The organism is Herbaspirillum sp. FG34 (genome assembly GCF_057809315.1).
This window is the reverse complement of record NZ_JBMDJS010000023.1, coordinates 1-55493: the sequence shown is the minus strand read 5'-3', so window position 1 is coordinate 55493 and position 55493 is coordinate 1. Positions and strand designations below refer to the sequence as shown.

Genomic DNA, 55493 nt, shown 5'->3' with positions numbered 1-55493 from the left:
CCAGCGCCCTTTCTGGACAGAACGCATCTCACGCCTATTTATGAAATGGGTTCTACTAAAACTGACCGGGAAGATAAGTTCGTATCAGAAGGAGAGATTAAGTGCGAGCTTTGTATTTGCGGAGTCAGATCAAACAAGAATGGGGGTGCTTGCCGTCGCGTATTCGGCGACCAGTCTGACGGGGCAGGCGGCAATTATGTCGCGCTACGCTTCCTCTAACTCTTGAGAGAATAGAGCCATGAAAAAGAAATCAAGTAAGTTTTCCTCTGAGGTGCGAGAGCGTGCCGTGCGCTCGGTGCGTGAGCAGGGGCAATCGCAGTCGCCTCGGCAGCAGCAAGTTTGGCCGGGTAGGCCGCGAGTCGATGGAATGATCGCTTTCCTCAACGAGGTACGCTCTCTCAAAAACTGCGAAGGTCACCGCAAACCCGGATGAGCAGATGAAGGAAATGAAGATGCTGATCTTTGATCATGTGACCGGAGACGACATTATTGATTTCGACCCAGCGACCGGGCTATGGCGTTATCCAGAAAAGCCGAGAGTGACGCCTGAGCTTGAGATCATGGCAAGGTTTACCCTCCCGGTGAGAGGAAGCTTTACTGAAGTCGATGGCAAGCGTTATTACCTTTATTGGACAGCGGACCGGATCTTGCTCTTCAGACTTCCGGATGGGACCGAATATACGTTGTTCCGCCACCTTTCAGATGCACGTTTTGAAGATCTGCGCGACGGGCTGAAATTCGAGATTGTCCCGGCGGAGAGAAGAGATGGCAGTGCTATTCCCGGATATTCAACAGTGCGAATGCACGACAAAACCGGTACGTTATTGCACGAAGTTTCTTATTTTTCGCAACGGTATCTTCAGCTCTACATGATGGATATCACACCCTTTACCGATAGAGATCTTGGAACATGGGATTTCTTTGTTGCGCTCAAAGATGCTGTCGAAAAAATAAGTAAGAAATGCTCAAGCGAGAAGAACGAAAGTCCGCTTGCATCCAGAATCCGGGCGAGAACTGGAGAGCGCTGTCCCCTAGATGGTTTTTGGTTGGTAGCCGATTCCGTGGATTATCGGATAGAGGCCAAACAAGGCGAGCTGATGCCCTCCAGTCAGGGTCGCAATGTGAATTGGGAATGGATTTCTCGTGAACTGATTCCTGCGGCTCTTTTCACCGACTAGAACAAATCGAGATATCTCCCACGGCACAGCGCACCTGCGGATCGTTGAGGAAAATAGCAATGCTTGTTTATCAGCACTACACAGGTAGCGAAATTATCGACTTTGATCCGGAAAATGGGCACTGGCGATACCTGGAAGAAGAGCAACGAACGTCTGACCTGGAAATTCTGGGCCGATTTTCGCTGCCCGTTCGAGGAAGCTACACCGAGGTAAATGAAAAACGCTACTACCTCTATTGGACGGCAGATCGCATATTGAATTTGATAACGCCTGACAACAAGACATATCCATTGTTTCGACATCTCAAAGAAGCGCTCTTCGAAGATTTGAGCAATGGCTTGCAGATCGCCATCGCACCTACGCAGAACAATGATGGGAGCGAGAAGCAAGGTTACTCTACGGTTCGTCTATCAGACAAGGATGGCCGTATCCTCCACGAAGTATCGTATAACTCACGATACTATCTGGAGCTATACATGAGCGACCTGACCCCATTCACCGACCGGACTCTATCGACTTGGGATTTTTTTGTGGCGCTCAAGGACGGCGTGGAAAAAATCAGGAAGAAGTGCGTACCGTGTCCAGAGACAATAACGGATGTCGTACGCATCAGGTCAAAGTCTGGCCAAATTTGCCCGAAAAGCGGCTTCTGGCTTGTCGCAGATCTTGTCGATGACAAAATCGAGTGCGAGCAAGGAGACATCATGCCTCTATCGATGGGACGTGATGTGGCATGGGAATGGATATCTCAGGATATCGTTCCTCGAGAACTTTTCCTGGACGAGGACGAAGGATAGCCGCAAGCATCCATCGGATCGTGAGATCCTGTTTCATGGTCAAACACGTCCGGAAGGCAAAGAGAACTGAATCATGCTGCTGTACCTCCACCATACCGCTGGCGATGTGATTGAGCTGGCTCCCGGCACCTACCTATGGCATTACGCAGAGACATCTCGAGGCGGTACAGATACGTCGATTATGGGATTCGTGGTCGAGCCAATCCGTGGTAGCTACACCGAGGTGTATGGAAAACGCTATTACCTTTATTGGTCAGCAGATCGAATTTTGAAATTTGTCACACCCGAGAATAAGGAATACAAGCTCTTTCGTTACTTGAAAAAGGCTCTTTTTGAAGATCTAAGGGATGGACTGCATATGGAGTTGGTCCCCACCGAAAAGAAGGATGGATCTGCAGTTCCAGGCTATTCGACCTTTCGCCTGCTCAACAGCCGTGACGAGATATTGCATGAGGTCTCCTATCACGCTCAGTTCTTCGTTGATCTCTATCTCGGAGATTTCACTGCATCAGTTGATCGCGATCTCGGAACATGGGACTTCTTCGTGGGACTGATGCGTGGCGTAGAAGAAATCGCCAGCAAGTGCGTAGAAAATCCTGAGCTGATCGGTCCGGACCTGGATCGTATCCGTGTACCCACAGGAGCAACCTGCCCCAGAACAGGATTTTGGCTTGTCGCGGACTTATTCGACGACAAGAAAAGAATTGAAGAAGGAAAGCCGATGCCGAGCTCGCTCGGGCGGGATGTGGTGTGGGAATGGCTATCGGTTGATATTGTTCCTCCAGAATTCTTCTTATAACCTGTCACGTCTGATTGTAGCCGCGACAGGATCGAACGCAGTGACCCAAGTTCATACTTATGTTGATTTGCCAGCACCACACCAGCAGCGACGTCATTGATTTTGAACCGACTACCGGACTGTGGCGGTATGTCGATACCCCCTGGAGAGGCAGTGACCGTGGCGGCAGCATTCGCAAATTCTCAATTATTGCCGCTGCACAGATATCACACGGCACCACTCACACTGATCAGCTTGGAGCGTACGAGCCACATACGAGATCGAGAATCGGCTCATAATTTCCCGCTTATTCATCTGCCACCGCGAACACCCGCCCCTAACCCTTGTCCAACCCGCTCCAAGGCCCGCCAGTTCCAGCAAGCAAACGCAGGACCAGCGGGGATCATCATGACAAGAAAATAACTGATCGGGATCGCATCGACCATGAAACTGCCTACCCTGAAATCCTTGCTCGGCGTCAAGCCACCCACCTCCGCCGTGGACCCGCTGCTCAAGCCCATCAATGACAATCACCCTGGCGGCGAAGACCTCTCCTTCACCGCCGATCTGGACGCCATCGCCGAGGCCCGTCGCTTCGACGATCCGACCCTGGACCAGGGCGAATGGGTCACCGACATCAAGGAAGCCGACTGGATCTTCGTCGAGCAACGCTGCGCCCAGCTCATCGAAACCCGCAGCAAGGACCTGCGCCTGGCCGTCTGGTACAGCGAAGCCGCCTGCAAGACGCGCGGCCTGCGCGGGCTGGGCGATGGCTTCCTGTTGGTGGCCGGCCTGTTCGACCAGTTCTGGGATCACCTCTACCCCCTGTCTGAAGAGGGCGACCACGACCGCCGCGTCGGCAACCTCACCTGGCTGCTGTCGCGCTCGGTGCAGATGTCACGCGAGATCCCGCTGACCGAAGGACGTGGCAGCGCCTTCTCCCTGCTCGACTTCGACGGCGCACGCACGCGCGCCGCCAATGCCGAGCGCATCGCCAACGAGGGCGGGAAGCCAGAGGAGGGCGTCAAGCTGGCAGTGATGGAATCGGCCCGCAAACGCAGTTCACATGCCTTCTACGAAGCCATGCTCGCCGATACCCAATACTGCCTGCAATGCCTGGAACAATTCGAAAAGTCGGTGGACCAGCGTTTGGGCGTCGACGGCCCCGGCTTCTCTGCCGCACGCGAGGCGATCACGCTGGTGCATGACACCATCGCGCGTTTCGCTGCCGACACCGGCCTGCGTTCAGTGGCGCCCGCGGAAATCGCCGTCGCAGACGAGAACACCGCCGCCCTGGCCGCCCAATTTACCGAGCCTGGAAGCCCAGTTGCGGCGCAGGTCCAGCATCAAGGGCCCATTCGTACCCGTGCCGAAGCCATCGCCCAATTGCGTGCGGTGGCGGAATTCTTCCGACGCACCGAGCCGCACAGCCCGGTCGCCCACCTGGCGGACAAGGCAGCGCAGTGGGGCGAAATGCCCTTGCATGCCTGGCTCAAGACTGTCATCAAGGACAATGCCGCGCTGTCCCATGTCGAGGAACTGCTGGGATTGCAACCGCCTCCGCAGGATTGAGCCCGTAGCGGCCTCAGCTCAAATGAAAAAAGGAACCGCCAAAAATCGGTTCCTTTTTTCTTTTACGAGATTCGCCCAGCCCTTACTTGGCGATGCGGAATTCGATGCGGCGATTCTTGGCGCGTCCTTCCGCCGTGCTGTTGGAGGCGACCGGTCGGTCAGGGCCCTGACCAGAGGTAGTCAGCAGGCTCTCATCGACGCCCTTTGCACTCAGGTAGGCTTTGACCGCATCGGCCCGCGCCAGCGACAGCGAAATGTTGCTGGCGCGCAGACCTTCATTGTCGGTATTGCCGATGATCTCCACATGCCGTCCTTTGAGTCTCAACATGGTGGCAGCGATCTCATCGAGGATGCGCTTGCCTTCAGGCGTCAAGGTGGCCTGCCCGCTCTCGAACGACACCACGCGGTTGGCCAGTACATTGTCCAGCAAGCCCTGTTCCGAGGTGGAAACCCGCAAGCCATTGTTGACGGTATAGGAAGAATTCAGGCTGCTGGCCATGTCGCTGGCGATTTGTTGTCGCTGTGCTTCATTGGCCACTTCGCCGGAAATGCTGACGCTGGTGCCGTCGATCTTCAGCTGACCTCGGCTGACCGCCTTGAGGTTGGGCGAAATCAGTTTCTGCACGTGACTGTTCCAGTTGGCCGGTAATACCACCTGGCCCACCGCAATCTGGTCGACTACACGATCGGCGCCGTAGACTTCACGCAGACGCGCCAGGGCCGCGGCCTTGCTGGCTTCGTCCGGTACCGTTCCGGTGACCAGGACCTGGCCCGGCGCGGGAGTGGCAACAGGCGGCGCAACGTTCTGCGCCAGGCCGATTGAGCAGGCAAGCGAGGCGATGCTTAACAGCACCAGCCGACGGGTTTGGGAAAGAAGGTTCGTCTTCAAGATTCAGGCTCCGATGAAAGCTTCGCGGAACGAGGCCAGGGCCGAGGTCAGCGAGAGGTCTGGATGGGCCAGGTAGCTGGACAGTTTCTGGATGCCGTAGTCACCGCTCACGTGTTCTTCCACCCAGTCGGCATCGTCGAAGGGAATGTTGTGCTCGGCACCGGCCTGGACATCCATCACCGAATGCAGGGTGCGCGGTGAAGCTCCGGAGAAGCCAAGGAACATGACCGGTTGTTCATCCATTCTGGTCAGCAACAGCACCAGCTCGAAATCGGCCCGCGTGAGGAAGGGCGTAATCAGGTGCATCCAGAAGCTGGCTACCAGGCTGCGATACATCGGGTCGCGCGGTAGTGGCAGGATCAGGTTCTTGTCGAGACGGCTGGAGGTGCTGGCCATGACAGGTTGCAGCAGCAGGCCCAGAGCCAGCAGCAGCTGACGCAGATTGCCGGCGAAGCCTGCCTCGGTCAGCATCTGTTGCAGCGAACCGGTCGTCTGCAGATCAAGGAAGTCAGCGAAGGCGGCGCGGTAGCCGGCGCTGTTGATGTCCAGTTCCAGCGTGGTCGAAGCCAGTGTCTGCAGTGGCTGGCCAGGATCGGGCGCGCTCAGTACCCCCTGTGTGAGCGACTCCAGGCGCGTCCACAGTCGCGAGAGGATCAGAGGACTGTTGCTGACGAAGGCCACCGGGTCTTCGATATCGAAGGCACTCATCGAGATGAACGGGAAGCGGCGCTGCGACTGGTCGCCGCTGGCACGCAGGTGGCCCGCCACGGCGCGCCGGCTGCGCGGACCCATGACCACGAAATGCAGGGGCTTGACGCCGTCATAGATGATCTTCCAGCGCGCATCGCGCGAGAGCAGCTCCATGGTCTGCGCCAGCCAGTTGTCCAGCAGCGTGATCAGCGCGGCGTTGTCGGTGGCCTTGATGAAATCCCCGCGTGCCGGAATCTTGCCGAAATAGCCGATTCTGATGGGGGTGCCGGATGCACTCATTGCTTGGCCCCTGTAGTCATGGATTGAGTTTGCGATTGCACCGGCGACGCCGGTGCAGGCGCTGGCGGCGCGCCGCCAGCGATGGTTTCCGGCAGCTTCAGGCCACGCAGAGCCGCCGTGCCGCGTGCGGCACCATTGCTGTTGCCGGAGACTTCGGCGCTGCTGATGATCTTCAGGTTCACCACCACCGTCACCCCGTCATTGGTCCACGACAGCTCGAAGACCCCGTTGTCCTTGCGCTTGCGCTGGGCCGTGTTGATCAGGCGTTCCAGACCGAAGCGTCCGGGCTGGTTGGCCACTTCCACCGTACGGCCGTCATAGGTGACGGCAGTCACCCGGGCACCCGGCGCACCCTGCGGATTGGGCCAGACGAAGTTGCTCCACTGGGCTTGGGTATTGCGGTAGCGTAGCTGCTGACCATCGATCTCGATGGTGTATTCCAGCGCACCCGGCGCTGGCTGGGGCTGGATCTGGAACACCGTCTGCGCATCTGCAGCACCGCCACCGCCGCCTGCACCAGCACCACCCGGGGTGCTGATCCAGTCGGCGAAGCTGGTGGTGATGGTCGGCGACAGGGTGATGCCCATGTCGGCCCACTTGCGTGGCGACAGCGTGTCGCCCCGGCGTACCACCAGCGGACCCATGGCCGTGGTCACGAACTTGGAGATCGCGCCATTCTCGCCAAACACTGTACCAATCTCGCCACTATTGGCCTCGATCTTCGAGTTGGGCGAGAACGGATACTTGGCCGCCAGATTGTTCTGGAACGGCTCGTATACCTGGGCACGCCAGATCTTGTTGACCTCGCCTTCGGTCGGACGCACCAGCGCATTGAAGCCCTGTACCAGCGGCCGCACCAGCAGCGGCCGCAGGGTGGTCTTCTGCTGGTCGTTCAGGCCGGGCAGCATCTCCTCATCGACGAACTTGAGCGAATCCGACAGTTCCGAGCCGCTGCCTTCCAGCGTCTGCTGCATCAGCTGCTTGGCACCGGGGCCGGTGTCTCCCTGGTTCTTGATGGTGTTCAAGCGGGTACGCAGCTTGGAGAGATTTTCCATGTAGCCGCGCATGAGCGAATTGCCCTTGTCCTTGCTCACCACCAGGCGCGCCACGCCGGCGAATTCGCGGCCGACCGGACCCATCGGGATAGCGGTGCTGCCATCGGTATTGAGCTGGGTCGGCGCCGGTACCGGGGCCGGCGAGCGACGCAGGATGGTTTCCTTGAACCAGCCCATGAAGCCCTTGCTGGCGGTGGCCAGGCCGGCATCGACCAGCGAGGGGTTGTCCCACGAGGTTTCGTCGTAGACCGTATTGATCACCTTGTTCAGCGGTGAGGTCAGCGGGTCGCCCAGACGGTTCATGGCATTGGTGGCCTCGTCCAGGTTGTGCAGTTCGACGATGCTCACGCCCTGCAGGAATTTCTGCCACTCACGCGCGTATTCGGTCTTGTACTGCGATACCAGGGCCTTCTGGATCTGCTCGGGGCTACCCTCCAGTGTCAGGTCGTCCTTGGTGGAGGTCTTGAGCACCCAGTCGGCGCTTTGCAGTTCCTTGTTGGCGGCCTCCTTGAAGGCATCCTCCACGAACTTCTCCCAGGCATCGCGAGTGAAGGTGCCGGGGATGGCGTAGCTGCCCATCACCAGTTCCTTGTCCTTGTCGCCGACGATGCGGGCGACCGTCATGGACGCGAAGCGGGTCGCGGCACGTGCCTTCACGTCGGCATATACGCGCTCGCGCGCCGGCATGCCACGAACCACACGACGCAGGTTTTCACGGGTCTGGTCGACCAGGGTCAGCTTGTTTTCCACGGTCGGCCAGGAGGGATCATTGATCTGTTCCAGCGAGAAGCTGATGAGTCGCTCGGCACTGCGGATCATCTGTTCGCGCGGCATGGTGCCCCGGTTGGTCTCCAGCCAGCCGCGCCAGAAGCGGGTGATCTGGTCGCTCAGGTGACTCGATTCGGCACGTGACTTGTCGGCCAGCATCAGATAGGTCTTCAAGGCGTTGTAGGCATCTTCCACACTGGTGGCCGAGCTGTCCTTGTAGGTGCGCAGGGCGTTGCCGGCCTGCGCGCCATTGTCGGCCACCGGCGTGATGCCGCCGGCTTGGGGCGGCTTGGACATCGGTTCCAGCTTGCCGGAATTGGCGTTGACTTCCATCAGGTAGGTCTCGATGTTGGAGGCCACCGGTTTCAACATGATTTCCTTGATGCCGGCGAAGTATTCCTCGCGCAGCTTGCGTTCCAGCAGGTCGCCCTGATAGAGCCCGAGTCCGACCGAAATCGGGCGGCTGGAGCGATAGCGGTCCAGTTGTTCGATACGGTCCTGCAGGATCTCCAGTGCTTCGAAGCGCGATTGCAGGTCCAGGCGCTTTTCCTGCAGTTTGACGGCCTTGTCCATGTCGGCCTGGACGTTGGCCACCAACTGGCGGTTGCCCATGTAGGACCAGCTCCATCCACCCAGCAGCGCCCCCAGTACGGTCACCGCCGCGAAGAAGGTGATGTAGCGCATGCGGAGCTTGTGGCGGCTGGTGTACTGCGCCACCAGCTGCTTGTCCGCAAAGATCACCTGCTTGAACAGGTTGTGCAGGAAGAAGCCGTGCTGGGAGGAGATATCGCGCTGCGGCTTGTGTTCCAGCGTCAGGCCGAAGCGGTCGGCGATGCGCTGCGAGGAGGCGCTCACGGTCGCGCCTTCCTGCAAGGCACTGGTGAAGTAGAAGCCTCGGAAGACCGGCTTGAACTGGAAGGGATTCTCCTCGAACAGGGTAGTCACGAAGGAGCGCAGCACGCCCTTGATGGAGGAAAACTCCAGCGGGAAGGTCAGTACGCCCGGCGCCAGGTTTTCGCCGCGCTTGACCGACATGTTGACCAGGCTCATTTCCTTGAGGCCGGCGTACAGTTCGTCGAAGCGCTCATCAAAGAAGCTGCTGACCTCCTGTCCGCTGCGCTTGCGGTCGTAGGCGAGGGTGGCGCCCCAGACGCGGTCGCGTTCACTGCGTTCGGTGTCGAGGAAGAATTCGTTGAAACCGGTGATCAGGTCAGCCTTGGTGAAGACCACATAGACGGGCGCAAAGACTTCCAGCTTTTCGGTCAGTTCCTGTACGCGCTGGCGCAGATTCTTGGCCAGATTGATGGCGAATTCGGGACGATTGCCGGTCAGCTCGGCGATGCTCACCGCAATGATGATGCCGTTGATCGGCGCCTGCTTGCGATAGCGCTTGAGCAGGCCCAGAAAGCTGAACCATTCATTTCGGTCATCCTCGTACACCGAATAGCGCCCGGCGGTATCGAGCAGGATGCCATCGGTGGTGAAGAACCAGTCACAATTGCGTGTACCCCCCACCCCATGGACGATCTTGCCCCCCTTGTCGGCGAAGGGGAATTGCAGGCCCGAATTGGCGATGGCAGTACTCTTGCCCGCTGCCGGGTTGCCGATGACCATGTACCAGGGCAATTCGTACAGCGCGGCAGCGCCCGACTTCTGGCCCAGCTTGGAGGTCTTGATGGTATTGATGGCTTCCAGCATGCGCTGGCGCAGGGCGTTCACGTCGTCGCGGCGCGCGCCGTCGCTGCTGGCGGGGGCGGCCTGGGTGGCTTGCTGCTCCAGCACGTTTTCCAGCTTGCCGGCGGCACGCCGGGCTTTCCAGCGCTTGTAGAGCCAGAACCCAAGCCAGACCAGCAACAGCAGGCCGAGCAGGGCAACGGCCCAGATCAGCGCCACTTCGAGCTGATCGGCGCCGATGAAGAGAAAGGCCGCCAGGGCGGCGAAGCCCAGGAGGATGAGGACACGCGTGTCGCTGAGGATATGCCAGAGTCGTTGCATGATGTGAGCGCTTTGGTGTGGAGTTCTTGTTATACGTTCGCTGAAGCAGGGGCGTGAGATGCCGTGGATGTCGAGGATGCTGCGGGATCGGAAACCGGTGCGGCTCCTGCCGCAATGACGGGAGCAAGGCTGAGGGCCACCACGGCGCGCCGGTGTGCGTCTTCGTTGCAGACGCACAGGGTCGGTTCGCCGCTCTCGGAGGTGGCAGTGTGTGCCAGTACCAGCGCCGACAGCGCCGTGGCCTGGCCGGCCGAGCCGCAGGTGGCGCCGAGCTTGACGCATTGGCTCCCCAGGTCCAGTTCGGGCAGGGCGGCGTAGCCCAGTTTCATGATTTCATCGGTACGGCTGGCGCGGTAGTCACCATCGCTTACCAGCAGGGCCAACTGATCGGGGGCAATCGCGGCATCGCGCAGCGCAGCCTGCGCCAGCTGGATCAGCAGTTCGCCCGATACGCGGCGAGCCTGGTCGACCGATTGCTCATGCCGGCCCACGCTGGCCCGGTGCAGCAGGACCGGATCGGCCGTCCCCATGGCCAGCGCCTGGGTGGCATCGGCCAGGATCAGACCGGCGGCGGCTTCTGCCGGCGCTTTGCCGATGTTCTGCGACCCTTGCAGCAGTTGCTTGTCCTGCTGCCAGGCCTTTACGATCTCCGGATCCAGGTTGCACTCGGCTGCAATGACCATGGCCAGGTAGGACGAGGCCAGATAAGGGGAGGGCTGCTGCGTGCGCGCATCGCGACTGGTGGCGACCAATCGGTCCAGGTGCTGCAGCGGGTGCGCGTTTTCGCCGGCCGCGGCGGGAAGCACGTTGAGCTTCTCGGCCGGCCAGCCGGCCAGGCATACCTGCTCACCCAGCCAGCGTGCAGCCTGCATGCGGTGTTCGCTTCCCCAGTGGGCGGGCAGCAGGACCAGCAGATGCAGATGCGGCAAACCGACTTCCTCCTGACGGTGACGCGCAGCCTCGCGATACTCCTCCAGCAGGGGATGCCACTGCAGCCGCCCTCCCAGCTCCCGCGCGATATCGGCGGCCAACGTCAGGCTGCGCCAGTGAGCATCGCCCATCAGCATCAGATCCTGCCCGGGGAAATGTTGCTGATGCCAGGTCTGGTAGATTTCGCGTGTTTCTTCACTTTGGAGGTCGCCGATGCGCCCGGCGAGGATGGGCATGTCCTGATCGTTCACCAATTCGCCATCCAGGGGCAGGCGCAGAGATTGCGACTTGATCTGTTCCAGCAGGCTGCTGGCGTCGGCACCGAAGGGTGAGCGCAATGCAGTGGCCACGATGGCCAGCGTCCACCTGCGCTCGGGAGGATGTCCCGGTTCGCTGGGTGCAGCCGTCGGGGCAGGTGCGGCAGCCGCGGCGGCGGCCTTGGCGGCGGCTGCCGCGACCAGCGCGCTCCTGGCCTTGCTCACGCCCCACACCAGCAGCAGAAAGGCGGCCGGCAACACCAGCAGATAGACGATGACATCGCCGCCATCGGGCATGTGGTTGGCGCCTGACCAGTAGGTGATGAACATCACCCAGGTCATCAAGAAAACTGCGACGGTCAACAGACCCCGCTTTATCCATGTGCTCATCAGCGTTCGCTTTCTGGATTCTTATTGTTGTAGTCGGCCCTGCCCCTGTCATGATGGTTGGGTTCGCTCAGAGCGTCGTGGTCGCCTGGCCGGCAATGAGTACCGCGCCGCAGGCGGTCTTGTCGCCATCGCGCGCCACCGGCGCGCCATCCACCACCATGGTGGGGTCGCCGCTGACGATGGTGGTGGTGCCGTGGTGCGGGCAACTGACCTTGTCGCCGATGCGCGCCACCGGCTTGTTGCCGACCAGAGTCTGACCGGAACCTTCGATGACGCTGCCACCGTGCGAAGTCTTGTCGCCGAGGACGATGATCGGCTTGCTCATGGTGTATCCCCTTGTATTTCTATGGTCTGTCTTTATGCGGGCGGCCGGGCAAGGGGCCGCCTCCAGCTTCATTTCTTCATCACGCCCGGCATGCGGTATTCCGTGTGACCGAAATCCATCAGCTTCCAGCGACCGCCCCAGGTCAGTCCCACCGACTCGGCGACCTCGCCATAGAGACGATAGCCTTCCATGGCCCATGGATCCTTTTCGCTGATGACCAGCTTGCCGTTCCGGACAAAGGCGCAGTCGCCCGCAAGGCCGTACTGGTGGTAGCTCTGGAACGCGGCTGCATTGGTGACGTTGCCCCCCATCCCGGCCAGCATGTTCTGGCGCTCCGGACTGCGGTAACCCTCGATGAGCGCCATCTCGTAACCATGCTTTTCCTTCATGATCTTGAAGACCAGCAGCAGGCGTTGGGCGTATTCTGGATTGAGCAGTTGCCAGTTGCGGCTGGCGTTGACCAGCATCGGACGGACCTGGACCACTTCCGCAGTGGTAAACATGTCCGGCGGCAAGGGCGGCGGTGGTACGAGTTGCTCGCCTTTTAAAAGTTCCGCAATTTGAGAATTGGTTACGCGCTGGGTGTCGTCAAAACCCTGCAGCATCGACTTGCCGCTTAACAGAAATGCAACGATGGCTGGACCTATCAGCAATACTGCGATCGTTGACACAATTACGTAATTATTGCGCACGTAGTCGACACTCGCTGTCAGGGAACTCCGTACGCTGGATGTGGTCCCTGCAATCACTTCCTCGCTTCTTCTGTTCCAGCGTTCCCATCGTGAGCGCAGACCTGCAAGCCGGGCGTGCAGGAAGCGTAACGTCAGTCCTCTGCCGGACGGAAACAGCAGCAGCCACATCGCGAAGCCGGTGACCAGCAGATAGGTGGCAATGAGAAGGAACAGCACGACGAATCCCCTTTTTATTCTGGTCGACGCTGGGTGGCACTGAAGGTGCGGACGCCGACACGTTTCTGGAATTGAGCCGGCTCATTGGCAAGTGATTGAGTCGGACTGGCAGTCAACAGAAAATTAATAAAAATCAAACAACTTGTTTCAAGTTGGATAACTCAGGAGTACGGCCTTGCAGCCTCCGAACCAAGAAAAACCTGGATCCAGAAGACCAAGCTTGATGCCTGCATCGGACACTTCGTCTGCGGATGAAGTTCGCATCCTCAATTCGATTTCGGACGGAAAGAAAAAAGCCCGCAGCAATGGCAGTGGCAATGGCGCAGGTACACACAAGCCGCGTCGTGTGCTGTTCATCGTGCTGCTGCTGTTGCTGGTCGCCGGCGGCATCACGCTGGCAGCCTTGCGTCTGCACGGTCATGATGGTGGAAGCACTTCCGTGCAAGCCTCTGCAACCCCATCCAGGCCGCCACCGGCAGCCGCTGCACCTGCATCGACCACCGACACCGGGCCAGCTTCAGGCGTCGCTTCGGCCGCGACCGATACAGCGGTCATCAACGATACCAGTGCCCCGGCACCAGACCCGGCGGCGGACTCCAACCCCGCCCGTGGCCCGGACCAGTTGACTTCGGCGCTGGAGGAAGGCGTCAAGCCGCCGCCGGCGACGCTGAAGAACGCCCTCGAAGCCAAGCCGGAAAAAACCGTGAAGCCCCCCAGGTCGACAGCCCAGCATGAGGAAAAAAAGAGGAAGGCAGCCAAGGCCGAGAATCGCAACGACAGCGATGTCGATCTGATCAAGGCCCTGGTCGCCCGCTCCGGCGAGGTCGAGAAGAAACGCAGTCCCGAGGGCGCCAGCAATGCAAACGGTGGCGACGGTGCGAGCGGGCAAGGCACCCCGGCGAAGTCTTCCCAGGCGCATCCGGGGCCCTCCCGGCAGAAGGATGCCCGCAATGTCGATGTGGTGGAGCGCAAGAACGGCGAGAGTACCGCCTCACTGCTGCAACGCTGTCATGCGCTGGGTTTCGTTGAAGGTGAATTCTGCCGTTGGCGCATCTGCTCGGGACGCTGGGACAGCGATCCCGCCTGCAAGGTGGCCAATACGAACAATTGATGCAGATTGCCCGACCCGGGCAGTCTGCAGAGAATTCTGAGCTCAATCTTGTTTCTTATTCTGCACAATCGGTGACCGATGTCTGAGCTGCTCAACCAGCTGGTGCAATTCACCAGCGCGACCCGTCTCTATCGGCTCTCCCTGGGAGAGCGTGTCGCTACCGGCGATCTGCTGGTGGAAGCCTTCGCCGCCTCCGAAGGTCTGCATGCCGTCGGCGTGCGCGAGGTGATCGCCCTCAGCCTGGACGCCGGCTTGTCGCTCAACACGCTGATCGGCCAACGGGCCAGCTTGCAGGTGAGCCTTGCCGACGGTTCCAGTGCCAGCTTCTCGGGGCTGGTCAACGAAGCCGCCAAGCTCGGCAGCGAGGGAGGGCTGGCCCGTTATCGGCTGCGCCTGGTCCACTGGATCTGGTTGCTGAGCCAATCACGCAACAGCCGCGTGTGGCAGGACAAAAGCGTCGTCGAGATCGTCGAGGACGTGTTCGGCGGCTATGCCCCGCATGCGGCCTGGCAGTGGTCGGACGAAGTGATGTCCTTTCTGCAGGACCTGCCGCCGCGTAGCTATACGGTGCAATACCGTGAGTGCGATCTCGATTTCGTCAGCCGCCTGTTGGCGGCCGAGGGCTTGTCCTGGCGTGTCGAGGAATTCGCCGAGGCCAGTGCCGGGCACCGGCTGGTATTGTTTGCCGATTCTTCCCGGGCCACCGTCTTCCCCGAGGATGCCAGCAGTGCTGCCGAGCTGGGCGGGCAGGGCATCCGCTTCCATGCCGGTACTGCCCGCGAGGAACAGGACAGCATCCAGGCCCTGGCTGCGCGCCGGACCTTGCAGCCGGCATCCTTCACCTTGCTTTCCTATGACTACAAGAGCAAGCAGGCGGTCGCCACCAGCATGCCGACCTGCCATGAGTTCGGCCACCAGGATGCGCCGCGCCTGGAAAGCTACGATAGCCCCGGACTCTACGCCTATCGCAGTGCTGCCGAGGCCGACCGCTACGCGCGGCTGCACCTGGAAGCCAGCGAGGCGCGCAACAAGCTGTGGCAGGCGCGCAGCACCGTGCGTACCCTGCGTCCGGGCACTCGCTTCACGCTGGCCCAAGGCCCGCTGGGCCTTTCCGCAGCAACCGGAAAGTCCCCCGAATACGCGGTATTGTCGGTCGCGAGTGTGGGTATAAATAATTTACCCAAAGATGCGCAGGAAGGCTTGGCCGAACTGTTCGGTCCACTGCCCCCACTGCTGGAAGAATGCCTGGTCGCATGCCAGTCGCAGCACCAGATTGCGCAAGGCAGCCAGCATCCTGATGCTGCCGCCATGAGCGAGCGCGCCGGTTTCGACGCAGTCATCTCCCAGGCGCGCAAGCTCGGTTACGCCAACGCTTTCGAGGCGATACGCGCGGACGTCGTATGGCGTCCGGTGCTGGCAGATGGCACTGGCCTGTATCGCCACGCGGGGGCCACCGCCCGGGGTAGCCAGAGTGCCATCGTAGTGGGTCCCGATGGACAGAGTACGGCCAACGGCGGCGATGAGATTCATTGCGACCGCCTGGGCCGGGTCCGCATCCGTTTCCACTGGCAGGGCCGCAACAACGATGCCGCTGCAACCTGCTGGGTGCGCGTGGCGCAGCGCTCGGCCGGTGGCGGCAATGGCATGCAGTTCCTGCCGCGTATCGGACAGGAGGTGCTGGTGCAGTTTCTGGAAGACGACATCGATCGCCCGGTCATCCTGGGCGCGCTCTACAACGGCCAGGGTGAAGGTTCCGCCTCACCCACGCCGGGAGGCGAAGCAGCGCAGGGTGGCGAGCAGGAGCGCAACAAGGTCTTCATGAGTGCCAGCGATCTTTCTCCCAGTGGCCAGGGCAATCTGGCCGGCGGCAATGCGCCGACATGGCACGGCGGCAGTCAGGATGGCGACGGGCATCGCAACGCTGCTGCGCAGTGGGGCATTCGTTCCAAGGAATTTGGCGGGGCCGGCTACAACCAGTTGCTGTTCGACGATACCGATGCCCAGGGCCGCATCCAGCTCAAGACTTCGCAGGCGGCGTCCGAACTCAACCTCGGTCATCTTGTCCACACGGCGGACAACTATCGCGGCAGTTTCCGCGGTACCGGTGCGGAACTGCGCACCGATGCCTATGGGGCGATCCGCGCGGGCAGCGGCATTCTGTTCTCCAGCTACCAGATCCAACATGGCGCCTCCAGCCGCGACCCGGCCGGTGACAATGCCGGCGGCATGGCCTTGTTGAAGCAGGCCACGCTGCTGGGCAAGACGTTCAATGAAGCGGCGGTGACCCACAAGACCGTCGCGCTGGCCGGCCATGTCGGCCCGGCGCAGGCCAATGCCAGCGTCATCAACGACAGTGCCGCGCCCCTGGAAGCCATTCGCACGGCAGCAGCCGGCATGGTCGATGGCGTGCCCGACAAGAGCGGCGAGGACGTGGCGGCCGCCAACACGCAGACGGGCGAGGGCAAGCTGCCGCAGAGCACCTCCGCCCTGATCGGTATCGCTGCCAGGGAAGGCCTGGGCGTGGTCGCGGGCCAGCATCTGCAACTGGCCAATGGCGAGACGGTGAGCCTGATGTCCGGTCACGACAGCCAGCATGTGAGCGGCAACCAGCTGCGCATGCGCAGCGGGCAGGCCCTGGGCGTGCTGGCCGGCGCCGTTGCTGCGGGCGAGGGTGGAGCGGGTTTGCAGATGATCGCCGCGCAACAGAATATCGATGTGCAGGCGCAAGCCGATACGCTGGCGGTACAGGCGCGCGATCAGGTGAGCGTGGTGAGTGCCAAGACCAGTGTGGATTGGGCGGCGGCCAAGAAGATCACGCTATCCACGGCGGGTGGGGCCAACATCACCATCGAGGGCGGCAATATTACGGTGCAGTGTCCGGGGAAGCTCACCATTCATGCTGCGCAGAAGCTGTTCCAGGGGCCGGTGCGGCAGGAGGTTCCGATGCCTGTCTTGCCCAACAGCGTTTGCAAGGACTGCATTCTGGCCGCGATGAAGCAGGGTGCGCCGGGAATACTGGTATGACCGATAACCCTTGTCAGCCTCTGCTGGACTGGTGCAGAGCGCCTGCGCAAGCTCGGCTTCATCGCTTTGCTCTGCTCGACAGTGCACCGGTGGAAGGCGCGTTCCGACAGCGGCCCTTGCAGGGCCAGCGTTTTTCCTCATTGTTTGAAGGGCGACAGGAAGCCGTCCTGCCCGAGATCGCCCCCTTGCTGATCGATCTGGATAGCGCCCAGGACAGTAGCTTGCAGCGTCTGTGTGAATGGCTATGGTCGATGGGTCTTGAGCATCCTTGCCTGTCCTGGATGGCATCACCGTTGCCGCTTGATGCGCTGGCAGCCCATCTGCGGCTGTTCCACACGGTGGATCTGAGTGAGGGACAAACCATGCTGTTGCGTTGGTACGATACCCGCATTCTTCCGCAATGGCTGGGTTGCCTGACGCCACAGCAACATGCGCAGTTCTGCACACCGCTGGTCAGCCTGTCCTGTCTGGACCGAACGGCGCGTGTGCAGACATTTTTCCAGGACCACCAGGCAGAGCATATTGCGCCCCTGTCCGAACCTGCGTTGGGCAGATCATTGGTGCAACTCGATGACCGGCAGTTGGCGCAGCTGATGCAGTCCTCCCAAGTCGATATCCTGATCAATCGTCTGCAGTCGCTGATTGCCCCGGAGCTCGCTCGTGTGGCGCGCGGACGCTTGGCTGCGTTCTTGCAGGCACATGTCGACCAGCTCTGCGCTGCGGGGATAGACGATGCCGAGCGTCAGCTTCAGTGTCTCTTGCCTGCCTTGTACACCTCGGGTGCCGCCTGGCTGCACCCTGCCTTCGCCTCGTTGCTGCAAGCTCCGCCTGCCGGGTTCGAGGCCTTCGCTGCGGCGATTCAGGCGCTTCCCGATGAGATCTATGCGGTTGATCTTCCCTTGTGGGATAAGGAAGAGCTTGTCGGCAGAGAGGATGCGGCTGCATGAGCGTAGTAATAATGAAAATTGCTGTTGGAGCGCTGCTGGTAGTGCTGGCGGGATGTGATCGATTCTCTTCCGAACCGACCTATAGTGGCTTGAGTCTTGAGGCGTTCAACTACACGCCCTATAACCTGGACCGTTTTGTGATCAAGGATAGATATGGAAATAGGGGTTCTGGTGGAGGCGATCTGCCCCCGGGTTCCGGGGAAGGGCGGTTGTCATGCTGCTACGTGCTTAAAGGGACTGAGTTCGAAGTGGAATGGGAAGCCTATGATGCCGACATCGCTTCACACAATCTCTATGCGCCGATCGAAAAAATTAAGACGACTACCAACGTAAGTATTCCGCCGACGAAGATAGTAGGTGGCTCTGGCACCAAGATTCTGGGTTTGCATTTTTATCCCGATGGTCATATTGAGCCAGAGTTTCGGTCCGATCTCGGAGGGTCGCGTTTTAATTATGGCGTTATCAACTATCAAATCGTGACCAAATACGGTCAGCGGATTAATCTTGGCGAACAGCTTAACCCGGCTGAAGTATTTAGGCGGACTGCAAGAATGGCGGGGCAGGGCTGGATCAAGTATCGCCTGATTGATGATGCAGACCTGGAGCAGTATGTGTATTTCACTCTCCTGGTAAACAAGAACTTTGACGAAAATCCGCAGGTGAAGAAAATCCTGCAAGAGACACAGGGAAAGCCAGGCGCTTTCGCGACGGAGATGAAACAATTGCCCGCCTCGGCCATTGTCGAGATACGCCAGATCCCCTAGCGGGAAATTGGAGGCCGGATTGATCATGAATGTTTCCGCTGAAACGGCGTGAGCACGAAATTGAGACAACAGGAGATGGGATGAAAAAAATTGGCAGCGCCCTGTTCAGTGCGGTTGCGATGGTAGTGGCGTTGGTAGGATGTGATGGACTTTCCTCCGAACCGACTTATAGCGGCTTGAGTATTGAGGCCTTCAATTACACGCCTTATAACCTGTCCAGATTTGTTATTACCGACAAGTATGGAAATCAGGCCAGCGGCGGCGGAGATTTGATGCCGGGTTCTGGTGCGGGCAGACTTAGCTGTTGCTATCAATTGCAAGGCACGGAATTTAGCGTTGAGTGGAAGATGTATGACGCAGACGTCGCCTCCAAGGACCTTTACAAGCCAATTCAATATATTAGTTTTAAAGAAGATATCCATCTTCCTCCGACCAAGTTGGAAGGAAACGCCGGTACCAGAATATTAGGATTACATTTTTATCCAGATGCTCATGTCGAGCCTGAATTCAGAAGTGACTTGGGAGCTTCGCGGATCAGTTATCGAACCGTCCATCGAACGCTTCTGGAGCAATATGGGAAAAAAATTGATCCGGCAGGAAAACTGAATGAAGCAGAATTGTTCAGAAGGACGGCACGGATTGCCAGTGAAGCATGGAAAAAATATCGTCTTACGGACTCCGAGGATTTGGTGCAGTTTGTTAGGTTCTATTTATTGGTTAACCCCGGATTTGACCGATTTCCGCAGGTGCAGGAGATTCTAAAAGACACAAAGGGAAAATCGGGTGATTTCGGCAGAGAAATGAAGAACCTGCCAGAGGCCGCTGTAGATCAAATCAAGACTTTTTCTGTCAGTGGCAAGGAGCAGCAACCATGACTCGTACTACCGGAGAAAGAGATCCTTCCAGAATAGCTCAGGAAGATCGTTCCCCGCCGGACCTTGCTATAAAGATGGCAGGCGCGAGGGCCAAGCAGAAAGAGGCAGAGAAACTTGCTTGCCAAGCTGATATACACGTCGGATTCTTTTTTGATGGCTTCGGCAGAAATCGAGATATGGATGATCCACAGACATCCCGTTATTCGAATATCTGCCGTCTGTGGGAAGCGCACAGAGATAACGAAGATGTTCGTCGGCCAGACAATCAGTTCTGGTATAGCTTCTATTACTCAGGATTAGGGACGCCTCTCAATAAGGACGCAGCTAATCGTGATCTTGTCCGCGCCGCTACCAAGATTGCGAAGAATGCCGGGGGCGTCGCCCTGTCTGCGGCGAGCAAGATTGCAGGCTACGATCGTGTGGAAAAGTCCGTAAAGACAGTAACTGGTGTTACTGATCCGATGAAGCTGGGCGGCAAGGTATTGAAGGACTCGTTGACTGAGATGTCTTTCCGTCCAGTGGTCAAGGCTTACAAGGACGTAATCAAGGAAACCAAGGCCTTGCCCGGTAATGCGCGGCGAATGCTGACCATGGCCAGCGGTGATCGTTGGGTCATGCGTGGCAAGGCATCATTGCGAGGTTTCCTGTATGACCTCAAGAAAAATCCCTTGAAAGCCAGTTGGTCTGCCGCCAAGGTATTGATGGCCGATGTGGTGGCCGATTCCATTCCCATGGTCCGCGACAGTGCCGCCAGTGCCAGTCTCTTTGGAACCGGCGTTGACGTGAGGCTCAGTGCGGCCTTGGACCAGTTCAAGGCCGCCTACGCGGATGCCAAGGGCAAGATTCCCAAGGTTCAGCGCATGCAGGTCAGTGTCTTTGGTGCCGACCGGGGATGTGTCATCGCGCGAACATTCGTCAATGAACTCGCTCGTATCTACAAGCGCGCCAATGAGCAGGACTTGGCCATCGACGGTAGCCTGATCGAAATCAAGTTCGTCGGGTTGCTGGATAGTGTCGCTTCGATCATGGAGGAAAACAAGCTCATCGGTTTTCTGCCTCTGGTCGGTGTGATCAAGCAAAACTACGGCGATCGTGCTTTGGCAATACCGCCGGCTGTACAGCGTTGCGTACATTTCGCGGCGGCTCATGAACTACGTTTCTATCAACGCCTCGACAGCTTGGAAAAAACTCGCGGAGAACAATATCTTTATCCGGGTACCAGCGAAGACGTCACAGGTGGTTCCCCGGATGGAACGCTCAACTTCCGTGGGGAATTGCAACGAGTTCCTCTGCGGGACATGCTCCATGAGGCGCTGATTTCGGGCGTCATGATGGACCGCATGGAGGATCTTGCGATTTACAAGACTGAGACATTTCAAAAGTTCTCCCTGGCGGCCCCCATCGTCGACGACAAATCCAGCTACCGCATGATGGAGCTGGTCAACGCCTATCGCGCCGTCGTCCCGCGCGCGCCAGGCCTGGATTTTCTCAAGCACATGAGCGTCTTCATTTCCTGGCTGGCCGTACGCTACCAGTCCAAGGAATTTCGCGAATCCGTGACCACCCATGCAGACGCGGTGCGCGCCGCCCAGGATCAACGGCGCGAACGGCGTGAGCGTGCGGAGAAGGCGTTCGCAGAGGCGCGCCGCACGGCATCGACCGACCGCGAAGGCTATGGCCGGGCGATGGCCGAGTTGTTCGCGGCTCAGGATGATGAAACCCGCAACATGCCAGACACCATCCTGGAAGTGCACCGTCCCTTTGTCAGCGTCTGGGAGCGCCTGGACAAGGAAGCTCAGGAGGTCATTGCGCAGCGGGCCCGCTATCAGAAACAGCAGGACGACGAACCCCAACGCAAGATGAAATGGCAGAAGTACGTTGACGAGCATGCGGCCATTTTCGTGGACCCCTCGGGCCAGAAACCGACCTACAAACCGGCACGTCCTTTGATGTCGCCCGGGGAGCTCACGCTGGCCGATGCCTGGATCAATGCCACCAATGGCAAGAACCCGCTGCCGGACAAAGTGATGGCCCTGTTCGATCTGCTGGTGCATGACACCATGCTCACCAGCTGGCACGACCATGTTCTCTCTGCCACCTTGTATTTCCAGACACGCGCCATCGATACCTTCGGCAAGACCGATGCCAAGAAGGAAGAGGAGACCAGGAAGAGCGACGACATGAATGCCGCAGCGGTGCGGCGGTTGCAGGGCAATGCGCTTGTTCTCCCGAACTAGAACACCGGGACTGATGCCATGAGTGATGTGCATGACGATCCGTTGGCGCTGTTGCATTGGGCGCAGGCATGTCGTGAACGCGGCCACCAAGCCTTCCTTCTGCTCGATACGGCGCAGGCCGAGGCGAGCCATCTCAAGCTGCAGTCCATGCACGTTCCTTATACCTCGCTGTTCGAGGGAAAGCGCGAAGAAGCCTTGCCTGAAATTGCGCCTCTTCTGCTTCCCCTCTCGGGACTGGATGAGCAGCGTGCATTGAGGCTCGTGCGCTGGATCTCTCAGCTCGGCTTTGGCGCGCCTTGCCTGAGCTGGTATGAGAGCTCGCTCGGCCTGCATGACTTTGCAGCACATCTGCGCAACTTCCACCACGTGAGTCTCAGCGATGGGCAAGTCATGATGATGCGCTGGTATGACACGCGCATCCTGCCGATCTGGATACAGGCTTTGTCCAAGGATCAACTGGCGCTATTCACGGGCGGCATGCTCAGCCTGGCTTTCGTGGACCGTTTCGGCGAAGCACGGACGCTCTACCAAAGCGAGCAGATCCATCCGCCCAGCCAAGCTTTGCCGTTGGATGTACCGTTGGTGAGGCTGGATGACCGTCAGTTCGGTCTTCTGGTGGACGCCGGGGATCTCGATGCCCTGCTCACGCATTTGCGCTTCGTGATCCCTGATGAGACGAATGCCTTGCCCACACGCACGTTGGTGGAATTCGTCGCCACCTATCAGCAGCGTGCGCGCGACGCCGGCGTGGATGATATCGATCGGCAGACGCAGTACGTGTTGCTGGCACTCTACACCAGCGGCATTGGTGTTGAGCATCCTGCGGTCAAGGCCTTGATGCAGGATCCGCCTGATTCACTGGCAGCCTATTTCGATGCCCTGCAGGAAATGCCTGGTGAAGTCTGGGAAGCAGGGCCACCTCTTTGGGAGAACGAGCATGTCGCATGAACACTGGCAGAAAAAAATTATTTTTCCGCAATGGGTACTGGTACTGGGAATGGTGGTGCTGCTGGCCATGTCTTGTCCGCGCGCGCATGCCCAGACGAATGACGATCTGAAGGCCCTGGTGGCGCATCTCAAGTTCGTGATCCCCGACGAAACGGCCCTGGTTGAACCACAAAAACTGGAGCGCTTCGTCGCGCAGTACCAGAAGCGGGCGGTTTCCGCAGGCCTGAAGGATATCGATCGTCAGACCGCCTACGTGCTGCTGGCCTTGTACACCTCGGGCAAGGGTCTCGAGCAGCCCGAGTTCAAGCAGGTGATGGCGCATCCGCCGGCTTCTTCGGACCAATTCAGTGATGCCCTCATCGGCCTTCCGCAACGTGTGTACGATAGCGGGCAGCCGTTGTGGGAGAACGCTGCGTATACACGGGGTCGATGAAGATTGACCGCGGACGTCTTTTGCACGATCCGTGGATTACTTGGATATTGATAAATAATTTAGATGAAATATCTTTTGAGAATGCCCATGGGCTCTTTTGTGCGCCCTCTGTTCCTTGCTCTGCTGCTTTTCCTCAATGGATGTGGAGAGGAGCCGGAACGTACGGAGGCGATGGATATGCAGGCCTTCAACCATACCGCCCATGGAATTGAAGACTTTGATGTCACCGTCATCCCCGGGATGCGTTCGGGTGGCGGTTATATCGCTGCCGGATCAGGTGGTGGTGCAGTCTGCTGTATCAGTGTGCCGCATGACTGGAAACCGGGACTCATGGCGACCATCCATGTCCGCACTTACAACAGTGCCGGAGAAAAGCAGGAGCCGTCCTGGACTGTACCGGTGCCGAAATACACGCCGGAGAATGCCGGTCACTTTGCGGTGCATTTCCTTCGCAATGGGCAGGTCAAGGTATTCGTAACGAATCTGTCCCCGTGGCATCCCGACTATCCCCTCAAAGGCGAAGAGGCCCAAATGAAGCCCCCGACCAGCTAGTCCAAGGAAACTGATCATGAGCATGCTGTATACAGGAAAGGCCGTGCCATCGGATGGCAAACGCAAATTTTCCGCGAGGGAGGCTTCGCAGCGCGCCAAGGCACTCGCCTGCTTGCTTGCACGGGGAAGTACCGCGTGCAAGGGACAGGTATTTATCGGCTTGTTTTTCGATGGCACCGGCAACAACGACAAGTGGGTGGAAGACAAGCAGACCAAGACGCAGCGCGAGCGCAACAAGCACAGCAATGTCGCTCGCCTGTATGACGCATACATCGGTGATACGAGCAACGGCTTTTACAAGATCTACATGCAAGGCGTCGGAACCCCGTTTGCAGAGATCGGCGATACCAGCAAGTTGGGAACGGACATTGGCGGGAACGCATTTGGCTTCATGGGGGCCGACCGTATCAATTGGGGCATCACTTATCTGCTCGATGCGATCCACAGCTATGTGACAGGGAGTGGTCTTTTCAGCGGTAACGGGCAACGACGCCAACTCGTCAACTTCATGAGTTCTTCCATGCTGGCGGGTGGCAACGCCTATGCAGCAACGGCGGACATGAAAGTCGGACAGTGGAATGTGCCCGGCTATCTGCTGAACGCACCGGAGCAGATGCGCCGCGCCGACATCTACAAGCAGTTCATCGACAAGCTGACTGCCGCGGTCAAATCCAGCCAGCGCAAGATCGTGCAGATCAACGTTTCGGTATTCGGTTTTTCGCGTGGAGCGGCTGAGGCTCGCGCGTTCACGCACTGGCTGCACGAGCTCTTTACGCCTTCCGGGGGTGCCTTCGAGATCGCTGGTGTGCCGATTCGCATTGGCTTCCTCGGTCTCTTTGATACGGTCGCTTCGGTCGGTATCGGGGATGTGACGCCGATCACCTTCGGTCACATGGCCTGGGCGCACAATACGCAATCCATTTTGCCAGCGGTTGAAGAGTGTGCGCATTTCGTGGCTCTGCACGAACAGCGCGCCAGTTTCCCCTTGGAGTCCTCCACAGGATGGAAGAATGTCGGCTATCCCGGCATGCACTCTGATGTGGGCGGCGGCTACCTGCCGGGGGAGCAGGGTAAATCCATGCCTGACTGGGGCTTGTCACCGCAGCTCTCGCAGATCCCCCTCATTGACATGCACTTTGCTGCACTCAAGGGCGGCGTCCCGTTGCTGACCCTGGCCGAGCTGGCGAAAGACTCTGCCAGCGCCAAAGGCTTTGCCACCGACGCGCGTCTGGTCAAGGCCTACAACGACTGGTTGTCCGGTAACGGCATCAAGGGCGGCAGCATTCGCGAATTTACGCAAGCCCATACCCGTCAGTATCTTCGGTGGCGAGGATCGCTGCATGAGGGGAAGGGGGGCTTGTTGTTGAGCAAGCGGTTCTATCGGGATGCTGCAAGCTCTGACAAGAAGGATCTGCTGGAGGCCGATGTCGAACTCGGGAAAATGATCCGTGACTGGCGCGAGCGTAGCAATCTCGATCTGGATCAGCGCATGGGGCAGATGGCCCGAAAGTATGTGCGCCGCGTCTCGCCGCTGGCGGGCGTCCTGACGGATGCGGCCAAGGAGCACCTGACTGCGGAAGAGAAAAAATTCTACGACATCATGTGCGCAGGTCCGGTGCCGCCGGCCGCCTCGGTGACGCTCTTCGACGACTATATCCATGATTCCCGGGCCGGCTTCCGTGTCGCAGGGAAGCACGAGCCGATTTTCATCACCGGTGGCTATGCCCGCTTCCGTCAGGTGTTTCTGCAGGGCGAGGGCGATTCAGCCACGCGCAAGATCGGCGAACTGGTCGAGCGCAAGGTGGGTGAACGTGCTGCGGACATGGCTGAAGACGCGCGTGACATCAAGGATTACACCGTCCGTACCTATGATCGCGCGCGCGATCGCATCGTCAGCGGTTACCACGCCGTCGAGGATGCGGCCGTGCGCGCCAGGCGCGAGCTTGAGGACAAGGCGCAAGCTGCCAGGCGGGAAATCCAGGAACAGGCTGAAGCGGCCAAAAAGAGATTGCACGCGGCTGCCGAGGCGGCAAGAGACCAGGCCAGCGCGTTGAAAAAGAAAACCATGGCCGAGATCAAGCGCGAAGCCGACGAAGCACAGCGCATCTATGATGCGGCCCAGCGTCACGTCATGAAGAAGTATGAGGAGCTGGGCGCGATGTGGCACAGTATCGTGGATTGATCAGCGCTGATCTCGGATGGATCGCCGTTGAACGCCTCAGACAGACGCCGCGCCAGATTGCCCAGCGTTAGTTGCACGGCGCATCTTTCTCTCTTCAAGCCATCTTCCCCACCCCCAGCCGAAACACGCTCACCGACTCCGCCAGCCTGCGCGCCTGTTCCTTGAGCGCCTCCGTGGCTGCCGCTGCTTCTTCCACCAGCGCCGCATTCTGCTGCGTCACCGTATCCATCTGTGCAATGGCCTGATTGACCTGTTCGATGCCGGCTTCCTGTTCGCCGCTGGCGGCGGAAATCTCGCTCATGATCTGCGTCACACTGCGCACGCTCACCACCAGTTCCTCGATGGTCGCACCCGCATTCCTGACCAGTTGACTGCCCGCTTCCACCTTCTGCACCGAGTTGCCGATCAGGTCCTTGATCTCCTTGGCCGCGGTCGCCGAACGCTGTGCCAGGCTGCGTACTTCCGAGGCAACCACCGCAAAGCCGCGCCCCTGCTCGCCCGCCCGGGCCGCCTCCACCGCCGCATTGAGGGCAAGGATATTGGTCTGGAACGCGATACCATCGATCACGCTGATGATCTCGGCAATCTCACGGGCCGAGCCCTGGATCTCGTCCATGGTGCTCACCACATCCGACACCACCAGCCCGCTGCGCGAAGCGACTTCAGACACCGATCCCGCCATCGCATTGGCCTGGCGCGCATGATCGGCATTGCGGCGCACGGTGGAGGTGATCTGTTCCATGGCCGCAGCTGTTTCTTCCAGCGAGCTGGCCTGCTGTTCCGTGCGGGCCGACAGATCCAGATTGCCCCCGGCGATCTGGGTAGAGGCCGTGACGATGGTATCGCTGCCGATGCGCACGCCACCCACTACTCGTTGCAGGCTGCTGTTCATGTCCTTGAGGGCCTGCAACAGTTCACCGGTCTCATCCTTGCGCGTAACCTCGATGCGGCTGCCCAGGTCGCCTGCGGCAACCGTCTTGGCGATGGTCACCGCCTCGCCAATGGGCCGTGTGATGGAACGCGTGACCAAGGTGGCCAATAATGTAGCCAACAGTACGACGACCGCACCCACCCCCAATTCGATGGCGCGACCGCTGCGGATGGCACTGGAAATTTCCTGGCCGGTGCCGTTGGCGTTCTCGCGGGCAATCGCCAGCAAACCTGCAAAGCCTGCGCCCAGGATCTTGTCGGCGCCACTAATGGAGGCGTCGATCTCGCTCACAGTGGCACCTGCCGTCTTCATGTCTTGCACCTTGGCAATGGCAGTGCGGTAGTTGCGTTCGCCTGCGTTGATCTTTTGCAGCAGCTCTTCTTCCTTGGGATTATCCACTCCTAGCTTGCGATATTCGGTCATCAGGCGCGCGATGGCATCCATGTCGGCCAGAAAGTGCTTGTCGTAATCCTTGCCGCGTATTACGTAGTTCTTGAAGTTCTGTACACCATCGCCCAATTTGATGTAACCCTGGGTGGCATAGTCTTGCTTGTTTAGCACCATGCCGGAAAAATCACTCCAGTGGCGACCGATCTGCGTCAGGGTGAGAAGAGATGCTGCAATGAGCACGCACGCCAGCAGCGTGACGAGCAGGAAGGAGCCGCCAAGACGGGTACCGATTTTCATGCCTGTTCCCTGAAAATTATTTATAAGATTTAGCGATTCTGACGCCTGCTGACCCTGAGGCAAAGCCAATGGAGGCAGGTAAAAGCCTTGCAACTCATCATTTGTCATACCAGCTGCCAGCAAAGGGAGAAGATGCCTGGCGGCATTCTTTCTGGAGCCGCAACAGAGCATTACCGGATTACAGGTTTTTCCTGAAGAAAGGAAATAATAAGATTCTTCCATGGGAATGAAGCACTCATAAGCGATACGCACCGTGCAGCATCCGCTTGCATTCCAGGGAGCAGAACATGAACAAGATCACACGCCAACTCGTCCTCGCCGCCACGCTTTCGGTGGCCAGCATCGCAGTGCAGGCAGCCTATGCAGCCGAACCGGTCAAGGCCGGGCCCACCTCGACCACCAGCATCCCGGCGCAACAAACGCGTACTGCGGCTGCCGATCAGCAACAACAGCAAGGACTGACCCGCGCACAGGTCATCGAAGACTTCAAGCAATACCAGCGCGCGCACGCCAACCCCAGCTATGCCGAGCTGGTCTTCCTGCGTTGAGAATGGAATGAAAAAGGCCGCTTATTGCGGCAGGAACATCTTCTGCAGCAAGCTGATGAGCTGGGCGCGCTCGGCATCGGACAACATCTCGGTGGCCTTGAGTTCCAGTTCGATGGCGGTCTGCTCGGCCTTGCTACACATGCGCATGCCCGCCGGCGTCAATGCCAGTACCTGTGAACGGCGATCCTGAGGATTGCGCTGGCGCAGCACCAGCCCGCGCTGCTCCAGCTTGTCCAGCAAGGTCGCCAGATTGGGCGGGGAGACGTTGATGGCCTTGGAGAGGCGCTTCTGGTTGATGTCGGGATTGGCCTTCAAGAGGCTGAGCACCGTGAAATCCACTGGCCGCAATGCGAACTTGGCCATCCGTTTTTCGAATAACGGCATGATGGTGATGTAGGCACGGCGGCAGTTGTAGCCGACCAGGCTCAACAGCAGTTGCTGGTCCAGCGGCGCGCTTGGCGCTGCATCTTCGTCGGAATCGAAATCAGCCGGCTTCTTGGGCAGCATGGTGGTCCAGGTCGGTGGGAAGAGGCGGCAGCCCGGTCGCCAGGCAGCCTTCGATCACGCTGGACAACTGGTGGACTTCCGCAAATACAAAGGCGAAATGATAGCACGCGGCATCCCGCTTGCCGCCGTACCAGGCCGGGTCCGACGCCATGGCCGATATCGCCCGTCGCCCGGCGCGCAGCCACATCCAGCCCAGTGCCACATGGCCGGTCAGGCGCAGCATTTCATCGGCCACGTAATAGGGCAGGGAAGGCGATTGCACTGCCGCCGAGGCGATACGGGTAGCGAGTCCTCTTAATTTATCCACAGCGCTTGCGAGCAATCCGGCCTGATCACCCAGCACCTTGCCATCGTCGATGTCCGCGCGCACCAGCGTGAGGAAATCATCCAGCCGTCGGCCCTCATCACCCAGCACCTTGCGCATCAGGAAATCGATCGCCTGGATCTCGTTGGTCCCCTCATAGATCATGGTGATGCGGGCATCGCGCATGAACTGTTCGATGCCGGTCTCCACCACATAACCATGTCCCCCGAAGACCTGCAGCGCGCGACTGGTGCACTGGAATCCCTGATCGGTGAGAAAAGCCTTGATGACCGGCGTGATCAATTCCAGTCGCTCATGATGACGACGACGCAGCACCGCATCGGAGTCATGTGCGGCCAGATCCAGCAGCAGCCCGGCCCAGCAGGTCAGCATGCGCGCGCCTTCGATGCGGCAGCGCTGCTCCATCAGCAGCTTCTGCACGGCGGGATGGCGCACGATCAGATCATTGCCGGAAGAACCCGGCGCACGCGACTGGCGACGCTCGCGCGCATAGGCGCTGGCGCGCTGCCAGGCCGCCTCGGCCAGACCCAGCCCTTGTGCGCCCACATGCAGGCGCGCCGCATTCATCATCACGAACATCGCAGCCAGCCCGCGTCCGGGCTCACCGACCAGCCATGCCTGCGCCTGCTCGAAGTGCAGGCTGCAGGTGGCGCTACCGTGAATACCCATCTTGTGTTCGATGCCGGTACAGTGCACGCCGTTGCGCCGGCCATCGTCCAGCACACGCGGTGCCAGCAACAGCGACAGGCCCTTGCTGCCTGGCAGCGCATCCGGCAATCGGGCCAGTACCAGATGCAAGATGTTGGGCGTCAGGTCGTGTTCGCCTCCCGAGATGAAAATCTTGTCGCCGGTGAGGCGATAGCTGCCATCTTCTTGCGGCACGGCACGTGTGCGCAATTGGCCCAGGTCGCTGCCAGCCTGGGCTTCGGTCAGGCACATGGTGGCCAGCCATTCGCCGCTGGCGATCTTCTCCAGATAGCGTGCCTGCAACGCAGGCGAGCCATGCGCCGCCAGGCAGGCATAGGCCCCATGCAGCAAGCCGGGATACATGGTCCAGCCATGATTGGCTGCGCTCAGCATTTCATGGAGGGCGCAATCCAGCACATGCGGCAAGCCCTGGCCGCCGTGTTCCGGCGCACAGGCCAGGGCCGGCCATCCACCCGCACAGAATTGCGCATAGGCGCGCTCGAATCCGGGCGGTGTGGTCACCGCTCCATTCTCGAAACGGCAACCCTCCCGATCGCCAATACTGTTCAAGGGAGCCACCACATTGGCGGCAAAGCGTCCGGCTTCTTCCAGTACCTGCATCATCAGTTCGCCATCGAATTCGGCGTGGGCCGGCAGGGCGCGCAAGAGCTGCGGAGCCTGCAGCACTTCATCAAGGACGAAGGCGAAGTCGCGCAGGGGTGGGGCATAGCTCATCGTCATTCCTTTCGTCGCGCTTCTTTCTTATGTTGTTTTTGCATACTGTGGTGCAGAAAACGCCAGGTCTCAGGAGGCTGTCGCCACCTCGGTTTCCGCCTTCTTGCCAAATCCCAGGTAGGCCTGGATCACTTGCGGATCTCCCGCCAGTTTCGCGGACTCGCCCTGCATGGTGACCTTGCCCAGTTCCAGCACATAGCCATAGTCGGCCGTCTGCAAGGCCGCGCGCGCATTCTGTTCCACCAGCAGTACCGAGATGCCGGCCGTGCGCAGTTCGGAAACGATATGCAGAATCTCCTTGACGATGCGCGGTGCCAGGCCGAGGCTGGGTTCATCCAGCATCAGCAGTTCCGGCTTGGCCATCATGGCGCGTCCGATGGCCAGCATCTGGCGCTCACCGCCCGAGAGCGTACCGGCCTGCTGGGTGCGGCGCTCCTTCAGTCGCGGGAACAGGTCGAAGACAGTGGCCAGCTGATCCAGCGGTTGAGCCTGTCGCAAGCGTACGCGGCGAAAGCCGCCCAGCAGCAGGTTGTCTTCCACGCTCATGGTGGAAAACAGTTCACGTCGCTCCGGCACCAGGGCGATACCGGCCATCACGCGTTGCTCCAGGCTCCAGCGTTGCACGGCCTGGCCCTGGTAATGCACCGCGCCTTGCGCGGGCATCACGCCCATGATGGCGTTGAGCAAGGTGGACTTGCCCGCACCATTGGGCCCGATCACGGTGGCAATGCTGCCGCGCTCCAGCCTGAGGTTGATGTCATGCAGGGCCTGCACCTTGCCATAGCTTGCGCGCAATTGCGCGACGTCGAGGACCAGTTCGCTCATTCGATTCCACCCAGGTAGGCTTCGATCACGGCGGGATGCCTTTGTATCTCTTGCGGTGTGCCTTCGGCGATCTTGGCGCCGAATTCCATCACCACGATGTGGTCGGTCAGTTCCATGACGAACTCCATGTCATGTTCCACCAGCAGGATGCTCATGCCGTCGGCGCGCAGTTCCTGCAACACCCGGGAAAGCGCCTGCTTTTCCAGATGGCGCAGGCCCGCCGCCGGTTCATCGAGCAACAGCAGCAGCGGATCGCAGCACAGGGCGCGCGCGATCTCCAGGATGCGTTGCTGCCCCAGCGCAAGGTTGCCGGCCTGCTCGTGCATCAGATGCTGCAGGCCGACGCGATGCAGGGCGCGTGCGGCTTCGTCCAGCAGGGCTTTTTCCTCGGCGCGTTCCAGATGCAGCATGGCGTTGATCGTATTGCGCAGGAAGCCTTGCTGGCTGCGCATGTGTGCGCCCAGGGCAACGTTTTCCAGTACCGTCATGCCCGGCAACAGTCGTACGTGCTGGAAGGTACGGGCGATGCCGAGCCTGGCGATGGCGCGCGCGGGCTGTCCGGCGATGTCGCGGCCATTGAAGCTGACACGACCACCGCTGGCATGCAGCAGACCCGTGACCAGATTGAAGGTCGTGGACTTGCCTGCACCGTTGGGACCGATCAGGCCGACGATTTCGCCCGCCTTGACCTTGAAGGACACATCATTGACCGCCACCAGTCCGCCAAAGCGCTTGTTGATCTGGTCTACCTCCAGCAGCGGCGCACCGCGCGCCGGACCGTTGCGCTTGTCCAGCGGGGCGGCGCCGGCCACGCGCAGCGCCAGGGGGGCGGGCGGGAAGGCGCGCAGCCACAGCGCGCGCACCCAGGGCCACAGGCCGCCGCGTGCATACTTCAGCAAAAGGATCAGGATCAGGCCGAAGACGATGCTCTCGTAACTGCCACCATCACCCAGCAGTGCCGGCAGCAGCACCTGCAACTGGTCCGACAGCAGCTTGAGTACCCCGGCACCCAGCAGCGCTCCCCAGATATGGGCGATGCCGCCGACCACCACGATGAACAGATACTCGATACCCATGGCCAGGCTGAAGGGAGAAGGATTGACGGTACGCTGCATGTGCGCGAACAGCCACCCCGACACCGCAGCCAGCAGCGCGGCAAAGACGAAGATGAGGATCTTGTAGCGTCCCGTATCCACCCCCATGGCCTCGGCCATCGAGCGGCCCCCCTTGAGGGCGCGGATGGCGCGGCCCGCGCGTGAATCCAGCAGGTTCAGCGAGACCCAGGCCGCCGCCAGCACGATGGCCCAGATCAGGTAGTACAGGTGCCGATCCTTGGACAGGTCCAGCCCCGCCAGTTGCAGCGGGGGGATGCCGGAGATGCCGTCATACTTGCCCAGAAAATCCACCTTGCCGAACAGGAAGTACAGGCTGATCCCCCAGGCGATGGTGGCCAGCGGCAGGTAGTGACCGGACATGCGCAGCGTGATGCGCCCCAGCACATAGGCCGATACGCCGGTGATGAACAGACCCACCGGCAGTGTCAGCCAGGGTGAGATCCCGTGCGCCGTGGTCAGATAGGACGTGGTGTAGGCACCCATGCCGACGAAGGCTGCCTGGCCGAAGGAAGTCATGCCGCCGATACCGGTCAGCAGTACCAGGCCGATGGCCACCAGCGCGTACAGTCCGATGTAGTTGGCCTGGATCACCCAGAACTGCGGCGTGGGCAGGATGGGGAACAGCGCCAGTGCCACCAGCAGGGCGTAGAGAGGGAGTCGTTTGTTCATGCTCATTCCTCGTCCTCGTCATGCGCGGGCGTGACCAGCGAGCGCCACAGCAGGATGGGCAGCAGCGCCAGGAACACGATGACCTCCTTGAAATCACTGGCCCAGAAGGAACTGAAGGATTCCAGCAAGCCCACCAGCAGCGCGCCGCCTGCCGCCGCCGGGAAACTCGCCAGTGCACCGATGGTGGCGGCGACGAAGCCCTTCAGGCCGATCAGGAAACCCGAGTCGTAAAAAATGGTGCTCATCGGACCGATCAGCACACCCGACAGCGCACCGATAAACGCTGCCACGGCAAAGGACAATTTGCCGGCCAGCGTCGTGGAGATTCCCATGAGCCGCGCGCCCAGGCGGTTCACCGCCGTGGCACGCAGGGCCTTGCCATACAGCGTGTGTCCGGAGAACAGCCACAGCGCCACCAGCAAGGCCGCCGCAGCCGCCACGACCACCACGGTCTGGGCGTTGAGGGTGAGCGCAGCGAGGTCCCAGCGTTCATCCCAGAAGGCCGGGGTGCGGAAGCCCTCGGCGCCGAAGAACACCAGGCCCAGCCCGGTCATGGCCAGGTGGATGCCGACCGAGACGATCAGCAGTTGCAGCACGCTGGCATCGGCCATCGATTCATAGACCACCTGGTACATCAGCGGTCCGAGTGCGGTAATGAGCAGCAATGTCAGCAGGACCTGCACCGGTAGTGAGAACTGATGGGGCGCTGCCCACCACACCAGGGCGGCAACGGCCAGCGGCACACCCAGGGTGCCGAGCAAGGCGCGCGGCAACAGGGCGAGCTGGCCGGCGCGCAGCAATGCCGCGCTCTGCATGGCGGCCGCGCAGACGGCCAGCACCAGCAGCAGCCACAGCGGGCCGGGACGCTGGCCCTGTTGCAGCATGGCCAGGGTGAGCGCGCCATAGGCGACGAATTCCCCCTGCGGAATGAAGAGGATGCGGGTGACCGTGAAGACCAGCACCAGTGCAATGGCGATCAAGCCATAGACGATGCCGTTGGTCAGGCCATCCAGGGTGAGGATGGCGGCAATGGAGGAGTCCATGTATCGGATGTGGAGCGAAAGACATCAGGCAGGAAGGTGACGGCGCAAGCTGGAGTCCTTGCGCCGCCGCGACGGCAGGGCAGTGCGGATTACGGATTGACCGCCTTCCAGTTGCCGTTCTGGATGGTCAGCATGATGCGCGCATCATCCCCCAGACCGAAGTGATCCTTGGGCGAATAGTTCAGCGTACCCTGCGAGATCTGAATCGGCCCGGCCGTCTCCAGCGCTTCCTTCAAGGCGGCGCGGAAGGCAGGGGTGCCGGGTTTGGCCTTCTTCAACGCCATCGGCACGACCTTCTGCAACACCAGCTGCGCGTCATAGGTATGGGCCGCGAAGAGGTTGCGGGTACCGGCGCCGAACTGCTTCTCGTAGCGCGTGACGAAATCCATCGCCAGCTTCTTGGAGGGATTGCTGTCCGGCAGCGCCTCGGGCACCACGGCCGGCCCGGAGATGACGTAGGAACCTTCGACATCCTTGCCGCCCAGTCGGATCAGGTCGCGCGAGGCGGCGCTATGGGTCTGGAAGATCTTGCCCTTGTAGCCGCGCTCGATCAGGGCCTTGTGCGGCATGGCCGCGCCGCTGCCGGAGGCTACCACCAGCACCGCATCCGGATGGGAGCTGACCACCCGCAGGGCTTGTGCGGTCACGCTGGTGTCGGCGCGCGAGAAGCGCTCCACCGTGCCCATCTTCATGCCGGCGGCAGTGGCCAGACGCTGCATTTCCTTGAGCCAGTTTTCACCATAGGAATCCGAGTAGCCCAGGAAGCCGATGGTCTTGACGCCCATTTTCTTCATCTGCTCCACCACGCCCCCGGCCATGACGGCCGTGGATTGCGGCAGGCGGAAGGTCCAGGCGTCTTTTCCTTCAGCAGTCTCGATAGGCGAGATGGCCAGCTGCACCGTCTGCGATTCCAGCGCCACGTCGGCTACCGCCAGCGTGGGCGGCACGGCCGCCGAGCCGATCAGCAGGTCGACCTTGTCCTCGGCCACCAGGCGGCGCGCATTCTTGCTGGCTTGGGTCGGATCGGTGGCGTCGTCGAGGATGATCATCTTGACCTTCTCGCCGCCGATGGTCTCTGGCCACAGCGCAAAGCCGTTCTTGGCCGGGATGCCCAGACCCGAGCCGGGACCGGTCAGCGACATCACCACGCCAATGGTCAGTTCGGCATGGGCCAGCCCTGCACAGGCCAGCATTGCTGCCAGTACGCCTGTCTTGATTGCCAGTTTCGTGTTCATTTCCGTCTCCTTTGTATTTTTGGTTCGAATGCTCGATGTGGGCGGATGCGGCTTGTTACCGCGTCTCGCTTGCTGCCGTATTGCCTAACTGCACATCTCCCTGATATCTGCCGGAATGGGAATGGCCTTGATGCGCGTCGGATCGTCCGGATGGCGAGTGGCGAAGACGCGCACGTCGCGTCCTTCGCACAGCAGTTCGCCATCGCGTCTGATCTCGTGCTTCATCACGAAGGTCTTGTCATTCCATTCGACGATGGTGGAATGCACTTCGATGCGGTCGCCATAGGTGGCCGGGCGCACGAAGCGCGAACTGATGTCCACCACCGGCGTACCGATGATGCCGCGCGTCTTCTCGGTATCACGCCAGGGGGGCAGGCCGCATTCGTGAAAGAAGTTGCGCGAAGCCGCGTCATACCAGCGGAAGAAGTTGGGGAAATAGACGATGCCGGCCGGATCGCAGTCACCGAATTCCACGCGCACCGGATGAATGATGGTCTTGCTCATGGATGCTCCTTGATGCTCAACGCGGCGCCAGGCGCAGCGCGCCATCGAGCCGGATCACTTCGCCGTTGAGCGAAAGATTGGTGACGATATGCAGGGCCAGCTGCGCATATTCCTCCGCCTTGCCCAGACGCTTGGGGAAGGGGATGGACGAGGCCAGCGATTGCTGTACCTCTTCCGGCAGCTTGTAGAGCAGGGGCGTGAGAAACAGGCCGGGCGCGATGGTCACCACGCGGATGCCGTGTTGTGCCAGATCACGCGCCAGTGGCAGGGTCATGGCGGTGATGCCGCCCTTGGAGGCGGCGTAACCCGCTTGTCCAACCTGACCGTCGAAGGCGGCTACCGAGGCGGTCGCAACGATCACGCCGCGCTCGCCCTCGGCCATTGCTTCAGCCGCCGCCATGCGGGCAGCGACCAGACGGATCACGTTGAAGGTGCCGATCAGGTTGACGTTGACGATGCGGCTGAAGTCTTCCAGCGGCATCGGGCTGCCATCCTTGCCGACCATGCGTTTGGCGCCACCGATGCCGGCGCAGTTGATGAGGATGCGCGCTGCCCCGTTGGCCTCTTGCGCGGCATCGAGGGCCGCTTCTACCGAGGCGCTGTCGGTGATGTCGCAGCGTACCGCGTGGCAACGCAGTTCATCGGCCAGGGCCTGCGCCGCATCCATGTTGACGTCCAGGATGCAGACGCGGGCGCCGGCCTGCACCAGTTGGCGCACGGTCTCGGCACCGAGTCCTGAAGCTCCGCCCGTCACCAGGGCGGCTTGTCCTTGCAGCTGCATGAAGAATGTCCTTCTCGAATGAACGGTTCAGTGGGAGGCCGACGGGTTTTCCAGCAACAGGGCAATGCCCTGGCCGCCGCCGATGCAGGCCGAGGCCACGCAGTAGCGCGCGCCGCGGCGATTCATCTCGCGTGCCGCCGTGATCGACAGGCGTACCCCGGTCGCCGCCAGAGGATGGCCCAGGGCGATGGCGCCGCCGTTGACGTTGAGGCGCTCGCGGTCGATCCCCAGCTCACGTTCCACCGCCACGATCTGCGCGCCTTGCGCCTCGTTGATCTCGAAGCAGCCGATGTCGGCCACCGTCAGCCCGTTGCGTTCCAGCAGGGTGCGGATGGCCGGCACCGGGCCGATGCCCATGATCTCCGGTGGCACGCCCGCGACAGCGGCAGCGACCACGCGCGCCAGCGGCGCCTTGTCGTGGCGCCGGACGTAATCGCCCGAGGCCACGATGGTGGCCGCTGCCGCATCGACCAGTGCCGAGCTGTTGCCGCCGGTCTGTACGCCATCCGGATAGAGCGTGCGCAGCTTGGCCAGCACTTCCACCGGCGAGGGGCGTGGATGCGTGTCGGCCGCTGCTTCGCTGACTTTGCCCTGCAGCTTGATGTGACGGTCGTTGTAGCCATCCAGGCGGAAGGTCTCGTTGACCACCGGCACGATCTCGCCCGCGTGGAAACCGGCGGCCTGCGCCTTGAGGGCGCGTTCGAAGGAATACGCGGCGTATTCATCGACCTCGGCGCGGGTGATGCCATACATCTTCGCCAGGTTTTCGGCGGTCTGGGGCATGGTGATGCCGGGGGCCGGATCCACCAGCGCTTCCCACATGTAGTCCTGGAATTCCACCGGCGCGCCCAACCTGAAGCCGCTGCGATGGCCGAAGGCCGCAATGGGATTGCGCGTCATCGATTCGCTGCCCACGATCAGCGCAGTCTCGGTATAGCCGCGTTCGATCTGGTCCCCGGCCTGGCGGATCAGTTCAAAACCGGTGCCGCAGATGCGCTGGACCATGATGGCCGGCGTGGTCACCGGCACCCCCGCATACAGGCCGATGTGACGTGGCAGCATGTACTGGTAGGCGTCACCGGGCGCCATGTTGCCGGCTACGACCGAGCCGATGTCGGTGGCGGCGATGCCGGTGCGGGCCAGTACCTCGCGCGCCACCTTGATGCCCATGTCGGTGGGCGAGAGCTGGCTGAAACTGGTGCAGTAATCCACCATGGGCGTACGCACGCCGCCGACGAGCCAGATGTCCTTGAAGCTGGAATAGAACGCTGCTTGTGCCATGTCTGTTGCTTTCTCAGTGAGCGGGGGAGAGCGCGGCCTGTGCGCTCAGCACGGCCGGATCGGTGCCGGCGTAGAGCGCCTCCACCAGCGCGGCGCGATGGGTCAGTACCGCGCGTTGGTTGATGGAACCCTTGTCGGTGATTTCGCCACGATCAAACGAGGGCGGATCGATCAGCACCAGCGCCCGGGTGACCCGGTTGGAGCTGCCGGTCGCATGGGTTTGCAAGCGATCCAGCATGCCCTGGAAGAAGGCGCGTACCGGCGCCGCATTGAGCACCTCAGCGCGCGAGGCGTCTGCCGGCAGATGCGCCAGCTGGCGGCAGCGTTCGATGTTGGGGACGATGAGCATGCCCACTTCGCTGCGGTCCTGACCGGTGATGACGGCATCCTGCAGGTAGGGGGCGCCTTCATGTGCGATCAGAGCGCGCAGCGGGCCCACGCTGACCCAGGTGCCGGTATAGAGCTTGAAGTCTTCGGCCACCCGGCCATCGAACATGAAGCCGCGATCCGGATGGGCCGGGTCCAGCCAGCGCACCGCATCGCCCGAGCGGAAGTAAGCCTCTTCATCGAAGGCTTCGGCGGTTTGCTCCGGTGCGCGCCAGTAACCGGGCGTCACGTTGGGGCCGCGATAGCGGATCTCGATCTTGTCGCCATTGGGGACCAGCTTGATTTCCATGCCCGGAGTGGGGATGCCGATCTGTCCGGCCTGCACTTCCAGGTCCGCCACGAAGAGTGCGGACGGGGAGGTCTCGGTCATGCCCAGGCCGCAGCACATCACGATGCGTTCGCCGCAGGTGGCTTCGGCCGTGGCGTGCAGCTTGTCCCACACGGGTTGTGCCAGCGCGGCACCGGCGTAGAACTGCATGCGCAGGCGACTGTAGAATTTTTCGCGCAGGACCTGGTCCTTCTCCAGAGCGTGGGCGATGCCTTCCCAACCGACCGGCACGTTGAAATACACGGTCGGCGAGATTTCATGCAGGTTGGCCAGGGTGGTGGCCAGGCCCTGCGGCGTAGGCTTGCCTTCGTCGATGTACATGGTGCCGCCGTTGTAGAGCACGATGCCCACGTTGTGATTGGCGCCGAAGGTGTGGTTCCAGGGCAGCCAGTCGATCAGGATGGGCGGCTCTTCGGCCAGGAAGGGGAAGGTCTGTACGATCATCTGCAGGTTGCTGCACATCATGCGCTGGGTATTGATGACCGCCTTGGGCATCTTGGTCGAGCCCGAGGTGAAGAGGAACTTGACGATGGTGTCCGGACCGGTGGCGGCATAGGCGCGCTCGACCTCATCACCGGCACGGGTGGCTTCCAGTTCCGCATACAGCGTGCATTGGCGACCGGCAGGCGGCGCCTCGGTCACCACGAATTCGATATCGGGAGCCACCGCATTGACGGCGGCGGCGAACTTCTCGCCATGTGATGCGAAGATCAGGCCGGGGGTGAGCAACTGCACCGCATGGCGCAGCTTGGCGTAATCCCTGGACAGCAGCGAATAGGCCGAAGACACCGGCGCATAGGGGACGCCCGCATAGTGGCAGCCCAGCACCAGCATGGCGTGTTCGAGGTCGTTTTCGGACAGGATCAGCAGCGGCCGTTCGGCCGACAGGCCGCGTTGCAGCAGTGCCTGGCCGATACGTCGTGCGCTTTGCAGCGCCTGCCCGTAACTGATGCGGCGCCATTGGCCATCTTTGTCGCGGCGTGCCATGTAGGTGCGGTCCGGATCGACCGTGGCCCAGTGGATCAGTCTGTCGGTCAGACGCGCCGGATAGGCTTCCAGCGGCTGGCGGGTCTTGACCAGGGCGACGCCGTTGGCGCCCGGCACGACGTCAACGCCGCCGATGCCGAACCTGAAGCTGCGATAGCGAGGTGGAGTGTTCATACATGTCTCTGTTGTGTCACCCGTGCGGTCGTGGCCGGGCGGGTGTGTTGTTGTGGTCGTGCGCTGTATTACTGACTTGCTGGCCGCTGTAGTGGCTCTATGCCGACACTGGTTTGCCGTTGTTACCGCCGGTCGTGCTGCGGATCGTGCTACGGGTATCAGGTCGGCTTGACCTTGTTCTGCTTGTGATCGAGAAAGGCCGCCAGACGTCCCTTGGTATCGGGATCGCTGCCAGCGACGGCGGCCATGAGCGACTCCGTCATCAGGCCGTCCTGGATGGATTGATCATGGATGCGCGGCAGCACGTGCATGATCCCGTAGTTGGTCATCGGTGCATTGCGGGCGATGCGTTCGGCCAGCTCACGCGCCTTGTCCAGTCCGGCGCCGGCGGCCACGCTGTATTGCGAGATACCGGCCTGGTGGCCTTCCTCGGCGGTCAGCACGCGGCCGGTGAGCATCATGTCGGCCATGCGCGCCACGCCGATCAGGCGCGAGATGCGCACCGAGCCGCCACCACCGACGAACAGACCACGCTGTCCTTCCGGCAGACCGTAGAAGGCGCTCGGTTCGGCCACGCGGATGTGTGCCGCCGATGCCAGTTCCAGTCCGCCACCAATGACCGCGCCATGCAGCACCGCGATCACGGGGACACGGCCAAAGGCGATCTGCTCGAAGGCCGCATGCCACATGCGCGAGTGATGCAGGGATTCGGTGGTGTCGCGTTCGCGCAGTTCGGACAGGTCCAGGCCGGCGCAGAAGTGTTCACCGATGCCGTGGATGATGGCCACCTTCACGCCCTCCGGCAGATCCTGGAAACAGTCGCGGATGGCACGCACCAGCGGATCGTTGAGGGCGTTGCGTTTGGCGGCGCGGTTGAGCGCGATCTCGGCGATGGCGCCGTGAACTTGGATGTCGAGGAGGTCGCTGTGCTGGTTCATGCTGTCTCTGGTCATGCCGTGGTCGGCGTTTGAATTAGTTATAAGTTATAACGTTTATTCAGTATAAGTAAAGTGGAGGTAAACGCAAGTCCCATCAGCGTGTCGCCTTGTGCGAACAACGTAAAAGCGGGCGATTAACGAACGCAAAATGAAGGCATCATGCGGCATGGAATTGCTGCGCCGCGTCGCAATCATGAGGTGCTCATGCCCGGGATGCCGCCAGGCAGCGTGCTTGCTGGAGGGGCAAAGAAAAACGCCGGTGTGCACTGCATCACCGGCGTTTCCGCGAAGCTCGGACAGGCGTTTATTTGCCGGTGTCCTTCATGTTCTCGAACTTGTCGAATTCGACGTTGTAGAGTTCGTTGCCGACTTTCTCGACCTTGCGCACGTAGACGGTCTGCACGATATCGCGCGTGGCCGGATCGATGGCGATGGGGCCGCGCGGGCTGGTGAACTTCATGGTCTTGAGGATGGCCATGGCACGGTCGCCGTCGATCTTGCCGTTGAGTTTCCTGCTGACCTCGTAGATGGCGTTCATGCCGTCATAGGCGGCCACGGCCATGAAGTTGGGGCGGCCCGCACCGGGGTTGGCCGCCGCAAAGCTCTTGAGGAAAGCCTTGTTCTCGGGTGAATCATGTGCGGCCGAATAATGGAAGGTGGTGATCACGCCCAGGGTGCTATCGCCCATGGCGGGCAGTACGTGGTCGTCGGTCAGGTCGCCGGTGGCGATGACCTTGATGCCGGCTTCGGCCAGGCCGCGTTCACGATAGCCCTTCATGAAGGCGATGCCCTGTTCCCCGGCCGGGACGAAGATGAAGACCGCCTCCGGTTTGGCATCCTTGATGCGCTGGATGTAGGGCGCGAATTCCGGATTGCGCAGCGGCACGCGAATCGATTCGACCACCTGGCCACCGCCGCCCAGCAGATTCGTCTTGAACGCGGTCTCGGCATCGATGCCCGGCCCGTAATCGGCCACCAGCGTGACCACGCGCTTGATGCCATTCTTCAACGCCCAGGTGGCCATGGGCCCCGAGACCTGCGGCAGGGTCATCGAAAAGCGCGTGATGTAGTTGGATTTGGTGGTGATGATGGAGGTGGCCGCGTTCATGATGATCATCGGTTTCTTGGCCTGCTCGGCAATGGGCGCCACCGCCAGGGCCTCCGGCGTGAGACCGAATCCGGCCAGGAAGTCCACCTTGTCGCGCACCACCAGTTCCTGCGCCAGGCGCTTGGCGATCTCGGGCGAAGGGCCGGTGGTGTCCTTGATGATGATCTGGATCTTCTTGCCTGCGACCTGGTCGCCATGCTGCGCCATGTAGGCTCTGATGCCGCCTTCCATCTGCTTGCCGTAGTCGGCGAAGGGACCGGAGAAGGCGGCGATCAGTCCGACCTTGATGGTTTCCTGGGCCTGCGCCAGCGATGCCAGCGCGGTGCTGGCGGCGGCCATGACGGCCAGCATTGCGAGTTTCTTGAACCTCATTTTTTCAGTCTCCTTTGTGATTGTGATGAGTGGCGATGTGCGGGCGGTTCTGCTGCCGTCTTCATTGTCGCATCGCCGGTCCGACTGTTGCAGACGGACGACGTATCGCTTTCCCTTCCTTGGCTCGCCTTGTTGACAAAGCGGAGGTGCCGACAATAGTATCGCACCATCCGTTCGGTAAACAAACTGATGTGCGGCTACCGAACGGGGAATAAAAGTTATAAAAAATAAGCAAAGAGACGCTTCTTTCTGCGATGCCCGCCTGGCGGCATCGAACAACTCGCATTCTTGAATGGACGCCGCAGGCGTCCTTGCAGCAAGCATGCCGATGGCACTGACCATGGGGCAGGGGGCGGTTTTGCGTCCGCGCTCCGGATCATTGCCGGGCGGCAGCAGCAATTCGCAACAGGTAGTCGCAGTAAACACCAGGGACTGACATCACTGGAAGTCACCTGGCCGGCGAGCAGCGAATCGTTGGCGTGTGCCTGGAGGAAGGTGCGCGCCGGCAGCGGACCGGCCATTCACCATTCAATGAAATCAGGAGGAGATGGCAATGACAAGAAAAATCACCCTGCGTGCAGTGGCTCTGGCCGCTGCCGCATGTGCGATGACCGCAGGTGTATCCGGCTCGGCCATGGCACAGAGTTCGGTAACGATTTACGGGATCATCGATACCGGCGTGGTCTATACCACCAATGCCAACGCCAATGGCAATTCGGTCTTCAAGATGCCATCGCTGACGGGCAGCTTCCCTTCGCGCATCGGTTTCCGCGGTACCGAAGACCTGGGCGGCGGACTGCAGGCGATGTTCGTGCTGGAAAGCGGCTTCGCACCCGATACCGGTGCCATGGGCCAGGGCAACCGCATCTTCGGTCGCCAGTCGTATGTGGGGCTCAAGGGCGGCTGGGGTCAGGTCATGCTGGGTCGGCAGATCAACATGACCTATATCTCGCAGCTCAAGACGGACGTGATGGGTCCCAACATCTTCGCCATCGGCAGCATTGATTCCTATCTGCCCAATGCCCGCAGCGACAACGCCATCGGTTACCTCGGCAGCTTCAGCGGTTTTACCGTCGGTGCGACCTACAGCTTCGGTCGCGACGCATCGGCCACCGGCGGTCCTGCCGCTACCAACTGTCCGGGCGAGGTGGCCGGCAACAGCAAGGCCTGCCGCCAGGTCACGGGTCTGCTGGGCTATGACGGCAAGGGCTGGGGGATGACCTCATCCTACGACATCCTCTATGGCAACACCGGCGCCTCCGGCGGCCTGACCAGCAGCAGCAACAGCGATCAGCGCATCACCCTGAACGGATACTTCATGCTCGGTGACGTCAAGGTCGGCGGCGGTGTGGTGGATCGTCGCACCCGTGCAGCGGCCAATACCAATACCGATTCCGATCTCTACTACCTGGGCGTGAGCTATCCGCTGACCACCACCCTGGTGCTGGATGCGCAGCTCTCGCGTCTGGCCGTCAAGAACAGCCCCAACGATGTCACCCTGTCGGTGGCGCGCCTGACCTACAACCTGTCCAAGCGCACCGCCCTCTATACCTCGCTGGGTTACATCAAGAACGGCGGTACCGCTGCCGTGGCCGTCGATGCCGGTGGCTCGGTAGGCGCGGGCAAGAACCAGTTGGGCGTGATGACAGGCATCCGTCACACCTTCTGATGGTGGCGGCAAACAGTGGCAAATAGCGGCAAGCAGTCTTGAGGAGGATGGCGCACCCGCAGTTGCGAAGGGTGCGCCGACATCCGCAGCATGGCAAAGGCAGGGTCTGTTTTTGTCTTCGGTCCGCCTCCCCGAATCGGGGAGTGCGGACCTGTTTTTTATGGCAGCAGCACCGACAATTCCTGTGCGCCACGCAGCAGCACCGGCAGGATTTCCTCTTCCATCTGTGCGACCGAGACGCGCGCGGCCTGTGCCCCCACGTTCAGTGCCGCCAGTACGTTGCCGGAGGCCCCGCGCACCGGGACGGCAATCGAACGCAGGCCAACCTCGAGTTCTTCATCGATGACCGCGTAACCCTGTTCGCGCACGCCGGCCAGGATGTCGCGCAGACGCTTCTGCGACACCACCGTCTTGTCGGTCAGGGCGCGCAGCTTGACCTTCTCGAAGTAGGCTTTCAACTGCTCATCGGGCAGGTGTGCCAGCATGGCCCGGCCCAGCGAGGTGCAATAGGCCGGCAGGCGGCTGCCGGTATTGAGCGCCACCGACATCACGCGCGATGTCGCCGAGCGCGCGACGTAGAGCACTTCATTGTCATCGAGCACCGCCAGCGAGCAGGATTCGCCCAGGGTACGGCTGATGTTGTTCAGGTAGGGCTGTGCAGAAACGGTCAACGGAGTGGAAGACAGATAGGAGTATCCCAACGTCAGGATCTTGGGACGCAGCGAGAAGTTGTTGACGTCCGAATCGGCATAGCCGAGTTGCTTCAGGGTATGCAGGCAGCGCCGCACGGCAGCACGCGGGATACCGGTCTTCTGGCTGATCTGGGCGATGGTCAGGCTGCGGCGCGAATCACTGAAGGCGCGGATGACCGCCAGGCCGCGCGCCAGCGAGGTCATGAAGCTGGGGTCGGTGAGCGCGTCGATTTCCTCGGCGATGGTCAGCTCGCGTTCGGTCTCGGCAGCGCCGCCGGAGGGCTCGGCTTGCCTGGCCTTGCCGCGGCCTTTGGCGACGGGGGCGGACTTCGGTGCCTTGCTGTCCTTGGCGGCAGGGACGCTCTTGGCAACGGTTTTGCGGGTCTTGGCAGCGGGTGCGGTGGACATGGGCGCGAATGGGCTCTCTGGTCGGATGGTCAGGACGGATCGTCGGTGCGGCCGCCCGGCGTTGCCGCCGTGCAGGAGTGCGTCGGAATTTTAACGTTTTGTGCGGCAAGCGAACACATCCTGCTGGTTTTTCTTGACGTCCGTCAAGCCGGATCGCTAAACTCTTTTTGTGCGAAAATCAAACATTAGTTCGGTGATCGAACATTGCGGTGCAAAAAACGTCACGCAGCTGACCGCGCCGCAATGCCCGTCCACACCGGCAGAGACGAGTCCCAACCCGCCTGGTCGCACCGCAAGCAAACGTGTGGCAAGGCATCCAGCCGGCGCAGTTGCAGGCGCCGCATCTATAGTGAGAGCAACGTGATCAATAAAATTTCTGACTCCCTGGAGCAGGCGGTGGCCGACATCCATGATGGCGCCACCATCATGATCGGCGGCTTCGGCAATGCCGGCATGCCCTCGGCCCTGATTGATGCGCTCATCGCCCAGGGCGCGCGCGACCTGACCATCGTCAACAACAATGCCGGCAATGGCGATACCGGCCTGGCCGCATTGCTCAAGACCAAGCGCGTCAGGAAGATCATCTGTTCCTTCCCGCGCCAGACCGATTCCCACGTCTTCGATGCGCTCTACCGCGCCGGTGAAATCGAGCTGGAACTGACCCCGCAAGGCAACCTGGCCGAGCGCATTCGTGCCGCAGGTGCCGGCATCGGCGGTTTCTTCAGTCCGACCGGTTACGGCACCATGCTGGCCGAAGGCAAGGAAACCCGTCTCATCGATGGCAAGCACTACGTGCTGGAGTCGCCCATTCACGCCGACTTCGCGCTCATCAAGGCACTGCGCGGCGACCGCTGGGGCAACCTGGTATATCGCAAGACCGCGCGCAACTTCGGTCCCATCATGGCCATGGCCGCCAAGGTCACCATCGCGCAAGTCACCGAGGTGGTGGAACTGGGCCAGCTCGATCCGGAAAACATCATCACGCCCGGCATCTTCGTGCAACGGATCGTGCAAACCAAGGAGGCACAGCAATGAAGCGCTTTACCCGTGAAGAGATCGCCGCCCGCGTGGCGCAGGACATCCCCGAGGGCGCCTACGTGAACCTGGGCATCGGCCTGCCCACCAAGGTGGCCAACTATCTGCCGGCTGACAAGGAAATTTTCCTGCACAGCGAAAACGGCGTGCTGGGCATGGGCCCGGCCCCGGCCCCCGGTGAGGAAGACGAAGATCTCATCAATGCCGGCAAGCAGCCGGTGACGCTGCTGACCGGCGGTTCCTATTTTCATCATGCCGATTCGTTCTCGATGATGCGCGGCGGTCATCTCGACATCTGTGTGCTGGGCGCCTTCCAGGTCTCGGCCAAGGGTGACCTGGCCAACTGGCACACCGGCGCGCCCGATGCCATCCCCGCCGTGGGCGGTGCGATGGACCTGGCCATTGGTGCCAAGCAGGTGTTCGTGATGATGGACCACCAGACCAAGACCGGCGAGAGCAAGCTGGTGGAGGCCTGCTCCTATCCGCTGACCGGCATCGCTTGCGTCAATCGCATCTACACCGACCTGGCCGTCATCGACGTGACCCCGCAAGGACTGCAAGTGCGCGAGATCGTCGAAGGTCTTTCGTTCGCGCAATTGCAAGAGATGACAGGTGCACCGCTGCATCCGGCGGCCTGATCCGGCCCAACCCATCGTTGATATCGCTGTGAGGAAGACATGAAAGACGTATTGATCTGTGACGCCATTCGCACCCCCATCGGCCGCTACGGTGGCGCGCTCAAGGACGTGCGTGCCGACGACCTCGGGGCCGTGCCGCTGCGCGCACTGATGGAGCGCAACCCGCAGGTGGACTGGAAGGCTGTCGATGACGTCATCTATGGCTGCGCCAACCAGGCTGGTGAAGACAACCGCAACGTGGCGCGCATGTCGCTGCTGCTGGCGGGTCTGCCGCAGGAAGTGCCGGGCAGCACCATCAATCGCTTGTGCGGCTCCGGCATGGATGCGCTGGGCACGGCCGCGCGCGCCATCAAGTCTGGCGAGACGCAGCTGATGATAGCCGGTGGCGTCGAGTCGATGACCCGTGCTCCCTTCGTGATGGGCAAGGCCGATAGTGCCTTCTCGCGTCAGGCTGCCATCCAGGACACCACCATCGGCTGGCGTTTCGTCAATGCGCTGATGAAGCAGAAATACGGCGTCGATGCCATGCCCGAGACGGCCGAGAATGTGGCCGTCGACTTCAAGGTCAGCCGCGAAGACCAGGACCGGTTTGCCGTGCGCAGCCAGGCCAAGGCTGCTGCGGCCCAGGCCAATGGCAACCTGGCTCAGGAAATCGTGCCGGTGGTGATCCCGCAGAAGAAGGGCGACCCCATCACCGTGAGCCAGGATGAACATCCCCGTGCCACCAGCATGGAAGCGCTGGCCCGTCTGAAGGGCGTGGTCAGGCCCGATGGTAGCGTTACCGCCGGCAATGCCTCGGGCGTCAACGACGGCGCCTGCGCGCTCTTGCTGGCCAGTGCTGACGCAGTCGAGAAATACCAGCTCAAGCCGCGCGCACGCATCCTCGGCATGGCCACGGCCGGGGTGGCGCCGCGCATCATGGGCATGGGCCCGGCGCCGGCCAGCAAGAAAGTGCTGGCGCAACTGGGCATGAGTATCGATCAGATGGACGTGATCGAACTCAACGAAGCCTTCGCCTCGCAGGGGCTGGCCGTGTTGCGCGAGCTGGGCGTGGCCGATGACGATGCGCGCGTCAATCCGAACGGCGGCGCCATTGCGCTGGGCCATCCGCTGGGCATGAGCGGTGCGCGCCTGGTGACCACGGCGATGTACCAGCTGGAACGCACCGGCGGCCGCTATGCGCTGTGCACCATGTGCATCGGCGTGGGGCAGGGCATCGCGATGGTGATCGAGCGCGTGTGATGAGTTCATGAAGATCGCAAGGGTCTTCGTGAAAATTGATCAAGCATGAGTTGAGGCAGGCGCAGCACAATAGAAAAAAATTCATATTGATTTCCGAGCGGTCACCCATAAAAGAGCCGCAGGACAGAAGGAGACAAATCGCATCATGTATCTGCATCATGACTGTGCGCCGCGTCCTGCTGCGCGCGCCCGTTCCGGTCAGGGAGGTATGCCATGCTAGGCAACTTCCTCGGCGTACTCTTTGACGGCATTGCCTACGGCAGCCTTCTGTTTCTCATCAGCGTGGGCCTGTCGGTGACGATGGGCATGATGAACTTCATCAACCTGGCGCACGGTGCCTTTGCCATGCTGGGTGGCTATGTCTGCGTGACGCTGCTCAACGGCATCGGCGTTCCCTTCCTCGCGACCCTGCCGCTGGCCTTCATCGCTGCGGCGGCGGTGGGACTGATCCTTGAGCGCTCTCTCTATCGTCGTCTCTACAAGGCCAGCCATCTGGATCAGGTGCTGTTTTCCATCGGCCTGACCTTCATGGCCGTGGCCGCTGCCACCTGGCAGTGGGGGCCGACCCAGCAACCGGTCGTGCTGCCGGACTGGCTGCGCGGTCAGGTCTCGCTGCTGGGACTGGACGTCGGTGCCTATCGTGTCTTCCTCATCGGTGTGGTGGTGCTGGTGACCATTGCGCTGGGCCTGTTGATCGAGCGTACCCGCTTCGGTGCGCAGATTCGTGCCGCGGTCGATAACCAGGTTGCAGCAGCCGGACTGGGCATCAACGTCAGCCGTGTCTTCAGCCTGACCTTCGCGCTCGGTTCGGGCCTGGCCGGACTCGGTGGCGGGTTGGGCATCGACGTGCTGGGACTGGATCCGACTTTCCCGGTCAAGTACATGGTCTATTTCCTGCTGGTGGTGGCCGTCGGTGGTGCCGGCACCATCAAGGGCCCGTTGCTGGCCGCGCTGATCCTGGGCGTGTTCGACGTCGCCGGCAAATACTACGTGCCGGAGACCGGCGCCTTCGTCATCTACGGCCTGATGGTGGTATTGCTGATCCTGTTCCCGGCTGGCCTGATGCGGAGGCGCGGATGAGCAGCCTGAATACGACAAGCCGGTCCGCGACGAAACCTGCACTGCATCTGCCCAATGACCGCTGGACGCCCTTGGAGCTGATCTTCTGGCTCTTGCCGGTGGCGGCCTATTTCGTCTTCCCGGATTATCTGGTGCTGATCAGCCAGATCATGATTGTGGGTCTGTTCGCCGTCTCGCTGGACCTGATCCTGGGCTATGCCGGCATCGTCTCGCTGGGGCATGCGGCTTTCTTCGGCCTCGGTGCCTACACTGCCGGCCTGCTGGCCGTGCATGGCTGGGGCGAGCCTATCACCGGACTGCTGCTGGCCGCCATCGTGGCAGCCGTTGCCGGATTCCTGGTGAGTTTCCTGGTAGTGCGCGGGACGGACCTCACGCGCCTCATGGTGACGCTGGGCATCGGACTGATGCTCTTCGAGGCGGCCAACAAGGCAGCCTTCATCACGGGCGGCGTGGATGGTCTGTCCGGCATGGTGATGGGCAAGATCTTCGGGGTCTTCGAATTCGATCTCAACGGCCGCGTCGCCTTTTGCTACAGCTTCGCGGTGCTGTTGTTGCTGTTCGTGGTCTTGCGACGCTTGGTGAGTTCGCCCTTCGGCCTGGGCTTGCGGGGTATCCGCGAAGGAGGTCGCCGCATGCCGGCCATCGGGGCCGACGTCAATCGTCGGCTGGTGGTGATCTTCACCATCGCCGCTGCGGTTGCGGGTGTGGCCGGTGCCTTGCTGGCCCAGACCACGCAGTTTGTCGGGCTCGATGTGCTGGGCTTCCCGCGTTCGGCCGAGTTGCTCATCATCCTGGTGCTGGGCGGCACCGGTCGGCTCTATGGTGCACTGGTGGGCGCGCTGGTCTACATGCTGGCGCAGGACACCCTCTCCGGACTCGATCCGGCCTACTGGCAGTTCTGGATCGGCCTGCTGCTGATCGTCATCGTTCTCTTCGCACGCGGTGGTCTGTTGGGTGGACTGGCCGTGCTGCGTGACAAGTTCTTCAAGGGAGGACGCACATGAGCTCGCATCCAGCCGATACCACCTTGCGCACCGAAGCGCTGAGCAAGCGCTGGGGCAGCTTCGTGGCCAACAGCGACATCTCGCTGACCTTCACGCCCGGCGCGCGCCACGCCTTGATCGGCCCCAATGGCGCAGGCAAGACCACCTTCATCAACTTGCTCACGGGTGGCTTTGCACCCAGCAGTGGCAAGGTATGGTTCGGTGGCGAGGACATTACCGCGCTGGCCCAGCACGAGCGCGTCAAGCGCGGCATGACGCGTACCTTCCAGATCAATACGCTCTTTGCCGGACTGACCGTACTGGAGTCGGTGGTGCTGGCGATCCAGGAGAGGCGCGGCCTGCAATACAAGTGGTACCAGACCGTGGCCCGTCAGACCGACGTGGTGGACGAAGCCATGGCGCTGCTGGCCTCGCTCAAGCTGGCGCAGGAGGCCAACAGCATCACGCGCAGCCTGGCCTACGGCAAGCAGCGGCTGGTGGAAATTGCGTTGGCGCTGGCCACGCAACCCAAAGTGCTGTTGCTGGATGAACCTGCCGCAGGCATTCCGTCGGCGGAAAGCCGCGAATTGTTTGAAGTGATTGCGCAACTGCCCCGCGAGGTGACGATCGTCTTCATCGAACACGATATGGGACTGGTGTTCCGCTTTGCCGAACGCATCACCGTACTGGTCGGCGGCAAGGTGCTGGTGGAAGGCACACCGGCCGAGATTGCGGCGGATCAGCGCGTCAAGGAAGTCTATCTGGGGGAGGCCGAACATGCCTGAACTGCTGGCACTGGACAAGGTGAGCGCCGGTTATGGCGATTCCATCGTCCTGGAGGAGGTGTCCTTCTCCATGCAGGAAGGTGAGAGCCTGGCCCTGCTGGGGCGCAATGGCGTGGGCAAGACCAGTCTGTTGATTACCCTCATGGGACTGACTCGCCTGCATGGCGGCAGCATCCACTGGCGCGGCAGCAACATCGCCCGCGTGCCGACCCACAAGCGCGCGCATGCCGGGCTGGGCTGGGTACCGCAGGAGCGTTTCATGTTTCCTTCGCTGTCGGTGGAGGAACACCTGACGGTGGTGGAGCGTGGCGGAAAATGGAACTTGCAGAAGATTTATTCGATTTTTCCGCGCCTGCATGAGCGCCGCCACAACATGGGCAATCAGCTCTCCGGTGGCGAGCAGCAGATGCTGGCCATTGCGCGCGCCCTGATGGTCAGTCCCAGCATCCTCTTGCTGGATGAACCGATGGAAGGGCTGGCCCCCATCATCGTGCAGGAGCTGTTGAAGGTGATCCGCCGCCTGGTCAGCGACGAAGGGATGTCGGTGATCGTGGTGGAGCAGCATGCGCGCATGGCGCTGTCGCTCACGCAACGGGCCATCGTGCTTGATCGTGGCCGCATCGTGCATGCCTCGGATAGCCAAAGCCTGCTGGACGATGGTGAAAAATTGGATCGACTGGTAGCGGTAGCCTGAGGCTCAGTCCTCCTGGCAATCCTGGTCGCGCAAGCGTGCCAGCGGTGCGCGGCTTTGTGGATTGTTCTCGTGCACCAGCTTGTCCAGCAGCCGCATGAACTGCTCCTGCTCGGCGTCATCAAGGGGCGCCAGGATGCGCTTGCGCAGGCGCTGCAGGCCGGGGATCAGTTCTTCCAGCAGGGCTTCGCCCGCTTGCGTGATGCGCAATGCGCGCTGGCGGCGGTTGTGCGGAATGACTTCCCGCACCAGCAAGCCCTTTTCTTCGAGGCGGGCGCAGACCGTGGCGCCGGTGGAGGTGTCGATGGCGACCAGCCCCGACAGGCTCACCTGGTCGATGCCGGGATGATTCGACAGCATGCGCAGGATGGCGTATTGCACCGGGGTAATGATGCCGCCGGTTTCGTCATGGAAGATCGATACCGAGATCTGCTGCGCGCGCCGCAACAGGTGGCCGGGGTGCTCGTAGAGATCGATGAGCTGGCTTTCGTCCTTGGGCGGTGTGGTCTCTGGCATGGCGGATTCGGTCAGGTTCGGTCGGGCAATGGATGAGCTGCAATCAGTACGCAGCGATGCGGCAGTGTAAGGTCCGCGACGTTTTCCCTCAATCAATTGATGCGATGCGCAATGAAAAAAGTCCGCCGGCGCGTTTACTTGCGCAGCGGATTGGCGGATACTTTTCCTAACATTCAGTGCACTGAATATTAAATCAGAAAAATGCGAGACCCGACAGGATCTGGATCAAGCCACCTGCGGAAAAGAACAAGTTGGAGCAGTCCATCAAGGAGGGCACTGGCCGCGCGAGGCCGGTGCCGGTTGAGGAATTTACCCAAGGAGACCGTCATGTTCCCCAAGAATGCCTGGTACGTTGCCTGTACCCCCGACGAAATCGAAAGCAAGCCCCTGGGCCGTCAGATCTGTGGCGAGAAGATCGTGTTCTATCGTGGTGCCGAGGGCAAGGTGGCCGCCGTCGAGGATTTCTGTCCGCATCGTGGTGCGCCCCTGTCTCTGGGTTTCGTGCGCGATGGACAGCTGGTTTGCGGGTATCACGGTCTGGAGATGGGTTGCGACGGCCACACCCGCAGCATGCCTGGTCAGCGCGTGCGTGGTTTCCCTTGTATCCGCAGCTTCCCGGTGGTGGAGCGCTACGGTTTCATCTGGGTTTGGCCGGGTGAGAAGGAGCAGGCCGATCCGGCGCAGATCCATCACCTGGAGTGGGCCGAGAACCCTGAATGGGCCTATGGTGGCGGCTTGTATCACATCAACTGCGACTACCGTCTGATGATCGACAATCTGATGGATCTCACCCACGAGACCTACGTGCACGCCTCCAGCATCGGCCAGAAGGAGATTGATGAAGCCCCGGTCAACACGCGCGTGGAGGGTGAGCAGGTCATCACCAGCCGCTTCATGGAAAACATCATGCCGCCGCCGTTCTGGCGCATGGCCCTGCGAGGCAACGGGCTGGCCGACGACGTCCCGGTGGACCGCTGGCAGATCTGCCGCTTTTCGCCGCCCAGTCACGTGATGATCGAAGTGGGCGTGGCGCATGCCGGGCAGGGTGGTTACGACGCTGCGCCGGAGCACAAGGCGTCGTCCATCGTGGTGGATTTCATCACGCCCGAGACCGAGACTTCGCACTGGTATTTCTGGGGCATGGCGCGCCACTTCCGTCCCGAGGACAAGGACCTCACCGACACCATCCGCGAGGGCCAGGGCAAGATCTTCGGTGAGGACCGTGCGATGCTGGAGCTGCAGCAGGCCAATCTGCTCAAGTATCCGGAGCGTCGCCTGCTGGCGCTGAACATCGATGCCGGTGGCGTGCAGTCGCGCAAGGTGCTGGACAAGTGGTTGGCGCGCGAAGCCGATGCCGGCAAGGCTGCGGCAGCCTGAGGGGGGGATGATGACGACATTGCAGGTCAGGATCGCGGCGCGCCGCGAGGAAGCCGACGGCATCATCGGGCTGGAACTGGTGTCGCCGGATGGCAGTGCCTTGCCGGCCTTTACTGCGGGGGCACATATCGATGTGCATCTGCCGGGCGGCATGCTGCGTCAGTATTCGCTGTGCAACGCGCCGCATGAGCAGCATCGCTATCAGATCGGTGTATTGCGTGATGCCCATTCGCGGGGCGGTTCCGTGGCGGTGCATGAGGTGTTGAAGGTGGGCGACCTGCTCACCATCGGGGTGCCGCGCAACCAGTTCGCGTTGGTGTCGGCGCCGCACAGTCTGCTGCTGGCGGGTGGTATCGGGGTGACGCCCATTCTGTGCATGGCCGAGGCGCTGGCGGCTTGCGGGGCTTCTTTCGAGATGCACTATTGCGCCCGTTCGCCCGCCCGCCAGGCGTTTCGCGAGCGCATCGCGGCATCGGGATTCGCTCGGCGCGTGGTGCATCACTATGACGATGGTGATGTTGCACAGAAGCTCGATCTCGATGCCTTGCTGTCACAGGCCGATCCGGCCACCCATCTTTACGTCTGCGGCCCTGCCGGTTTCATCACGCATGTGGTGGAGACTGCCCGTGCGCGTGGCTGGCCGGGGACGCAAGTCCATTTCGAATACTTTGGTGCGGCGCCGGTGCAGGCGGACGGCAATGGCAGCTTTGAGGTCAGGCTGGCCAGCAGCGGGCAGGTCTACCGCATTCCGGCGGACCGCACGGTGATTCAGGTCTTGTGCGAGCACGGTGTGGATGTGCCGGTGTCCTGCGAGCAGGGGATCTGCGGCACCTGTCTTACGCGCGTACTGGAGGGTGAACCGGATCATCGTGATCAATATCTGACCGATGAGGAACGCGCGGCCAATGACCAGTTCACGCCGTGTTGTTCACGGGCACGGAGTCCCTTGCTGGTGCTGGATTTGTAGCGTAATACGAAGCAACTGGCCGTAAATCATTTATACCAATTAAAACGTGAGGAGACATGATGAGCGAGATGATCAATACCCGACGCCGCCACCTGATGTTGGCCGGGACGGCATTGGCCGCCGTTGGTGCGCCGCTGGTGGCGCAAGCGGCAGAGACGTTGAAGGTGGGGCTGATCGTGCCGATGTCGGGGCCGTTTGCCTCGACCGGGCGGCAGATCGAGGCGGCGGTCAAGTTGTATCAGCAGAAGTTCGGTGACAGTGTGGCCGGACGCAAGGTGGAGATCTTGTTGAAGGATGACGGCGGGGTCTCGCCCGATGTGACCAAGCGTCTGGCGCAGGAGCTGGTGGCGCGTGAGAAGGCGCAGGTGCTGATGGGCTTCGGGCTGACGCCCTTGGCGCTGGCGGCTGCACCCATTGCCACGCAGGCCAGGGTGCCGATGATCGTGACGGCGGCGGCGACTTCCATCATTGTCCAGCGTTCACCCTATATCGTGCGTACCGGGTTTACGCTGGCGCAGGTGACCTCGCCACTGGCGTCCTGGGCGGCGAAGAATGGCATCAAGAGTGTGGTGACCTTTGTTTCCGATTACGGGCCGGGGCTGGATGCAGAGAAGGTGTTTGTGAAGACTTTCTCTGAAGCCGGTGGCAAGGTGATGGAGAGTGTGCGGGTGCCTTTGCGCAATCCGGACTATGCGCCGTTCCTGCAGCGGGTCAAGGATGCCAGGCCGCAGGCTTTGTTCGTTTTTGTACCTTCCGGTGAAGGAGCTGCCGTGTTGAAGCAGTTCACCGAGCGGGGATTGGCGGCGGCGGGAATTCGCCTGATCTGTACCGGCGATGTGCTCGATGATGACCTGATGGCGGGTATCGGTGCGGCCGCCAAGGATGTGGTGAGCAGTCATCATTATTCTGCTGCGCATCCTTCGGCGGCCAACAAGGAATATGTGGACGCGATGGCCAAGGCTAACAAGGGGATGCGGGCCAACTTCCATTCTGTCGGTGCCTACGATGGTATGCACCTGCTCTATGAATCCCTCAAGAAAACCTCCGGCGATGCGAATGGCGAAAAACTGCTGGCTGCCATGAAGGGGATGAGCTGGGAGAGCGTGCGCGGGCCTGTTTCTATCGATGCTGCTACTCGCGATATCGTGCAGACGGTTTATATGCGCAAGGCTGAGTTGCGCGGGTCTGAGTTTTATAACGTGGAGTTTGATCAGGTGGAGAAGGTGCGGGATCCTGGGGTTTGATTTTTGTTTTTTTGGGGGGAGGGGAGTCTGCACGGGCTGCTTTCCTGCGCTCTAGCTTAATGCTTATCTTTCTCCGGTCGGGAGGACGCGCCGG

At 61.1% G+C, this 55493-nt stretch carries 47 protein-coding genes and 1 pseudogene; 27 read left to right on the top strand and 21 right to left on the bottom strand.

Annotated elements, in window-relative coordinates:
- From ACODSZ_RS21280 to tssA, 5 genes and pseudogenes are all read left to right on the top strand, one after another.
- Positions 1–226, top strand: a pseudogene (locus tag ACODSZ_RS21280) (hypothetical protein); the annotation flags it as partial.
- A gap of 211 nt (positions 227–437) precedes the next feature.
- Positions 438–1178 carry a hypothetical protein gene (locus tag ACODSZ_RS21275; RefSeq protein WP_488928497.1) on the top strand — a complete coding sequence of 247 codons (741 nt, stop codon included), beginning with the start codon at positions 438–440 and terminating at the stop codon, positions 1176–1178.
- Between the two features lie 59 nt (positions 1179–1237).
- Positions 1238–1975, top strand: coding sequence for a hypothetical protein (locus tag ACODSZ_RS21270; RefSeq protein ID WP_008332261.1), 738 nt, complete (start codon positions 1238–1240; stop codon positions 1973–1975).
- Between the two features lie 73 nt (positions 1976–2048).
- On the top strand, positions 2049–2774 hold the full coding sequence (locus ACODSZ_RS21265; protein ID WP_488928496.1) for a hypothetical protein: 726 nt from the start codon (positions 2049–2051) through the stop codon (positions 2772–2774).
- A 423-nt stretch (positions 2775–3197) separates the two neighbouring features.
- Entirely contained in the window at positions 3198–4325 is a 1128-nt protein-coding gene (tssA, locus tag ACODSZ_RS21260; RefSeq protein ID WP_488928495.1) for a type VI secretion system protein TssA, read from the top strand.
- Positions 4326–4407: 82 nt separating this feature from the next.
- Here tssA and ACODSZ_RS21255 read toward each other — a convergent pair whose 3' ends face one another.
- The 6 genes from ACODSZ_RS21255 to ACODSZ_RS21230 all read right to left on the bottom strand — a co-directional run bounded on the left by ACODSZ_RS21255 (position 4408) and on the right by ACODSZ_RS21230 (position 12832).
- On the bottom strand, positions 4408–5214 hold the full coding sequence (locus tag ACODSZ_RS21255; protein ID WP_488928494.1) for an OmpA family protein: 807 nt from the start codon (positions 5212–5214) through the stop codon (positions 4408–4410).
- Positions 5215–5217: 3 nt separating this feature from the next.
- Complete coding sequence (gene tagF, locus ACODSZ_RS21250) at positions 5218–6204, bottom strand: type VI secretion system-associated protein TagF (protein WP_008332256.1); 987 nt, start codon at positions 6202–6204, stop codon at positions 5218–5220.
- Positions 6201–10022, bottom strand: coding sequence for a type VI secretion system membrane subunit TssM (tssM, locus tag ACODSZ_RS21245; RefSeq protein ID WP_488928493.1), 3822 nt, complete (start codon positions 10020–10022; stop codon positions 6201–6203). Before tssM ends, tagF begins: the two co-directional genes overlap by 4 nt.
- A 29-nt stretch (positions 10023–10051) precedes the next feature.
- Positions 10052–11599 carry a hypothetical protein gene (locus tag ACODSZ_RS21240; RefSeq protein ID WP_488928492.1) on the bottom strand — a complete coding sequence of 516 codons (1548 nt, stop codon included), beginning with the start codon at positions 11597–11599 and terminating at the stop codon, positions 10052–10054.
- Positions 11600–11666: 67 nt separating this feature from the next.
- On the bottom strand, positions 11667–11924 hold the full coding sequence (locus ACODSZ_RS21235) for a PAAR domain-containing protein (protein WP_008332251.1): 258 nt from the start codon (positions 11922–11924) through the stop codon (positions 11667–11669).
- Positions 11925–11992: 68 nt separating this feature from the next.
- Positions 11993–12832: a M15 family metallopeptidase gene (locus ACODSZ_RS21230; RefSeq protein ID WP_175344791.1), complete on the bottom strand. Its 840-nt coding sequence runs from the start codon at positions 12830–12832 to the stop codon at positions 11993–11995.
- 223 nt (positions 12833–13055) lie between these two features.
- Here ACODSZ_RS21230 and ACODSZ_RS21225 point away from each other — a divergent pair, with 223 nt between their 5' ends.
- The 10 genes from ACODSZ_RS21225 to ACODSZ_RS21180 all read left to right on the top strand — a co-directional run bounded on the left by ACODSZ_RS21225 (position 13056) and on the right by ACODSZ_RS21180 (position 25905).
- The gene (locus ACODSZ_RS21225; protein WP_488928491.1) at positions 13056–13943 is read left to right on the top strand and encodes a hypothetical protein; all 888 of its coding nucleotides are present in this window, start codon (positions 13056–13058) and stop codon (positions 13941–13943) included.
- A 78-nt stretch (positions 13944–14021) separates the two neighbouring features.
- Positions 14022–16967: a type VI secretion system Vgr family protein gene (locus ACODSZ_RS21220; RefSeq protein ID WP_488928490.1), complete on the top strand. Its 2946-nt coding sequence runs from the start codon at positions 14022–14024 to the stop codon at positions 16965–16967.
- Positions 16964–17914 (top strand): DUF4123 domain-containing protein, encoded by a 951-nt coding sequence (locus ACODSZ_RS21215; protein ID WP_488928489.1) that lies wholly within the window; start codon positions 16964–16966, stop codon positions 17912–17914. The genes ACODSZ_RS21220 and ACODSZ_RS21215 overlap by 4 nt, the downstream gene beginning before the upstream one ends.
- On the top strand, positions 17911–18678 hold the full coding sequence (locus ACODSZ_RS21210; protein WP_488928488.1) for a DUF3304 domain-containing protein: 768 nt from the start codon (positions 17911–17913) through the stop codon (positions 18676–18678). The genes ACODSZ_RS21215 and ACODSZ_RS21210 overlap by 4 nt, the downstream gene beginning before the upstream one ends.
- Before the next feature lie 29 nt (positions 18679–18707).
- Positions 18708–19553 (top strand): DUF3304 domain-containing protein, encoded by an 846-nt coding sequence (locus tag ACODSZ_RS21205; protein ID WP_488928487.1) that lies wholly within the window; start codon positions 18708–18710, stop codon positions 19551–19553.
- Positions 19550–21790, top strand: a complete 2241-nt coding sequence (locus ACODSZ_RS21200) for a T6SS phospholipase effector Tle1-like catalytic domain-containing protein (RefSeq protein WP_241822149.1) — start codon at positions 19550–19552, stop codon at positions 21788–21790. The genes ACODSZ_RS21205 and ACODSZ_RS21200 overlap by 4 nt, the downstream gene beginning before the upstream one ends.
- A gap of 18 nt (positions 21791–21808) precedes the next feature.
- On the top strand, positions 21809–22738 hold the full coding sequence (locus tag ACODSZ_RS21195) for a DUF4123 domain-containing protein (protein WP_488928486.1): 930 nt from the start codon (positions 21809–21811) through the stop codon (positions 22736–22738).
- Complete coding sequence (locus tag ACODSZ_RS21190; RefSeq protein WP_488928485.1) at positions 22728–23171, top strand: hypothetical protein; 444 nt, start codon at positions 22728–22730, stop codon at positions 23169–23171. The genes ACODSZ_RS21195 and ACODSZ_RS21190 overlap by 11 nt, the downstream gene beginning before the upstream one ends.
- Positions 23172–23234: 63 nt before the next feature.
- A complete protein-coding gene (locus ACODSZ_RS21185; RefSeq protein ID WP_488928484.1) occupies positions 23235–23723 on the top strand; it encodes a DUF3304 domain-containing protein in 489 nt (162 codons plus the stop codon).
- Between the two features lie 16 nt (positions 23724–23739).
- Entirely contained in the window at positions 23740–25905 is a 2166-nt protein-coding gene (locus tag ACODSZ_RS21180) for a T6SS phospholipase effector Tle1-like catalytic domain-containing protein (protein ID WP_488928483.1), read from the top strand.
- Between the two features lie 94 nt (positions 25906–25999).
- On the opposite strand, the gene ACODSZ_RS21175 is transcribed toward ACODSZ_RS21180, so the two are convergent.
- Complete coding sequence (locus tag ACODSZ_RS21175; protein ID WP_488928482.1) at positions 26000–27523, bottom strand: methyl-accepting chemotaxis protein; 1524 nt, start codon at positions 27521–27523, stop codon at positions 26000–26002.
- Between the two features lie 287 nt (positions 27524–27810).
- On the opposite strand from ACODSZ_RS21175, the gene ACODSZ_RS21170 reads away from it, so the two are divergent.
- Positions 27811–28071, top strand: a complete 261-nt coding sequence (locus tag ACODSZ_RS21170) for a hypothetical protein (RefSeq protein WP_175344783.1) — start codon at positions 27811–27813, stop codon at positions 28069–28071.
- A gap of 21 nt (positions 28072–28092) precedes the next feature.
- On the opposite strand, the gene ACODSZ_RS21165 is transcribed toward ACODSZ_RS21170, so the two are convergent.
- The 12 genes from ACODSZ_RS21165 to ACODSZ_RS21110 form a co-directional block, all read right to left on the bottom strand.
- The gene (locus ACODSZ_RS21165; RefSeq protein WP_488928481.1) at positions 28093–28578 is read right to left on the bottom strand and encodes a MarR family winged helix-turn-helix transcriptional regulator; all 486 of its coding nucleotides are present in this window, start codon (positions 28576–28578) and stop codon (positions 28093–28095) included.
- Positions 28556–30331, bottom strand: a complete 1776-nt coding sequence (locus ACODSZ_RS21160) for an acyl-CoA dehydrogenase (RefSeq protein ID WP_488928480.1) — start codon at positions 30329–30331, stop codon at positions 28556–28558. The genes ACODSZ_RS21165 and ACODSZ_RS21160 overlap by 23 nt, the downstream gene beginning before the upstream one ends.
- 63 nt (positions 30332–30394) lie before the next feature.
- Positions 30395–31150, bottom strand: a complete 756-nt coding sequence (locus tag ACODSZ_RS21155) for an ABC transporter ATP-binding protein (RefSeq protein WP_175344781.1) — start codon at positions 31148–31150, stop codon at positions 30395–30397.
- The gene (locus ACODSZ_RS21150) at positions 31147–32940 is read right to left on the bottom strand and encodes a branched-chain amino acid ABC transporter ATP-binding protein/permease (RefSeq protein WP_175344780.1); all 1794 of its coding nucleotides are present in this window, start codon (positions 32938–32940) and stop codon (positions 31147–31149) included. Before ACODSZ_RS21150 ends, ACODSZ_RS21155 begins: the two co-directional genes overlap by 4 nt.
- The gene (locus ACODSZ_RS21145) at positions 32937–33977 is read right to left on the bottom strand and encodes a branched-chain amino acid ABC transporter permease (RefSeq protein WP_299536129.1); all 1041 of its coding nucleotides are present in this window, start codon (positions 33975–33977) and stop codon (positions 32937–32939) included. Before ACODSZ_RS21145 ends, ACODSZ_RS21150 begins: the two co-directional genes overlap by 4 nt.
- 89 nt (positions 33978–34066) lie before the next feature.
- On the bottom strand, positions 34067–35212 hold the full coding sequence (locus ACODSZ_RS21140; protein WP_175344778.1) for an ABC transporter substrate-binding protein: 1146 nt from the start codon (positions 35210–35212) through the stop codon (positions 34067–34069).
- Positions 35213–35296: 84 nt separating this feature from the next.
- Positions 35297–35716, bottom strand: a complete 420-nt coding sequence (locus ACODSZ_RS21135) for an acyl-CoA thioesterase (RefSeq protein WP_008332216.1) — start codon at positions 35714–35716, stop codon at positions 35297–35299.
- A gap of 16 nt (positions 35717–35732) precedes the next feature.
- Complete coding sequence (locus tag ACODSZ_RS21130; RefSeq protein WP_488928479.1) at positions 35733–36497, bottom strand: SDR family NAD(P)-dependent oxidoreductase; 765 nt, start codon at positions 36495–36497, stop codon at positions 35733–35735.
- Positions 36498–36524: 27 nt separating this feature from the next.
- Positions 36525–37778: a thiolase family protein gene (locus tag ACODSZ_RS21125; protein ID WP_241822155.1), complete on the bottom strand. Its 1254-nt coding sequence runs from the start codon at positions 37776–37778 to the stop codon at positions 36525–36527.
- A gap of 13 nt (positions 37779–37791) precedes the next feature.
- Positions 37792–39654, bottom strand: a complete 1863-nt coding sequence (locus tag ACODSZ_RS21120; protein ID WP_175344775.1) for a feruloyl-CoA synthase — start codon at positions 39652–39654, stop codon at positions 37792–37794.
- Positions 39655–39812: 158 nt separating this feature from the next.
- Positions 39813–40592 (bottom strand): crotonase/enoyl-CoA hydratase family protein, encoded by a 780-nt coding sequence (locus tag ACODSZ_RS21115; protein ID WP_008332210.1) that lies wholly within the window; start codon positions 40590–40592, stop codon positions 39813–39815.
- 304 nt (positions 40593–40896) lie between these two features.
- A complete protein-coding gene (locus ACODSZ_RS21110; protein WP_008332209.1) occupies positions 40897–42072 on the bottom strand; it encodes an ABC transporter substrate-binding protein in 1176 nt (391 codons plus the stop codon).
- A gap of 553 nt (positions 42073–42625) precedes the next feature.
- Here ACODSZ_RS21110 and ACODSZ_RS21105 point away from each other — a divergent pair.
- Positions 42626–43741: a porin gene (locus ACODSZ_RS21105; protein WP_034351027.1), complete on the top strand. Its 1116-nt coding sequence runs from the start codon at positions 42626–42628 to the stop codon at positions 43739–43741.
- 158 nt (positions 43742–43899) lie between these two features.
- Here ACODSZ_RS21105 and ACODSZ_RS21100 read toward each other — a convergent pair whose 3' ends face one another.
- Positions 43900–44841: an IclR family transcriptional regulator domain-containing protein gene (locus ACODSZ_RS21100; protein ID WP_175344774.1), complete on the bottom strand. Its 942-nt coding sequence runs from the start codon at positions 44839–44841 to the stop codon at positions 43900–43902.
- Positions 44842–45201: 360 nt separating this feature from the next.
- Between ACODSZ_RS21100 and ACODSZ_RS21095 the strand changes: the two genes are divergently transcribed.
- The 7 genes from ACODSZ_RS21095 to ACODSZ_RS21065 all read left to right on the top strand — a co-directional run bounded on the left by ACODSZ_RS21095 (position 45202) and on the right by ACODSZ_RS21065 (position 51298).
- Positions 45202–45876, top strand: a complete 675-nt coding sequence (locus ACODSZ_RS21095) for a 3-oxoacid CoA-transferase subunit A (protein ID WP_008332201.1) — start codon at positions 45202–45204, stop codon at positions 45874–45876.
- Entirely contained in the window at positions 45873–46514 is a 642-nt protein-coding gene (locus ACODSZ_RS21090; RefSeq protein ID WP_008332199.1) for a CoA transferase subunit B, read from the top strand. Before ACODSZ_RS21095 ends, ACODSZ_RS21090 begins: the two co-directional genes overlap by 4 nt.
- Before the next feature lie 39 nt (positions 46515–46553).
- Entirely contained in the window at positions 46554–47756 is a 1203-nt protein-coding gene (pcaF, locus tag ACODSZ_RS21085; RefSeq protein WP_008332198.1) for a 3-oxoadipyl-CoA thiolase, read from the top strand.
- Positions 47757–47969: 213 nt separating this feature from the next.
- Positions 47970–48836, top strand: a complete 867-nt coding sequence (locus ACODSZ_RS21080; RefSeq protein WP_175344773.1) for a branched-chain amino acid ABC transporter permease — start codon at positions 47970–47972, stop codon at positions 48834–48836.
- Positions 48833–49840 (top strand): branched-chain amino acid ABC transporter permease, encoded by a 1008-nt coding sequence (locus ACODSZ_RS21075; protein WP_488928478.1) that lies wholly within the window; start codon positions 48833–48835, stop codon positions 49838–49840. Before ACODSZ_RS21080 ends, ACODSZ_RS21075 begins: the two co-directional genes overlap by 4 nt.
- Entirely contained in the window at positions 49837–50604 is a 768-nt protein-coding gene (locus ACODSZ_RS21070; RefSeq protein ID WP_008332180.1) for an ABC transporter ATP-binding protein, read from the top strand. The genes ACODSZ_RS21075 and ACODSZ_RS21070 overlap by 4 nt, the downstream gene beginning before the upstream one ends.
- Positions 50597–51298 (top strand): ABC transporter ATP-binding protein, encoded by a 702-nt coding sequence (locus tag ACODSZ_RS21065; RefSeq protein ID WP_008332179.1) that lies wholly within the window; start codon positions 50597–50599, stop codon positions 51296–51298. The genes ACODSZ_RS21070 and ACODSZ_RS21065 overlap by 8 nt, the downstream gene beginning before the upstream one ends.
- 3 nt (positions 51299–51301) lie before the next feature.
- On the opposite strand, the gene ACODSZ_RS21060 is transcribed toward ACODSZ_RS21065, so the two are convergent.
- Positions 51302–51811 carry a MarR family winged helix-turn-helix transcriptional regulator gene (locus ACODSZ_RS21060; protein ID WP_175344771.1) on the bottom strand — a complete coding sequence of 170 codons (510 nt, stop codon included), beginning with the start codon at positions 51809–51811 and terminating at the stop codon, positions 51302–51304.
- Between the two features lie 327 nt (positions 51812–52138).
- Between ACODSZ_RS21060 and ACODSZ_RS21055 the strand changes: the two genes are divergently transcribed.
- From ACODSZ_RS21055 to ACODSZ_RS21045, 3 genes are read left to right on the top strand one after another with little or no spacing between them, the layout of a single operon-like run.
- A complete protein-coding gene (locus ACODSZ_RS21055; RefSeq protein ID WP_175344770.1) occupies positions 52139–53188 on the top strand; it encodes an aromatic ring-hydroxylating dioxygenase subunit alpha in 1050 nt (349 codons plus the stop codon).
- 10 nt (positions 53189–53198) lie between these two features.
- Positions 53199–54155, top strand: coding sequence for a PDR/VanB family oxidoreductase (locus tag ACODSZ_RS21050; protein ID WP_488928498.1), 957 nt, complete (start codon positions 53199–53201; stop codon positions 54153–54155).
- 56 nt (positions 54156–54211) lie between these two features.
- Complete coding sequence (locus tag ACODSZ_RS21045) at positions 54212–55399, top strand: ABC transporter substrate-binding protein (protein WP_488928477.1); 1188 nt, start codon at positions 54212–54214, stop codon at positions 55397–55399.
- Positions 55400–55493 lie beyond the last annotated feature (94 nt).

Coding starts and splice junctions, on each gene's coding strand:
- ACODSZ_RS21275 (WP_488928497.1), top strand. CDS start 438: ATGAAGGAAATGAAGATGCTGATCTTTGATCATGTGACCGGAGACGAC.
- ACODSZ_RS21270 (WP_008332261.1), top strand. CDS start 1,238: ATGCTTGTTTATCAGCACTACACAGGTAGCGAAATTATCGACTTTGAT.
- ACODSZ_RS21265 (WP_488928496.1), top strand. CDS start 2,049: ATGCTGCTGTACCTCCACCATACCGCTGGCGATGTGATTGAGCTGGCT.
- tssA (WP_488928495.1), top strand. CDS start 3,198: ATGAAACTGCCTACCCTGAAATCCTTGCTCGGCGTCAAGCCACCCACC.
- tagF (WP_008332256.1), bottom strand. CDS start 6,204: ATGAGTGCATCCGGCACCCCCATCAGAATCGGCTATTTCGGCAAGATT.
- tssM (WP_488928493.1), bottom strand. CDS start 10,022: ATGCAACGACTCTGGCATATCCTCAGCGACACGCGTGTCCTCATCCTC.
- ACODSZ_RS21240 (WP_488928492.1), bottom strand. CDS start 11,599: ATGAGCACATGGATAAAGCGGGGTCTGTTGACCGTCGCAGTTTTCTTG.
- ACODSZ_RS21235 (WP_008332251.1), bottom strand. CDS start 11,924: ATGAGCAAGCCGATCATCGTCCTCGGCGACAAGACTTCGCACGGTGGC.
- ACODSZ_RS21225 (WP_488928491.1), top strand. CDS start 13,056: ATGCCTGCATCGGACACTTCGTCTGCGGATGAAGTTCGCATCCTCAAT.
- ACODSZ_RS21220 (WP_488928490.1), top strand. CDS start 14,022: ATGTCTGAGCTGCTCAACCAGCTGGTGCAATTCACCAGCGCGACCCGT.
- ACODSZ_RS21215 (WP_488928489.1), top strand. CDS start 16,964: ATGACCGATAACCCTTGTCAGCCTCTGCTGGACTGGTGCAGAGCGCCT.
- ACODSZ_RS21210 (WP_488928488.1), top strand. CDS start 17,911: ATGAGCGTAGTAATAATGAAAATTGCTGTTGGAGCGCTGCTGGTAGTG.
- ACODSZ_RS21205 (WP_488928487.1), top strand. CDS start 18,708: ATGTTTCCGCTGAAACGGCGTGAGCACGAAATTGAGACAACAGGAGAT.
- ACODSZ_RS21200 (WP_241822149.1), top strand. CDS start 19,550: ATGACTCGTACTACCGGAGAAAGAGATCCTTCCAGAATAGCTCAGGAA.
- ACODSZ_RS21195 (WP_488928486.1), top strand. CDS start 21,809: ATGAGTGATGTGCATGACGATCCGTTGGCGCTGTTGCATTGGGCGCAG.
- ACODSZ_RS21190 (WP_488928485.1), top strand. CDS start 22,728: ATGTCGCATGAACACTGGCAGAAAAAAATTATTTTTCCGCAATGGGTA.
- ACODSZ_RS21185 (WP_488928484.1), top strand. CDS start 23,235: ATGAAATATCTTTTGAGAATGCCCATGGGCTCTTTTGTGCGCCCTCTG.
- ACODSZ_RS21180 (WP_488928483.1), top strand. CDS start 23,740: ATGAGCATGCTGTATACAGGAAAGGCCGTGCCATCGGATGGCAAACGC.
- ACODSZ_RS21175 (WP_488928482.1), bottom strand. CDS start 27,523: ATGAAAATCGGTACCCGTCTTGGCGGCTCCTTCCTGCTCGTCACGCTG.
- ACODSZ_RS21170 (WP_175344783.1), top strand. CDS start 27,811: ATGAACAAGATCACACGCCAACTCGTCCTCGCCGCCACGCTTTCGGTG.
- ACODSZ_RS21165 (WP_488928481.1), bottom strand. CDS start 28,578: ATGCTGCCCAAGAAGCCGGCTGATTTCGATTCCGACGAAGATGCAGCG.
- ACODSZ_RS21160 (WP_488928480.1), bottom strand. CDS start 30,331: ATGACGATGAGCTATGCCCCACCCCTGCGCGACTTCGCCTTCGTCCTT.
- ACODSZ_RS21155 (WP_175344781.1), bottom strand. CDS start 31,150: ATGAGCGAACTGGTCCTCGACGTCGCGCAATTGCGCGCAAGCTATGGC.
- ACODSZ_RS21150 (WP_175344780.1), bottom strand. CDS start 32,940: ATGAGCATGAACAAACGACTCCCTCTCTACGCCCTGCTGGTGGCACTG.
- ACODSZ_RS21145 (WP_299536129.1), bottom strand. CDS start 33,977: ATGGACTCCTCCATTGCCGCCATCCTCACCCTGGATGGCCTGACCAAC.
- ACODSZ_RS21140 (WP_175344778.1), bottom strand. CDS start 35,212: ATGAACACGAAACTGGCAATCAAGACAGGCGTACTGGCAGCAATGCTG.
- ACODSZ_RS21135 (WP_008332216.1), bottom strand. CDS start 35,716: ATGAGCAAGACCATCATTCATCCGGTGCGCGTGGAATTCGGTGACTGC.
- ACODSZ_RS21130 (WP_488928479.1), bottom strand. CDS start 36,497: ATGCAGCTGCAAGGACAAGCCGCCCTGGTGACGGGCGGAGCTTCAGGA.
- ACODSZ_RS21125 (WP_241822155.1), bottom strand. CDS start 37,778: ATGGCACAAGCAGCGTTCTATTCCAGCTTCAAGGACATCTGGCTCGTC.
- ACODSZ_RS21120 (WP_175344775.1), bottom strand. CDS start 39,654: ATGAACACTCCACCTCGCTATCGCAGCTTCAGGTTCGGCATCGGCGGC.
- ACODSZ_RS21115 (WP_008332210.1), bottom strand. CDS start 40,592: ATGAACCAGCACAGCGACCTCCTCGACATCCAAGTTCACGGCGCCATC.
- ACODSZ_RS21110 (WP_008332209.1), bottom strand. CDS start 42,072: ATGAGGTTCAAGAAACTCGCAATGCTGGCCGTCATGGCCGCCGCCAGC.
- ACODSZ_RS21105 (WP_034351027.1), top strand. CDS start 42,626: ATGACAAGAAAAATCACCCTGCGTGCAGTGGCTCTGGCCGCTGCCGCA.
- ACODSZ_RS21100 (WP_175344774.1), bottom strand. CDS start 44,841: ATGTCCACCGCACCCGCTGCCAAGACCCGCAAAACCGTTGCCAAGAGC.
- ACODSZ_RS21090 (WP_008332199.1), top strand. CDS start 45,873: ATGAAGCGCTTTACCCGTGAAGAGATCGCCGCCCGCGTGGCGCAGGAC.
- pcaF (WP_008332198.1), top strand. CDS start 46,554: ATGAAAGACGTATTGATCTGTGACGCCATTCGCACCCCCATCGGCCGC.
- ACODSZ_RS21080 (WP_175344773.1), top strand. CDS start 47,970: ATGCTAGGCAACTTCCTCGGCGTACTCTTTGACGGCATTGCCTACGGC.
- ACODSZ_RS21075 (WP_488928478.1), top strand. CDS start 48,833: ATGAGCAGCCTGAATACGACAAGCCGGTCCGCGACGAAACCTGCACTG.
- ACODSZ_RS21070 (WP_008332180.1), top strand. CDS start 49,837: ATGAGCTCGCATCCAGCCGATACCACCTTGCGCACCGAAGCGCTGAGC.
- ACODSZ_RS21065 (WP_008332179.1), top strand. CDS start 50,597: ATGCCTGAACTGCTGGCACTGGACAAGGTGAGCGCCGGTTATGGCGAT.
- ACODSZ_RS21060 (WP_175344771.1), bottom strand. CDS start 51,811: ATGCCAGAGACCACACCGCCCAAGGACGAAAGCCAGCTCATCGATCTC.
- ACODSZ_RS21055 (WP_175344770.1), top strand. CDS start 52,139: ATGTTCCCCAAGAATGCCTGGTACGTTGCCTGTACCCCCGACGAAATC.
- ACODSZ_RS21050 (WP_488928498.1), top strand. CDS start 53,199: ATGACGACATTGCAGGTCAGGATCGCGGCGCGCCGCGAGGAAGCCGAC.
- ACODSZ_RS21045 (WP_488928477.1), top strand. CDS start 54,212: ATGATGAGCGAGATGATCAATACCCGACGCCGCCACCTGATGTTGGCC.